This is a genomic window from Roseateles sp. (assembly GCF_047654785.1).
Taxonomy (GTDB): Bacteria; Pseudomonadota; Gammaproteobacteria; order Burkholderiales; family Burkholderiaceae_C; genus Pelomonas.
In genome coordinates this window covers 564,616-621,770 of record NZ_JASGKQ010000003.1, presented here as the reverse complement: position 1 = coordinate 621,770, position 57,155 = coordinate 564,616, and the positions used below count along the sequence as shown (strand labels likewise).

Genomic DNA, 57,155 nt, shown 5'->3' with positions numbered 1-57,155 from the left:
TTGTAGCCGGTGGCATGCTCGAACTTCACGTCCTTGTGCTCGGCCGCGACCTTGAGCATGGGTTCCATGTAGCCGAAGGTGGTGCCGAAGATCAGCTTGTTGCCCTGGCCGACGAGGTCGTTGAAGACGCGCTCGGCGTCGGCCGCCTCGGGCACCTTCTCGACGAAGGTGGTGGCGATCTTGTCGCCGAACTCCTGCTCCAGCGCCTTGCGGGCGTTGTCGTGGGCGAAGGTCCAGCCGCCGTCCCCCACCGGGCCGACGTAGGCGAAGGCGATCTTCAGCGGCTCGGGCTTCGCGGCGGCCTCGGGCGCGGCCGGCGCGGCGGCCGGGGCCTCCTCCTGCTTCGAGCAGGCGGCGAGCGCGGCGGCGGCGGCCAGCGCGGCGAGCGCGAAGGTCCGGCGGGTGGCGAGGGATGTCATGCGTTTCTCCTGGGAGGGTGGGCGGTGGGGGTGGGTTCAGTGGCCGGGCTTGAACGGCTTGCCGAGCGACGCGGGCATGTTGGCCTTGATCCACGCCGGGTTGCGCGAGATCAGCACCAGCACGGCGATGGTGGCGAGGTAGGGCAGCATGCTGAGCCACTGCGTCGGGATGTCGATGCCCTCGCTCTGCAGGTGGAACTGCAGCATCGTGACACCACCGAACAGGTAGGCGCCCAGCAGCACGCGGGCTGGCCGCCAGGTGGCGAAGGTGGTCAGCGCCAGTGCGATCCAGCCCTTGCCGGCCACCATGCCCTCCACCCACAGCGGCGTGTAGATGAGGGACAGGTAGGCACCCGCCAGCCCGCACAGCGCCCCGCCCGCGCAGACCGCGGCGAGCCGGATGCGGCGCACCGGATAGCCCAGCGCGTGGGCGGACTCCGGCGACTCGCCCACCGCGCGCAGCACCAGCCCGGCGCGGCTGCGGTACAGGAAGACATGCAGCGCCACGGCCAGCGCGATCGCCAGGTAGACGACCGGGTGCTGCGTGAACAGCGCCTTGCCGATGCCCGGCAGATCCGCCAGGCCCGGCACGGCCCACTGCGTGCGCTCCGGCAGGCGCTGCTGCGTGTAGCCGGTGCCGACGAAGGCCGAGAAGCCGGCACCGAACAGCGAGAGCGCCAGACCGGTGGCGTACTGGTTGGTGTTGAGCCAGATCACCAGCAGCCCGAAGAAGAGCGACAACAGCGCGCCCGCGGCCATGCCGGCGATGAAGCCCAGCACGTCGGAGCCGGTGTGCACGCCCGCCGCGAAGCCGGCGATGGCCGCCACCAGCATCAGCCCCTCGGCGCCGAGGTTGACGATGCCGGCACGCTCGTTGATCAGCAGACCCAGCCCGGCGATCGCCAGCACGGTGCCGGCGCTCAGCGTGGCCGCGAACAGCAGCGCGATCTCGGTCATGGCGGCCCCTTCCGACCTGCGGCCCAGCGCATGCGGTACTGCAGCCCGTGGTCGCAGGCCAGCAGCGTGAACAGCAGCAGGCCCTGGAACACGCTGGTCAGCGCCTTGGGCAGGCCCATGCGGCTCTGCGCCAGCTCGCCGCCGATGTAGAACATGCTCATCAGCACGGCCGAGAACACGATGCCCACCGGATGCAGCCGGCCGACGAAGGCCACGATGATGGCCGCGAAGCCGTAGCCCACCGGCACATAGGGCGTCAGCTGGCCCAGCGGCCCGGCCACCTCCAGCGCGCCAGCCAGCCCCGCCATGCCGCCGGACAGCAGCAGCGCCGTCCACAGCGCGCTGCGCGACGAGAACCCGGCGTAGCGCGCCGCCGCCGGCGCGATGCCGCCCACCGTCAGCGCATAGCCGCGGTAGGTGCGGAACTGGAACACCGCGAACGCCGCCACCGCCAGCAGCGCGATGACGACGCCGGCATTCATCCGCAGCCCGCCCACCAGCCGCGGCAGCCGCGTCGCCGCGGCGAACAGCACGGTCTGCGGGAAGTTGTAGCCGTCCGGGTCTTTCCACGGCCCGTAGACCAGGTAGTTCAGCAGCAGCCCGGCCACGTAGACCAGCATCAGGCTGACGAGGATCTCGTTGGTGTTGCAGCGGTCGCGCAGCAGCGCGACGAGGCCCGCCCACAGCATGCCGCCGACGATGCCGCCCAGCAGCACCGGCACGACGAACCAGGCCGAGCTGCCAGGCCCCGCCTGCATCGCCACCCAGCCAGCACCGAGCGCACCGAGCACGAACTGCCCCTCGGCGCCGATGTTCCAGATGTTGGCGCGAAAGCACACCGCCAGGCCCAGCGCGATCAGCGCCAGCGGCACGGCCTTGATGCTCAGCTCCGACAGCGCCCGGCCGTTCTTCAGCGGCTCGACGAAGAACAGCCGCAGCGCCTGCACCGGGTCCTTGCCGAGCGCGGTGAACAGCAGCATGCCGATCAGCACCGTGATGGCCAGCGCCAGCAGCGGCGCGGCGACGGCCAGCGCCAGCGAGGTCTGCGCGCGCGGCTCAAGCCTGAACATCGACGGCCTCCGTGCTCGCGGGCCAGAGCCCGGACATCCATTCGCCGATCTGCTCGCGCGTGGCCTCGGGCGTGGGCAGCGACGGCGACAGCCGGCCGTCGGCGATGACCAGCAGCCGGTCGCACAGCTCGAACAGCTCGTCCAGCTCCTCGCTGAACACCAGCAGCGCGCAGCCCTGGTTGCGCAGCCGCAGCAGCTCGCCGCGGATCTGCGCGGCGGCCCCCACGTCCACGCCCCAGGTCGGCTGCGCGACGATCAGCAGCCGGGGCCCGGCGTCGATCTCGCGGCCGACGATGAACTTCTGCAGATTGCCCCCCGACAGCGTGCGGGCCGGCGCGTCCGGCCCCGGCGCCTTGACGCGGAAGCGGTCGATCAGCGCGGCCGCCAGGCGGCGCGCCTCGCCGACGCGCAGCCAGCCGCCGGCGCCGACGGGCCCGGTGCGCGTCAGCAGCGTGTTCATCGCCAGCGACAGCGTCGGCACCGCGCCGCGGCCCAGCCGCTCCTCGGGCACGAAATGCAGGCCCGCCGCGCGGCGCCTGCCCGGCGACGCGCGGGCGATGTCCTCGCCGAACAGCCGGATGCTGCCGGCCGCCGCGCGCGGGTCCTCGCCCGACAGCGCCGCGAGCAGCTCCTGCTGGCCGTTGCCCGACACGCCGGCCACGCCGACGATCTCGCCGGCGCAGACGTCCAGCGCGACGCCCTTCAGCGCGACGCCGAACGGGTCCTGCTGCGCCAGGTCCAGCCCGGCGACGCGCAGCACCGGCCGCTGCCGGTCCACGGGCCGGCCCTCGCGCGCGGCCAGCACCGGCGCATCGGCGCCGATCATCAGCCGCGACAGGCTGGCGTTGGACGCCTGCTGCGGGTCCACCTCGCCGACGACGCGGCCGCCGCGCAGCACCGTGCAGTGGTGGCACAGCGAGCGGATCTCGTGCAGCTTGTGGCTGATGTAGAGGATCGCGCAGCCCTCGGCGCTGAGCTGGCGCAGCGTCACGAACAGGCTCTCGACGGCCTGCGGCGTCAGCACCGACGTGGGCTCGTCGAGGATCAGCAGCTGCGGCCGGGTCAGCAGCGCGCGGACGATCTCGACGCGCTGCCGCTCGCCGACGCTGAGCGTGTGCACCGGCCGCGCCGGGTCCACGTGCAGCCCGTAGGCGGCGGACACGGCGCGCGTCTGCGCGGCCACGTCGGCCAGCGACTGCGCCTTGTCCAGCCCCAGCCAGATGTTCTCGGCGGCGGTCAGCGTGTCGAACAGCGAGAAGTGCTGGTAGACCATGCTGATGCCGAGCGCCCGCGCCTGCGCCGGGCTGGCCACGTCGACCTCGCGGCCGTTCCACGCGATCTGCCCGGCGTCCGGCCGCACCGCGCCGTAGATGATCTTCATCAACGTCGACTTGCCGGCGCCGTTCTCGCCGAGGATGGCGTGGATCTGGCCCGGCGCCACCTTCAGGTGGATGCCGTCATTGGCCTTGACGCCGGGGTACTGCTTGCTGATGCCGATGAGCTCTAGACGGTGCATGCCGGGCGGGCGCGTTCAGAAGTGGTACTCGGCGCGGATCATCGGCGTCTTCGCGAACGCGCCGCGGCCGGCCGCGCCCCGGTAGGGGTTGCCGAACTTGTTGCGCCAGTACTGGTACTCGATGCCCACCTTGAACTTCCCCGGCGCGCCAGCGGCGGCGCCTGCGTCGTACATGACCTGCCCGTCGAAGTTGAATTCCGGCGCCGTCGCGCCGCCGAACTCGTCCGTGCCCTTGCTCGCAATGTAATTGGCGAAACCTTCGAAGGCCAAGGGCAGCTTGCCCAGCGGAATGCTCCAGGCCGCCGCCAGCATCGCGTGGGTCTTGTAGTCGTAGCGCGGCGTCGCGGTGCCGGTGAACTTGCTGTAGGGCGCGTTGCTCTCCTTCAGCAGCAGCAGGCTGATGTTGAGGAAGCCGGGCACGTCCAGCATCAGCGTCGGGCCCAGCACCAGCATGCGCTTGCGCGAGTTGTAGCCGGCATCGACCTTGACGTTGGCGTCGAAGCCGGCCGTCAGCCCCAGGCCGCGCACCGGGCCGAACTCGATCTTGCTGCCGCTGACCTTGCCGATGTCCAGCGTGTGGCGGTAGACGAGGTAGACCTCGCTCGCGCCGCTGTCCGCGCCGGGGCTGGACGGGTCGCGCCTGTCGGACAGCAGCACGTCGGCGTTGAAGAAGTTGCTGCCGTAGGCGTAGCCGCTGGCGTGGTTGAGGTTGACGATGCTCTTCTTGATGTCGTTCGCGCCGAAGGGCTCGGCGAACTTCGTGCCGTAGCGGTAGCCGATCGAGGTGTCGCTCCAGTCGGCGGCCTGGCCGGTGCTGGCGGCCAGCGTGGCCAGGGCGGTGCAAAGCAGGCGTGTGGTCGGGCTCAAGGCGGGCTCCTGGGTCGGATGGGGATGGGCGGGCACTAGCAATTCATGCGCCATGTGGCACCAGTGGGGCCGGGCGGCGCCGCATTCGGCCGCCCGGAGCTTAGCGGCATGCCCGGCCGCCGCGCCGGGACGCACCAGAGGCGGGCGGCCAGGCCGCGCGCAACACCCCATGGCGGTGCGCGCCGCCGCGTTCATCCCTCGCCGGGTGCGCCGAGCGCCTTCAGACGCCGGTAGAAGGTGCGCTCGCTCAGGCCCAGCCGCGCCGCCATCTCGCGGCGGCTGAGCCGGCCCTCGGCCAGCAGGCGGCGGATCTCGCCGTCGCCGGGCTCGCCGCGGCGGGCCGGCCCGGCCGGCAGCGGGCCGGCGGGCGCGGTCAGCCATTCGGGCAGGTGCTCGGGCCGGACGATGCCGTCGTCGGCGAACAGCCGGGCGCGCTCCAGCACATTGCGCAGCTCGCGGATGTTGCCGGGCCAGTCGTGGGCCTGCAGGCGCGCCATCGCGGCCGGCTGGATCACCAGGCGCGGCGCGGCCCGGGCGCCCTGCTGCAGGAAGGAGTCGGCCAGCAGCGGGATGTCGCCCGCCCGCTCCCGCAGCGGCGGCAGCAGGATCGGGAAGGCGGCGATCCGGTAGTAGAGGTCCTGGCGGAACAGGCCCTGCGCCACCATCTGCCGCAGCGGCTTGTGCGTCGCCGCGACGAGGCGGAAATCGGCCTGCAGCGTCTCGGTGGCGCCGACGCGGCGGAAGGTGCCGGACTCGATCAGCCGCAGCAGCTTGACCTGCATGCCCAGCGGCACGTCGCCGATCTCGTCGAGGAAGAGCGTGCCGCCGGCCGCCGTCTCCACCAGGCCGGGCTTGCGGTGCAGCGCGCCGGTGAAGGCGCCCTTCTCGTGGCCGAACAGCTCGCTCTCGAACAGGTTCTCGGGCAGGCCGGAGCAGTCGACGACGACGAAGGGCTGGCCATCGCGGTCGCTGGCCTCGTGGACGGCGCGGGCGAACAGCTCCTTGCCGGTGCCGGACTCGCCCAGCAGCAGCACCGGCAGCCGCGAGCGGGCGACGCGCTGCACGCTCTCCAGCGCCGTGTTGAAGGCCGGCGAGCGCCCGACCAGCCCGGCCTGGCGGGCCCGGGCCGAGGCGTGCTTCACCGTCGTCAGCCGCTCCACGTAGGCCACGACCTGGCGGCCCGCGTCGAGGATGGGGCGCAGCTCCACGTCCACGTGCTCCGGCCCGCGCGGCGTGTGGTGGATGTGCAGCACCCGGTCGGGGCCCCGGAGCTCGAACGCGCGCTTCATCGGGCAGTGCTCGCCGGCCTGGTCGCACGGCACGTCGTAGTGGTGCGACACGCGGTAGCACTTGTGGCCCAGGTAGGGCCGGTCCGCCGCGCCGAACTGGCGCTGGTAGGCGGTGTTGGCGGCCAGGATGTTGTAGTCCGGGTCCAGCACGATCATGGGCTGGGCCTCGTGCTCCAGGTAGGACACCAGCGCCTGGATCGGCGCGGCCTGCGGCTCGGGCGCGGCGTGAGGAAAGGTCGGGGGCATGGTGCGGCGGATTGTGCGCGATGGCTGCCATCGCGCCGCCATGGCGCTGCCAGATTCGCTGCCATTGGCAGCAGGAGCCGCGGCACCGCGGGCGCCCGGACACCGCTTCCGGCCTGGGAATTCTCGATATTCCCACGTCCATTCAACGACTTGCCACGCAAGCAAGCCGGGCGGGCGGCGCCTGGCACGGGTCTTGAATTATCGGGTTTGCAAGGCGCCCGGCGCTGCCACCGCAGCGGCGGGCAGGACGACACCCACGACGAGGAGACCCCCATGAAAGCGAACGAAGGAACCCTGGACCGCAGCCTGCGCGTGATCGCCGGCCTGGCGCTGATCGCCCTCGCGGCCACCAGCACCGTGGGCGCCTGGGGCTGGCTGGGCGTGGTGCCGCTGGCCACCGGCGCGGCGGGCTTCTGCCCGCTGTACACGCTGCTGGGCATCAACACCTGCCGGCGCTGAGCCGCCGCCACCGGGAGACCCCGCCATGGACCATCCATCCCGGATGCAGGTCGAAGGCTTCTTCGACGCGGCGACCTGGACCGTCAGCTACCTCGTGCTGGACCGCGCGACGATGCAGTGCGCGCTGGTGGACAGCGTGCTGGACTACGAACCCAAGTCCGGCCGCACCGCCACGGCCAGCGCCGACCGGCTCGTCGCCCGCGTGCGCGAGCTGGGCGCGCAGGTGCAGTGGATCCTGGAGACCCACGTCCACGCCGACCACCTGTCCGCCGCCCCCTACCTGCGCCGGACGCTGGGCGGCCGGCTGGGCATCGGCGGCCACATCACGGCGGTGCAGCAGGTGTTCGGCACGCTGTTCAACGCCGGCCCCGACTTCGCCCGCGACGGCCGCCAGTTCGACCACCTCTTCCAGGACGGCGAGGCCTTCGCCATCGGCGGCCTGCAGGCCCGCGCGCTGCACACGCCCGGCCACACGCCGGCCTGCATGACCTACGTGGTCACCGCCGGCGCCGGCGACGGCGGGCCGGCCGGCGAGATCGCCGCCTTCGTCGGCGACACCCTGTTCATGCCCGACTACGGCACTGCCCGCTGCGACTTCCCCGGCGGCGACGCCCGCACCCTGTACCGCTCGATCAACACCGTGCTGAGCCTGCCGCCGCAGACCCGCCTGTACATGTGCCACGACTACCAGCCCGGCGGGCGCGAACTGCAGTTCGTCAGCACCGTGGCCGAGGAGCGCGCGCACAACATCCACGTGCGCGACGGCATCAGCGAGGACGCCTTCGTGGCCATGCGCACCGCGCGCGACGCGACGCTGGGCATGCCGACGCTGATCCTGCCGTCCGTGCAGGTGAACATGCGCGCCGGCGAGCTGCCGCCCGCCGAGGACAACGGCGTGCGCTACCTGAAGATCCCGCTGAACGCGCTCTGAGCCCCGGCCCCGGAGACCCGCATGGAATTCAAGACCCTGACGCCGGAGCTGGCCGTCGCCGCCCAGCTCCACGCGGCCGACCTGCGGCAGATCGCGGACGCCGGCTTCCGCACCGTGATCTGCAACCGCCCCGACGGCGAAGGCAACGACCAGCCGGCCTTCGCCGAGCTGCAGGCCGCCGCGCACGGCCTGGGGCTGGCGATGCACCACCTGCCGGCCGAGCCGGGCAAGGTCAGCGACGAGCAGGGTCGCGAGTTCGCCGCGCTGATGGCGGCCAGCCCCAAGCCGGTGCTGGCCTTCTGCCGCACCGGCACCCGCTCGACGACGATGTGGGCGCTGTCGCAGTCCGGCCAGCGCCCGCTGCCCGAGATCATCGAGCGCGCCGCCCGCGCGGGCTACGACCTCCAGGGCCTGGTGCGCCGGCTCGCCAACGGCGGCAGGACGCCGGTGGAGCTGGCCGACGCGACCCACGAGGTGGTCATCGTCGGCGGCGGCGCGGCCGGCATCGCCGTCGCGTCCAGCCTGCTCGCGCGCCAGCCCGGGCTGGACATCGCCGTCATCGACCCCGCAGACATCCACTACTACCAGCCCGGCTGGACGCTGGTGGGCGGCGGCGTCTTCGACGCTGCGGCCACCGCCCGCACGCTGGCCTCCGTGCTGCCCCGCGGCGTCCACTGGCTGAAGGCCGCGGTGGCCGCATTCGAGCCGGCGCGGGACGCCGTCATCCTCGACGGCTGCCGCGTCGTCAAGTACCGCCAGCTCGTCGTCTGCCCCGGCCTGAAGCTGGACTGGCACGGCATCGAGGGCCTGGTGGACACGCTGGGCCGCCACGGCGTCACCTCCAACTACCGCTACGACCTGGCGCCCTACACCTGGCAGTTGGTGCAGGGCCTGCGCGGCGGCCGCGCGGTGTTCACGCAGCCGCCCATGCCGATCAAGTGCGCCGGGGCGCCGCAGAAGGCCATGTACCTCTCGGCCGACCACTGGCGCCGCAGCGGCGTGCTGCGCGACGTGGACATCCAGTTCTGCAGCGCCGGCGCCGTGCTCTTCGGCGTGCCGGACTACGTGCCCGCGCTGATGGACTTCGTGCAGGCCTACGGCATCCACCTGAACTTCGGCCAGACGCTGACCGCCATCGACGGGCCGGCCCGCAAGGCGCTGTTCACGCAGACCAACGCCGACGGCGGCAAGACGCAGCGGGTGCGCGAGTTCGACATGATCCACGTCGTGCCGCCGCAGGCCGCGCCGGACTTCGTCCGCGTCAGCCCACTGGCCGACGCCGCCGGCTGGGTGGACGTGGACCCCGCCACGCTGCGCCACAAGACCTGGGCCAATGTGTTCGCGCTCGGTGACGCGGCCAACACCCCGAACGCCAAGACGGCCGCCGCGGCGCGCAAGCAGGCGCCCGTCGTCGCGCACAACCTGCTCGCCGCGCGCGGCGCGGCCCGGGGCGAGGCGCGCTACGACGGCTACGGCTCCTGCCCGCTGACCGTGGCGCGCGGCCGCATCGTGCTGGCCGAGTTCGGCTACGGCGGCAAGCTCGCGCCCAGCTTCCCGCGCTGGCTGATCGACGGCACGCGGCCCTCGCGGCTGGCCTGGTACCTGAAGGAGCGCATCCTGCCGCCGCTGTACTGGGACGGCATGCTCAAGGGCCGCGAATGGCTGGCGGAACCCGAGATGCGGGGCTGACCCGGTGGCCTGGGACGCCGCCGGCCTGAGCCTGCTGCTGGGCGCCGCCGTCGGCCTCGTGCTGGCGCTGACCGGCGCGGGCGGCGGCATCCTCGCGGTGCCGCTGCTGGTCTTCGGCCTGCGCCTGCCGATGGCGCAGGCGGCGCCGATCGGCCTGCTCGCCGTCGGCGCGGCCGCCGCGCTCGGCGCGCTGCTGGGGCTGCGCGAGGGCATCGTGCGCTACCGCGCGGCGCTGGTGATCGGCCTGGCGGGCATGGCGGTCGCGCCGCTGGGCGTGCGGCTGTCGCGCCAGGTGGCCGACGGGCCGGTGATGGCGCTGTTCGCGGCGGTGCTGGGCTGGGTCGCCTGGCGCAGCCTGCGCCGGGCCGCGGCCCCCGCAGCCGCCGCCGCCGCGCCCGGCCGCCGGCCCGCCTGCGCGATCAACCCGGCCACGGGCCGGCTGGCGTGGCGGGCGCCGTGCACGGCCCTGCTCGCGCTGACCGGCGCGCTCTCCGGCCTGCTCAGCGGCCTGCTGGGCGTGGGCGGCGGCTTCGTCATCGTGCCGATGCTGTCGGAGATCAGCAACGTGCCGCCGCGCGGCGTGGTCGCCACGTCGATGGCCGTCATCGCGCTGGTGTCGGCCGGCGGCGTCATCGGCGCGGCCAGCCAGGGCACGATGGCCTGGCCGCTCGCCGCGCCGTTCGCGGCCGGCGCGGCGCTCGCGCTGCTGGCCGGCCGGCAGCTCGGCGCGCGCGTCGGCGGCGCCCGGCTGCAGCAGGCCTTCGGCCTGGTCGCGGGCGGCGTCGCCGTGCTGATGCTGGTGCGCGCGCTGGGCGGCTGAGCGCGGTTCAGTCGTTGCGGCCGTGTGGAAAGGGCGCCCACCAGGCCAGCAGCGCCGGCGGGATCGAGAACACCAGCACCCAGCCGAAGAAGCCCGCGTACTGCTGGTCCACGGCGCTCCACAGCAGGCCGCTGGCGCTGCCGGTGGCCCATTTGGTGAGCGCCATGACGCCGGTGGCCATCGCGTAGTGGGCCATCCGGAACGGGCCCGGCGCGACCTGCTGCATCATGTAGAGCATCTGCCCCACCGAGCCCATGCCGAAGCCGAACTTCTCGAGCGCGACGATGGCGGCGATGGCCAGCGGGTCGGCCGGCAGCGCATGGGCCAGGTAGAAATAGGTCAGGTGCGGCACGTTCAGCACCAGGGCCAGCAGGAAGAAGCTGCGCGGCAGCGTGTGGCGGGCGACGAGGAAGCCGCCCGCGAAGGCGCCGGCGATGAAGCTCAGCGTGCCCGCCGTGCCGTTGATGTGGCCCAGCGCCGCGTTTTCCAGCCCCAGGCCGCCGGCCGCGGCGCCGTCCAGCAGGAACAGCGGGCCGAACTTCTCGATGAAGCCCTCGCCGAAGCGGTAGAAGAAGACGACGGCCAGCATCATCCAGATCCGCGGCTTGCGGAAGAAGCTGGCCCAGGCCACGCGCATCGCGGCGACGCCGCCGCCCAGGCCCTGCCCTCGCGGCGCGGGCGGCGAGCCCGGCGGCAGCACGCGCGCATGCCACAGGCCGGACGCCGCCATCGCCCCGGCCGCGAGCAGCACGACGACCATCCAGCACTGCACCCAGCCCATCGCCAGGTGGCCGTGCAGCCAGCCGGTCAGCGACACCAGCAGGCCCGACGCGACGACGGCGCCCAGGTTCCAGCACATGCCCTGCAGGCCGGCGTAGCGGGCCTGGTCGGTCGGCGACACGGTGGTCATGAACACGCCGTCGGCGCAGGTGTCCTGCGTGGCGGACGCGAAGCCGACCAGCCAGAAGAACGCCAGCGACAGCCTGAAGAAGCCCTCCAGCGGCAGGCACAGCGCCACGAGCGCCAGCGCGGCGGCCATCGTGAACTCCATGCCGACGACCCAGAAGCGCTTGCTGCGCCCGGCCTCCAGCAGCGGCGCCCACAGCGGCTTGAGCACCCAGGGCAGGTAGAGCTGCGAGGTGTAGAGCGCGATGTCCTCGTTGGCCACGCCCAGGTTCTTGTAGAGGATGGCCGCGACCACCCCCACCATCACGTTGGGCAGGCCCATGGCCAGGTAGAGCGAGGGCACCCAGGTCAGCGGGTGGCGGGCGGCGGGAGCGGTCATCGCGGCCCCGGTCAGCGGCGTCCGGGCGCAGGCGCAGGGGTCAGCACCTGCAGCGCGGCGGACACGTAGACCAGCGGCGCGTTCCAGTTGATCGCCACCTCGTTGCTGGCATAGCTGCAGAAGTGGTCGATGTAGGCCAGCGCCGGCAGCGCCGAGGCGTAGGCCGGGCAGTGCTGCTGGTCCTGCCGGCCCGGGTTGGGGCCGCCGGCGAGGAAGCCGGGCACCGGCGCCTCGACGCCGTCGGCCTCGGACGGCCGGTGGTGCGGGTGCAGCGGCGGCCGCTCGCCAAAGCCGGTCACCAGCGAGCGGCCCAGCGGGTTGCGGCCCAGCACATGGTCGAACAGCGCTTGCGCGGCGGCCAGCGTGCCGGCGTCGGGCTTCAGGCGATGGCCCTGGACCAGCATCAGCGCGCGGTTCAGCACGGACGAACTGCTGCCCCAGTCGTAGTCGGCCGCGCCCATGCCGACGCGGTAGGCCGAGGCCCGCCACGCGGCGCTCAGCCCGGCCGACAGCGACAGCACCCGCGCGCTGGCGAGCGCGGCGTCGGCCGGCGGCAGCCGGTCGCGGTGCTGCGCCAGCGTGATCCAGGCCAGGCCCTTCACGTCGCCCCAGAACGGCACGCCGATGGCGAGCCGCGCCAGGTCGGGCCGGTAGCGCGCGTCACCGGTGCTGACCCACAGCTCGGCGCCGGCCCAGGCGAACTCGTCGTCGAGGCGTTCGTCGCCGTAGTCGCCGGTGTGGACGTCCGGCGGCTGGCGGTAGATGGCCTGGGGGTGGGCCTGCGCCCAGGCCCAGGCGCGCTCGGCGGCCGCGCGCATGCGGGCCGGCAGCCCCGGGCGCTGCGCCTCGAACGCGGCGAACACGCGGCTGGCCTGCGCCATCACGGCGGCGAAGTCCAGCGCGGCGGCCGTGCTCTTCTGCACCACGTAGCGCTCGCCGGTCGCGTCGGCCGGCATGACGGCGCCGTCGAAGCCCTTGTTGGTGAGCTTGTGGTAGACGCCGCCGTCCGCCGGGTCCTGCATGGCCAGCATCCACTCCAGGTTCCACAGCACCTCGTCGAGCAGGTCGGGCAGCGCGTTGCCGCTCTCGGGGATGTCGAGGTGCTGCGCCTGGAAGAAGGCCGGGAAGTGCTCGTAGGCGGCCAGCAGCGTGTAGACGGTGATGCCGGAGTTGACGATGTATTTGTTGTAGTCGCCCGCGTCGTACCAGCCCTTGGGCGCGGCGATGACGCTGCCCTCCGGGCGACCCGGGCCGGCGGCGGAGGCATGCACGAGGACGCGCTCGTCCGCGTGCCCCGCCGCCCGCGCCCAGCGGCCGGCGTGCTCGGGCGGCAGCGCCGTGCTGGCGCGGTTGAAGTAGTAGGCCTTGAGCGCCGCGGCGTTGACGGCGGCGTAGGCGTCGGCGGCGACGTCGAAGGCCGGCGAATCGGCCACGCCCGCGACGCGCAGCCGGTAGCGGCCGGGCGCCCGCAGCGCGGAGAAGTCGGCCAGGCGCACGTCCTGGCCGGCCGGCGCCCAGCGCGCGGCGGCGCCCAGGCGGCCGCGCAGCACCGTGCGGCCGCTGCCGGCCTCGACGACGCTGAAGGCCTGCGCCGCGCCCGCCGGCACGGCCGCGACCTTGGCCGCGCCGGGCAGGTAGCCGACCTGGTTGACGGCGATGCCCGGCTCGGCGGCGGCACCCGCCGCGGCCAGCGCCAGGCCCAGGCCCAGGCTCAGCAGCACGCGGCGCCTCATGCCGGCCTCCAGCACAGCGTGGCGCCGCCGGCCTGCACCGGGCTGCGCCGGCCGTCGACCTCCAGGCACCAGTCGCGCAGCGCGCCCTCGGCCAGCTCGGCCGTGTAGCCCGGGCCCTGGCGGCTGACGCTGCCGCGCGCGGCGATCCGGCCGTCCGCGCCGATGACCGCGAAGGCCGCGCTCGCGCCGTCGGCCAGCTCGAACACGCGCAGCACGGTGCCGCGGGCGTGGTCGTAGTCGGGCCGCGCGTCCTCGGCGCCCCAGGCGATGACGCTGCCCGGCGCCGCGTACAGCGGCAGCGACAGGAAGCCGTGCGTCTCGCGGTGCCAGCGGCCGCCGGCCTTCTTCTCGCCGGTGAGCAGGTGGGTCCAGGTCCCGTCGGGCAGGTAGAAGTCCACCTCGCCGCCGTCGGTGAAGACGGGCGCGACCAGCAGCGCCTCGCCGAGCTGGTACTGCCGGTCCAGCGTCGCGCAGGCGGGGTCGTGCGGATGCTCCATCAGCATCGCGCGCATCAGCGGTACGCCCGTCTGCGTCGCCTCCCAGGCCTTGGCGTAGAGATAGGGCATGAGCCGGTGCTTGAGCCGCGTGAAGGCGCGCAGCACGTCGCAGCTCTCCTCGTCGACCAGCCATGGCACCCGGTACGAGCTGCTGCCGTGCAGCCGGCTGTGCGAGGACAGCAGGCCGAACTGGATCCAGCGCTTGTAGACGGCCGGCGGCGGGCTGCCCTCGAAGCCGCCGATGTCGTGGCTCCAGAACGCGAAGCCGCAGCTCGTCAGCGACAGGCCGCCGCGCAGGCTCTCGGCCATGGACTCGAAAGTGCTCCAGCAGTCGCCGCCCCAGTGCACCGGGAAGCGCTGGCCCGAGGCGTAGGTGGCGCGCGCGAAGACGACCGCGTCCCGGCCCCGCGCCTCCTGCAGCAGCTCGAACACGGCCTGGTTGTAGTGCAGCGCGTAGAGGTTGTGCATCTCCACGGGGTCGGAGCCGTCGTGGTAGGCGACGCCCTCGCTCGGGATGCGCTCGCCGAAGTCGGTCTTGAAGCAGTCCGCGCCGCCGGCCAGCAGGCGGCGCAAATGGCCCTGGTACCAGGCCTTGGCGGCCGGGTTCGTGAAGTCCACGATGGCCATGCCGGGCTGCCACTGGTCGGTCTGGAAGGTCAGCCCGTCCAGCGGCCCGCCCTTGCGCTTGATGAAGTAGCCGTTCTCCACGCCCTCGGCGAACAGCGGCGACTTCTGCGCCACGTAGGGGTTGATCCAGAGGCTGATCCGCAGCCCCTTGGCGTGCAGGCGTTCGAGCATCGCCTCGGGCTCGGGGAAGCCGCGGCGGTCCCAGGCGAAGTCGCACCACTGGAACTCGCGCATCCAGAAGCAGTCGAAGTGGAAGACCGACAGCGGCAGCTCGCGCCGCGCCATCTCGTCGATGAAGTGCGTGGCGGTCGCTTCGTCGTAGGGCGTCGTGAACGAGGTGGTCATCCACAGGCCGAAGCTCCAGGCCGGCGGCAGCGGCGCGCGGCCGGTCAGCGCCGTCAGCCGGCCGACGACGGCCTTGGGCGTGGGGCCGGCGATCACGCAGTAGTCCAGGCTCTCGCCCTCGCGGCTGAACTGCACGCGCGCGACCTTCTCCGAGCCGACCTCGAAGGACACCGGGCCGGCCTCATCGACCAGCACGCCGTAGCCGCGGCTGCTCAGGTAGAAGGGCACGCTCTTGTAGGCCTGCTCGCAGGCGGTGCCGCCGTCCTTGTTGGCGTTCTCGACGACCTGGCCGTTCTTGACCCAGGGCGTGAAGCGCTCGCCCAGGCCGTAGACGTTCTCGCCGACGGCCAGCGCCAGCTGCTCATGCACGTGGTTGCCCCGCTCGCCCCACTGGATGTAGCCCAGGCTGCGCCAGTCGCTGCGGGTCAGCACGCGGTCGCCCTCGCGGAAGGTGAGCGACCAGCCCTCGCCCTTCTTGACCTCCACCGACAGCGCGCCGGAACTCAGCGTGGCGTGCGTGCCGGTCTCGGTGATCCGCACCGCCGGCCGGCCCGCGCCCGGCATGGGCACGCGCAGCCGCGGCGGGCTGGAGGCGGCGTAGTGCGCGACGCTGACACGGATGACGCCCTCGAGCGGCGAGCTCAGCGTCACGGTCAGCACCGGGCCCTGCAGCGTGTCGCCGCGGTGCTTGATGGGGCGGGTCGTGGCGAGCACGACGAGGCGGTCCTCGTGGGCCTCGACCGCATAGGCCTCGGCCGCGTAGTGCGCGGCGACGCCCGGCTGCAGCAGCCACTGTCCGTCGGTGAACTTCATCGGGTTTCCTGGTTGTCTCGGAAGCGCCGGCGCCGGGCCGGTCTCGTCGGTCTCGTGGCGGCGGCCGAGGCACGGCCCCGCTCACGGCGCCATCTTCGACGCCCCGGCGCGCGCGCCGCCAGGGGTTTTCACCCAATTTACTTCGTTCGATGGCCGAACTAAATTGCCGCCCATCACCTGGACACCCTTCCCGAGGAGACCCCACTTGCAGGCCGAAACCACCGCCGGCAGCCAGCAGCTGCTGAAGGTCAACAACCGCATGGCCCTGGTCAGGCACCTCTGTGCCAACCCGGGGCTGTCGCGCGCCGATCTGGCGCTCGCCGTCGGCCTGACCAAATCCACCGTCAGCCTGCTCGTGCGCGAGCTGGTCAGCGAAGGCTGGCTGGCCGAGCGCGAGGTCGTCGCCACCGGCGACCTCGGCCGCCGCCCGACGCCGCTGTTCATCGACCCCGACCGCCTGCTGCTGCTGGGCGCGGAGGTGGGCATCGAGTCCGTGCGCGTCGTGGCCACGTCGTTGACGGGCGAGATCCAGGCCTGCAACACCGCCGGCTACGGCGCCAGCCGCACGGCCAGGGCCTGCATCGCCAGCCTGGCGACGGCGCTGCTCAAGGTGCGCCGGCAGCTCGACGCCAGCCAGCAGGTGCTGGGCATCGGCGTGGGCCTGCCGGGCGGCGTCAACGAGGCGCGCGGCGTGCTGCACTTCGCCCCCAACCTGGGCTGGCGCGACATCCCCGTCGGCGCGCTGCTCGGCGAGAAGCTGCTGGACACGCCGCTGGACGGCGTGCCGCTGTTCATCCAGAACGAGGCCGACGTGGCGGCGCTGGGCGAGCTGGAGTTCAACCCCACGCCCGCGTCCGACCCGCTGCTCTACGTCTCGATCAACCAGGGCCTGGGCGCGGGCGTCATCGTCGGCGACCGGCTGCTGACCGGCAGCCGCGGCTTCGCCGGCGAGGTGGGCCACATGGTGCTGCAGCTGGGCGGCCCGCGCTGCTCCTGCGGCCGGCGCGGCTGCGCCGAGGCGCTGATCGCCACCCGCGCGATGCTGGGCCCCGGCGACGACCCGGCCGCGCTGCGCTCGCTGGCCGAGGTGCGCGCCCACCTGGTGGACCAGGACCCCGAGACGCTGAAGGCCGTCCACTCCGCCGGCCGCAACCTGGGCGTGCTGCTGCAGAACCTGGCCACCGCCTACGACCCCGGCTGCATCGTGCTGGGCGGCAGCGTCGTCGAGCTGGGCCTGCCCTTCCTGCAGCCGGCGCTGGCCACGCTGAACGACTACGCCGCCGCGGCCGGCCTGCCGCCGCCCACGGTGCGCACCTCGCGCTTCGGCGCCAACGCCGTCGCCGTGGGCGCCGCCGCGCTGGCGCGCTACCGGCTCACCCGCCCCGCGCTGCCGCTGGCGGACACGGGCGCGGCCGTCGCGGAGGAACCCGCCTGATGTACCTCGGCATCGACCTCGGCACCTCGGAAGTCAAGCTGCTGCTGCTGGACGGCGCGGGCCGCGTCGCCGGCACCGCCGGCAGCCCGCTGGCGCTGGCCACGCCCGAGCCGCTGTGGGCCGAGCAGCAGCCGGCCGACTGGTGGGCCGCCGTCGAGGCCGCCGTCGCCCGGCTGCGCGCCGCCCACCCGGCGGCGTTCGCGGCGGTGCGCGGCATCGGCCTGTCGGGCCAGATGCACGGCGCCGTGCTGCTGGACGGCGGCGACGCCGTGCTGCGCCCCGCGATCCTGTGGAACGACGGCCGCAGCCACGCCGAATGCGCCGAGCTGGAGGCCGCCGCGCCGCGCCTGCACGCCATCGCCGGCAACCTGGCGATGCCCGGCTTCACGGCGCCCAAGCTGCTGTGGCTGCGCAAGCACGAGCCCGGCGTGTTCGCCCGCGTGCGCACCGTGCTGCTGCCCAAGGACTGGCTGCGCCTGCGGCTGACCGGCGAGAAGCTGTCCGACCCGTCCGACGCGGCCGGCACGCTGTGGCTGGACGTGGCGCGCCGCGACTGGTCCGACGAGCTGCTGGCCGCCACCGGCCTGACGCGCGCGCACATGCCGCGCCTGGCCGAATCCGGCGCGCCCGGCGGCCGGCTGCGTCCCGAGCTGGCCGCCGCCTGGGGCCTGGGCGCCGACGTCGTCGTCGCCGGCGGCGCGGGCGACAACGCGGCCAGCGCCCTCGGCATCGGCGCCACCGAGCCGGGCGACGGCTTCATCTCACTCGGCACCTCGGGCGTGCTGTTCGTCGTCACCGACCGCTTCGCGCCCAACCCGGCCTCGGCCGTCCACGCCTTCTGCCATGCGCTGCCGGCGCGCTGGCACCAGATGAGCGTGATGCTGTCGGCCGCCTCCTGCCTGCGCTGGTTCAGCCGGCTGGTGGGCGCCGACGAGGGCGCGCTGCTGGCCGAACTGGCGCGCGGCGATCACGCCGCCGACGCGCGCGCGCCGCTCTTCCTGCCCTACCTGGCCGGCGAGCGCACGCCGCACAACGACCCCTTCGCGCCCGGCGTGTTCCACGGCCTGCAGGCCCACACCACGCGCGCCGACTGCTGCTACGCGGTGCTCGAGGGCGTGGCCTTCGGCCTGGCCGACGGCCTGGCCGCGCTGCGCGCCGCCGGCACCGGGGTGGCGCGGCTGTCGCTCGTCGGCGGCGGCGCGCGCAGCCCGTACTGGGCGCAGCTGATCGCCGACGCGCTGGACGTGGAGATCCTGCTGCACGGCGGCGGCGAGGCCGGCGGCGCGCTGGGCGCCGCGCGCCTGGGCTGGCTGGCCTGCGGCGCCAGCGTCGCGCAGGCCTGCCCCCGGCCCGACATCGCCGCGCGCTTCGCGCCCGACCCCGAACGCCACGCCCGCCTGGCCCCGCGCCTGGCGCGCTTCCGCGACCTCTACCGCCGCCTGCGCGGCGCCTGAGCCCCCTTCCCCGCTGCCACCCGACCATGAGCTACTTCCGACACATCGCGCCCATCCGCTTCGAAGGCGCCGACAGCGCCAACGAACTGGCCTTCAAGCACTACGACCGGGACCGCCTCGTCCTGGGCCGGCGCATGGAAGACCACCTGCGCTTCGCCGCCTGCTACTGGCACAACTTCGTCTGGACCGGGCTGGACCCGTTCGGCGCCGCCACCTTCGAGCGGCCGTGGTTCCAGGGCGGCACGCCGATGGAGCTGGCGCGCGCCAAGGCCGACGCCGCCTTCGAGTTCTTCCACAAGCTCGGCGTGCCCTTCTACTGCTTCCACGACCGCGACGTCGCCCCGGAAGGCGCCACGCCGCGCGAGAGCCACGACAACCTGCTGCGCATGGTGGACGTGCTGGCCGAGAAGCAGCAGGCCACCGGCCTGCGGCTGCTGTGGGGCACGGCCAACCTGTTCAGCCACCGCCGCTTCATGGCCGGCGCGGCCAGCAACCCCGACCCGGAGATCTTCAAGCTCGCCGCGCTGCAGGTGCGCGACGCGCTGGACGCCACGCTGGCGCTCGGCGGCGAGAACTACGTGCTGTGGGGCGGCCGCGAGGGCTACGAGACGCTGCTGAACACGCGCGTCGGCCAGGAGCTGGACCAGCTCGGCCGCTTCCTGACGATGGTGGTCGAGCACAAGCACCGGATCGGCTTCCGGGGCGCCATCCTGATCGAGCCCAAGCCGCGCGAGCCGTCCAAGCACCAGTACGACTTCGACACCGCCACCGTCTACGGCTTCCTGGTGCGCTACGGGCTGGAGAAGGAGGTCAAGGTCAACATCGAGGCCAACCACGCGACGCTGTCCGGCCACAGCTTCGAGCACGAGATCGCCACCGCCGCCGCCTTGGGCATCCTCGGCAGCCTGGACATGAACCGCGGCGACCCGCAGCTCGGCTGGGACACCGACCAGTTCCCCAACAACGTGCCCGAGACCGCGCTGGCGCTGTACCACGTGCTGCTGGCCGGCGGCCTGGGCTCGGGCGGGCTGAACTTCGACGCCAAGGTGCGTCGCCAGTCCATCGACGCCGAGGACCTCTTCCTCGGCCACATCGGCGGCATGGACGTCTGCGCGCAGGCGCTGCTGGCCGCCGAAAAGATGATCGACGACGGCCGCCTGAAGGCCGCCGTCGATGCCCGCTACGCCGGCTGGGACGGCCCGGCCGGCCAGGACATCCTGCAGGGCCGCCGCACGCTGGCCGAGCTGGCCGACGACGTGCTGGCCCGGAACGCCGACGCCGCGCCGGTGTCGGGCCGCCAGGAGGCGCTGGAGAACCTCGTCAACCGCTTCACCGGCTGAAGCCGCCCCCGTTCCACACCATCCCCGCCCACCGAGGCCACGAGAGGAGACAAACATGAACAAGCACCGCAAGACCGCCCTGTCCCTGGCCGCCGCGCAGGCCGCGCTGCTCGGCAGCGGCCTGGCCATCGCCCAGGCCACGCCGGCCCCGGCCGCCGTCCCCGCCCAGCCGCCCCAGCAGCTCGAGACCATCGTCGTCAGCGGCCGCCGCGCGGCGCTGGAGTCGGCGCAGAAGATCAAGCAGAACTCGGATGAGATCGTCGACTCCATCGTCGCCGACGACATCGGCAAACTGCCGGACCAGTCCGTCACCGAGGTGCTGCAGCGCGTCGTCGGCGTCACCATCGACCGCACCATGGCCAAGAACGACCCCGAGCACTACTCGGTGGAAGGCTCCAGCGTCAATATCCGCGGCCTGTCCTATGTGCGCTCCGAGGTGAACGGCCGCGACACCTTCTCCGCCAACGGCGGCCGCGCGCTGAACTTCGAGGACGTGCCGCCGGAGCTGCTGGCCGCCGTGGATGTCTACAAGAACCCGTCGGCGTCGCAGATCGAGGGCTCCATCGGCGGCCTGGTGAACCTGCGCACGGCCATGCCCTTCGACCACCCCGGCTTCAAAGGCCACATCACGGTCGCCGGCAAGTACAACGAATTGCAGGGCAAGTTCAGCCCCTCGGCCTCCGGCCTGCTGTCCAACAGCTGGAACACCGACATCGGCAAGGTGGGCGCTCTACTGAGCCTGGCGCAAAGCAAGAGCACCACCCGCACCGATCTCTGGCAGGTCGAGCCCTACTACAAGATCGACAACACGCATTGGGCACCCAAGGGCGCGCAGTGGCGCGACTCCAACTTCGAACGCAATCGCAATGGCCTCTACGGCGCACTGCAGTGGAAGAAGGACGACCTCAGCAGCTCGCTGACCTACTTCCAGTCCAAATACAAGATGCAGTGGGATGAGAACGCGCTGTTCGCGCAGACCAACCCCTGGAACCTGGTCCTCGGCAGCGACACCAAGTACGACGACAACAAGGTCTTCGTCGGCGGCACGCTGACCTCGCCGGCCGACGGCGGCGTCAACTTCGGTGCCGACACGCGCTACATGACCCGCAACTCCAGGACCCAGGACCTGGGCTGGAACCTGGCCTGGAAGGCCAGCGACCGCTGGTCCTTCAGCACCGACCTGCAGTGGGTCAAGTCCAACACCCGCGCCTTCGACTCCACCGTCGCCACCGGCCTGCTGATGCCCAAGGAGACGCTGGACCTGACGGGCTCGACGCCGCGCCTCGTCTTCGACGCCAGCGACCTGGCCGCCCTGCATGACAAGGCCAACTACTACTGGGCGTTCACGATGGAACACCTGGACCGCAGCAAGGCCGAGCAGAAGGCCTGGCGCGCGGATGCCAAGTTCAACTTCGACCACGCCGTGCTGCAGGACCTGTCCTTCGGCATCCGCCTGACCGATCGCAAGGCCACCACCACCGCGACGGTTCCCGGCTACTTCTGGTCCCCCATCACGCAGAGCTGGGCGAGCTGGCTCTACGGCGGCAACCTGGCCCGGCTGAACGACCCGCGTTTCGACGCGCCCGTCGTGCTGCATGAGTTCAAGAACTTCTTCGGCGGCCAATCCGTCCCGAGCATCTACGTACCCCACGTGTCGCTGGCCCAGGACTACCCCGCCAGCTACCGGACGCTGCACGGCTATCCGGAAACCCTGTGTGCCGCCGCCAATGGAGCGGGCGCCTGGCAATGCTCGCAATCCTGGGCAGGCATGGCCTGGAATCCGGCCAGCTTCGGCACCGACCCGGCGGGCACCAACGAGCAGCACGAGAAGTCCCAGGCCGCCTATGCACAGCTGCGCTTCGACTTCACCGACTCCGGCGCGCCGGTGGATGGCAACCTGGGCGTGCGCGCCGTGCGCACCGACATGAAGGCCAACGGCTATGTCGTGTTCAACAACCGGGCGGTGCAGCTGAACCCCGACGAGACGCTGAGCGGCGTGGCGGTGCCGAACATTGCGAACTTCAGCGCCCCGATCAGTGCCGGGCAAACCTACACCGACGTGCTGCCCAGCTTGAACTTGCGCTACAAGGCCAGCGACACGCTGCAGTTCCGCGCCGCCGCCGGCATGGGCGTCTCCCGCCCCGATTTCTCGGACATGCAGGCCTACACGTCGATGGAGCTGACGACGACGCAACACACCGTCGGCAAGCAAGTCGTCATCGACGCCGTCAACCTGAGCGGCACGGCCAACGGCAACCCCCTGCTCAAGCCCATCAAGTCCACCCAGGTGGACCTGACGGCCGAGTGGTACTTCGCCAAGAACGGCTCGCTGACCTTCGCGCTGTTCAACAAGCAGCTGAAGGACATCATCGTCAGGCAGTCGGCCTCGGTGGTGCTGCGCGATGCCGACAACCAGCCGGTGAACTTCACCGTGACCTCGCCGGTCAACGGTGCCAAGGGCCATGCACGCGGCTTCGAAATCGCCTTCCAGCGCTACTTCGACATGCTGCCGGGCTGGATGTCCGGTCTTGGCATGCAGGCCAACTACACCTACGTGGACAGCAAGACCAAACCTTACGACCCCGTCACGACGCCATTCTGTGCCGGCACCAGCACGGGCCCGGAGAACCTGAACCTGAACATCAACGGCTGCGACACCGACGGTCGCACCTTCGGCAACCTGCCGCTGACCAACCTGTCCAAGAACGCCTACAACCTGGCGCTGCTGTACGACTGGGGTCCGTTCTCGGCGCGCGTGGCCTACAGCTGGCGTTCCAAGTACCTGCAGGGCGTCAACGTCAACGGCACCCGCAACGGCGACGGCCGTCTGGCCGACGGCACCGGCGTCGCCTACGCGCTGCCGACCTGGAGCGACAGCTACGGCCAGGTCGATACCGGCGTCAGCTATCGCTTCAGCGACAGGTTCAGCCTCAGCGTGGAAGCGCAGAACCTGAACAACGCGCTGGCCCGCCAGCTGATGCAACAGAACATCGGCCTGATGACCCGCGCCGTCAACTACACCGGCCGCCGCTACTCGGTGCAGGCCAGCTACTCCTTCTGATCTCCGGCAACTCCGGCGGTTGCCCTGTGGCGACCGCCGGCCTTTGCCGCAACCCCGAATTCCCGATGAAGAAGCTTCTTCTCGCGGCGTCCCTGGCCTGCCTGTTCGCCGCCGCCACTGCTGCGGAACTGCCCCGCCTGGCCACCCAGGACGGCCGCCATGCGCTGCTGGTCGACGGCCGGCCGTTCCTGATCCTCGGCGCCCAGGCGCACAACTCCAGCAACTACCCGGCCGCGCTGGGCGCCGTCTGGGCCGCCGCCAACGACCTGCAGGCCAACACGGTGCTGATGCCCGTGGCCTGGGAGCAGGTCGAGCCGCAGGAGGGCCGGTTCGACTTCAGCTTCGTCGACACGCTGGTCGGGCAGGCGCGCCAGCGGAACAAGCGCCTGGTGCTGCTGTGGTTCGCCACCTGGAAGAACACCAGCGCGCAGTACGCCCCCGAGTGGGTCAAGCTCGACACCCGGCGCTTCCCGGCCATGCTGGATGCCGACGGCAAGCCCAGCTACTGCCTCACGCCCTTCGGCGAGCAGACGCTGCAGGCCGACAAGCGCGCCTTCGTCGCGCTGATGGGCCACCTGAAGAAGATCGACGCCGGCGAGCGCACCGTGCTGATGGTGCAGGTGGAGAACGAGGTCGGCACCTACGGCCTGGCGCGCGACCACGGGCCCGCCGCGCAGGCCGCGTTCGAGCAGCCCGTGCCCGCCGCCGTGCTGGCGCGCCAGCCGCCCAAGGCCGCCGCGTCCGGCCCCTGGCGCGCGGTCTACGGCGACTACGCCGACCAGTACTTCCACGCCTGGGCCATCGCCCGCTACATCGGCGAGATCGCCGCCGCCGGCCGCGCGGTGTACGACCTGCCGATGTTCGTCAACAACGCGCTGCGCAACCCGCTGGAGCAGCCGCCCGGGCCCTGGAAGCAGGACTTCGCCAGCGGCGGCCCCACGCACGACGTCATCGGCATCTACAAGGCCGCCGCACCGGCGATCGACATCGTCGGGCCGGACCTCTACAACGCGGAGTCGGCCCAGGTCGAGGCCAACCTCGGGCTGTTCCAGCGCGCCGACAACGCGCTGTGGGTGCCCGAGATCGGCAGCAAGCCGGCCTACGCCCGCCACCTGTACGCGATGCTGGGCCGGGGCGCCATCGGCGTGTCGCCGTTCGGCATGGACTACTTCGACTACAGCAACCACCCGCTCGGCGCCGCGGCCACGGACAAGACCATCGTCCAGCCCTTCGAGCGCATCTACCGCATGTTCGCGCCGATCCAGCGGCTGTGGGCGCAATGGGCCTTCGAGGGCCGCACCCGTGGCGCCGCGGAGGGCGACGACCGCCAGCCGCAGCAGCTCGCCTTTCCCGGCTGGACGGCCAGGCTGGCCTACCGCCTGGGCCGCTTCGGCGAACCCGGCTGGGGCGGCGAGTTCGCCAAGCCCGCGCCCGGCACCGAGGAGCCCGGCGGCGGCGCGGCGATGGCGCAGATCGGCCCCGACGAGTTCCTCCTCATCGGCCACCGCGTGCGCGTGCGCATGGCGCCGGCCGAGGGCACGCAAGGCATGATGCTGCGCGCCGAGGAGGGCCGCTTCGACGCCCAGGGCCGCTGGGTCATGGCGCGCGTCTGGAACGGCGACCAGGTGGACTGGGGCCTGAACCTGCCGGCCGAGCCGGTCATGCTCAAGATCCGGATGGGCCGCCCCCGATGAGCCGGCCCCGCCGCCTGCTGCAAGGGCTGCCGGCGCTGTGCCTGGCCCTCGCGCTGCCGGTGCAGGCGCGCGAGCTGGTGCTGCGCTACGACCGGCCCGCGCCCGACAGCCCCCAGGGCTGGGAGCAACTGGCCCTGCCGGTCGGCAACGGCCGGCTGGGGGCGATGCTGTTCGGCCAGGTCGCGCGCGACCGGCTGCAGTTCAACGACATCACGCTGTGGACCGGCGACGGCCAGGCCATGGGCGCCTACCAGCCCTTCGGCGACCTGCTGCTGACGCTGGACGGCGCCGACGCGCCGGTGTCGGCCTACCGCCGCGAGCTGGACATCGGCCTCGCCCGCCACCTGCTGCGCTACCGCCAGCGCGGCGTGCGCTTCGAGCGCGAGACCTTCGCCAGCCACCCGGCCCAGGTCATCGCCTGGCGGCTGACGGCCGACCGGCCCGGCCGCTACAGCGGCCGCATCGCGCTGGCCGACCGCCACGGCGCGGCGCTGGCCGCGGCCGGCGCGACGCTGACCGCCAGCGGCGCGCTGCCCAACGGCCTGGCCTACGCCAGCCGGCTGCACGCGCGCTGCGAGGGCGGCCGCATCGCCGCCGATGCCGGCGCGCTGGTCTTCCGGGGCTGCGACGCGCTGACGCTGATCCTCGGCGCCGGCACCAGCTTCGCCGACGGACTCCCGCCGCTGCCGCGCGTGCAGGCCCAGGTGGCCGCCGCCGCCGCCACGCCCTGGCCGCGGCTGCGCGCCGCGCACGAGCGCGACGTGGGCGCGCTGCTCGGCCGCGTCGGCCTGGACCTCGGCGCCAGCCCGCCCGCGCGCCGCGCGCTGCCGACCGACGCGCGGCTGGCCGCGTTCGCGCGCGACGGCGGCGACCCCGAGCTGGAGGCGCTGTACTTCCAGTTCGGCCGCTACCTGCTCGCCAGCAGCTCGCGCCAGAGTTCACAACCCGGGCTGCCCGCCAACCTGCAGGGCCTGTGGAACGACAGCCTCACGCCGCCGTGGAACAGCGACTACCACTCCAACATCAACCTGCAGATGAACTACTGGCCGGCCGAGCCGGCCAACCTGGCCGAAACGGCGCGGCCCTTCCACCGCTTCGTGCAGCGCCTGCTGCCCGCCTGGCGCCAGGCCGTGGCCGGCCGCGCCGCGCTGGCGCTGCGCGACCCGGCGGCGCTGCCGCCCGAGACCCCGCCCTGGGACGGCTCGGTGCAGCCGCCGCGGGAGACCTTCCTCACCGCGGACGGCCGCCCCGTGCGCGGCTGGGCGCTGCGCACCGAGACCAACCCCTTCGGCGCGATGGCCTACCTGTGGAACCTGACGGGCAACGCCTGGTACGCCCGCCACTTCTGGGAGCACTACGCCTTCACGCAGGACCGGGCCTTCCTGCGCGAGCAGGCCTGGCCGGTGCTGAAGGAGGTGGGCGAGTTCTGGGAGGACCGGCTCCGACCCCTGCCCGACGGCCGCCTGGTCGCGCCTGGCGGCTGGTCGCCCGAGCACGGCCCGATCCAGGACGGCGTGGCCTACGACCAGCAGATTCTGTGGGACCTGTTCGACAACATCGCCCAGGCGGCGGCGGTGCTGGGCGAGCGCGACGCGGGCGAACGCGCCGCCGCGCTGCGCGACCGCCTCGCCGGCCCGCGCGTCGGCCGCTGGGGCCAGCTGCTCGAATGGCAGGACGAGCTGCAGGACCCGGTGCTGGACACGCCGTGCGACACGCACCGCCACGTGTCCCACCTGTTCGCGCTCTACCCCGGCCGCCAGATCTCGCCGGCCCGCACACCCGGGCTCGCCGCCGCCGCGCGCACGACGCTGGACGCGCGCGGCGACGTCAGCACCGGCTGGTCCATGGCCTGGAAGATGGCCTGGTGGGCGCGGCTGCGCGACGGCGAGCGGGCCCACCGCCTGCTGCGCAGCCTGCTGGCCCCGCCCGGCACGCGCGCCGCCGCGCCGGGCAGCGAGGTCCACCAGGGCGGCACCCACCCCAACCTGCTGGACACGCACCCGCCCTTCCAGATCGACGGCAACCTCGGCGCCACGGCCGCCATCGCCGAGATGCTGCTGCAGTCGCAGGACGGCGTCCTCGACCTGCTGCCCGCGCTGCCCGCCGCCTGGCCCGAGGGCTCGGTGCGGGGCCTGCGCGCGCGCGGCGGCTTCGAGGTGGACATGGCCTGGTCGCGCGGCCGCCTCACCCACGCCACCGTGCGCGCGGTGGCCGGCGCGGGCGGCGGACGCGCCAGCCTCGGCGGGCGCGTCGTCGCGCTGCAGCTCCAGCCCGGCGGATCGCGCCGGCTGACTCCGGAGGACTTCTCCCGATGATGACGACGCTTTCTTGCTGCTGCGTGGAGCGGGTTGGCGCCGGGACGCGGGGGCGGGCAATTGCTCCGTGTCCCCCGGGCCGGCAAGCCGGCCCTCCTCCTTTACCTGCGCAATTGCCCGCCCCCGCATCCCGGCGCTTCCACCGCTGGTTTTGCGCGGCGACCACCGAGCGCAACGCTGAGCAGGAGGGCGGGGAGCCCTGATGCGCAGGTAAAGGAGGAGGGCCGCGCAGCGGCCCGGGGGACACGGAGCATCAGGGCTCCCCGCCCTCCTGCGCCCCGCCCAACGTCACGAGCGAACGAACGAACCATGATGAAACGCCTATTCCCCCTGCTGCTCGCGCTGCCGCTGGCGGCGCAGTCGCTGGACCTGGACCGGGGCTGGCGCATCGCCGTCACCGACTTCGAGGGCGAGGCCCTGCTGGCCGGCGAGCGCGTCACCGTGCCCAAGCCGGCCGCCCCGCGCGTGCCGAACAGCCGCGTCGCCGCCCGCCGCGGTGACGACGGCGCGCTGACGCTGCAGTTCAGCAATTCCTGGATCGCGCAACTGCGCTGGCAGGACGGCAAGCCGCTGGACCTGACGAGCCACCTGCCCGAAGGCACCGTCGAATTCGACCTCGACGTCATCGACCTCGCCCACGGCGGCCTCAAGTTCAAGCTCGGCTGCGGCCCCGACTGCGAGCGCAAGATCCCCTTCCTGTTCGCCGGCCGTGCGCTGGCCGGCAAGGGCCCGCAGCCGCTGTCCTTCGCGCTGAAATGCTTCTGGCGCGAGGGCGACGACTTCTCCGCCGTGCCGCGCCCCTTCACGCTCGAGGGCACCGGCAGCGGCGAGGTGCGCATCCGCCGATTGCGCTTCAACCCGCGGGGCCAGCCCACCACCGCCTGCCCCGACTACCGCACCCAGTCCGTCACGCCCGAGCCGCTGCAGGAATCCTGGGCGGTGGACTGGTGGCTGCCGCGCCACGCGGCCAAGCTCGCCGAGATCCGCGCCCACCGCGACGCCGGCCGGCGCGTCGACCTCGTCTTCCTCGGCGACTCCATCACGCAGGGCTGGGAGAACGAAGGCCGGGCCGCCTGGGCGGAACACTTCGCCCGGCACCATGCCGTCGCGCTGGGCTTCGGCGGCGACCGCACCGAGAACCTGCTCTGGCGGCTGCAGCACGGCGAGCTGGACGGCATGGCGCCGAAGGCCATCGTGCTGCTGATCGGCACCAACAACACCGGCGACCGCCTCGAAGACCCGGCGCTGACCGTCGCCGGCATCCGCCGCAACCTCGACGAAATCCGGCAGCGCCAGCCGCAGGCCCGGGTGCTGCTGCTCGCGCTGCTGCCGCGCGGCGAGCGGCCCGACGACCTGCTGCGCCGCCACAACGCCCGCATCAACGCGCTGCTGCCGGCGCTGGCCGACGGCCGGCAGGTCGTCTTCCTCGACATCGGCCCGCAACTGATGAACCCGGACGGCACGCTGCCCCAGGCCCTCCTGCCCGACTTCCTGCACCTCAGCCCGCAGGGCTACGACATCTGGGCCCGCAGCCTGGACGCCACCTTGACCTCCCTGATGGCGCCCTGACGGCGCCAGCTCCCCGACCCATGACCGCAACGACCTACGCCAGCCCCTTCCCCGACGCCTTCGTCTTCGGCGTCGCCGCCGCCGCCCCGCAGATCGAGGGCGCCGCCTGCGCCGACGGCAAGGGCGAGTCCATCTGGGATCGCTTCGCCCGCCAGCCCGGCAAGGTCCACGACGGCGACACGCCGGACGTGGCCTGCGACCACTACCACCGCTTCGACGAGGACTTCGCGCTGATGGCCTCGCTGGGGCTGCGGCACTACCGCCTGTCCATCGCCTGGCCGCGCATCTACCCGCAGGGCGACGGCGAGCCCAACCCGGCCGGCCTCGCCTTCTACCGCCGCCTGTTCGCCAGCATGAAGCGTCACGGCATCACGCCCTGGGTCACGCTGTTCCACTGGGACCTGCCGCAGGCGCTGGAGGACCGCGGCGGCTGGACCTCGCGCGCCACGGTGGACGCCTTCGCCCGCTATGCCGACACCGTCGTCCAGGCCTTCGCCGGCGACGTGAAGCACTGGATCACGATGAACGAGATCCGCTGCTTCACCTGGCTGGGCTACGGCACCGGCACCAAGGCGCCCGGCCGCCGGGAGCCCGCGGCCGTCGTGAACCAGACCTTCCACCACGCGCTGCTGGCCCACGGCCACGGCGTGCGCGCGGTGCGCGAGTTCGGCGGCGCGGGCGCCGTCGTGGGCCTGACGGACAACTGCGACGTCTGCATCCCGGTCACCGAGACGCCGGCCGACATCGCCGCCGCCAAGGCCTGGTTCCTGGAGAAAAACGCCCACGTGCTGGGCGCCATCCACGCCGGCCGCTATCCCGAAGACCACCTGGCCCGCGCGGGCGCCGACGCGCCGCAGGTGCAGCCCGGCGACTTCGACCTCATCAGCCTGCCCACCGACCACCTGGGCCTGAACGTCTACACCGGCACCTATGTGCGCGCCGGCCGGCACGGCGCGGCCTGGGAGGCCGTGCCGCTGCCCGCCGCCTATCCGCGCGCCGACAGCCCCTGGCTGCACATCGCGCCGCAGTCCGTCTACTGGGCCACGCGCTTCTGCCACGAGCTCTACGGCCACCGCTCGCTCTACATCACCGAGAACGGCTGCGGCTACGACGACGAGCCGGTCGTGGCCGGCGAGGTGCCGGACCTGCACCGCCGCGACTTCCTGCGCAGCCACTTGCGCGAGGCCCACCGAGCGATCGCCGACGGCGTGCCGCTGCACGGCTACTTCCTGTGGAGCTTCATCGACAACTACGAGTGGGAGGACGGCTACCAGCGCCGCTTCGGCATCGTCCACTGCGACTACGTCACCCAGGTCCGCACGCCCAAGCTCTCGGCCCGCTACTACACCGACGTGATCCGCGAAAGACGCATCCTGTGACCGCCACCCCCCTGCCCCCCGACCGCGCCGCGCCGCCCGCGGCCGACCGCCTGCCGCTGCGGCAGAAGATCGGCTTCGGCCTGGGCGCCCTGCCCGACATGTGGGGCCACTGGCTCTACCCGTCGCTGGCCTTCCACGTCTTCAACATCTTCCTCGGCGTCGCGCCGGGCCTGATCTCGACGGTGCAGATGGTCAAGATCTTCATCGACGCGGCCAGCGACGCGATCTTCGGCTGGCTCTCGGACAACACGCGCACGCGCTACGGGCGCCGCCGCCCGTTCATCCTGGTCGGCGGTGTGCTGGCCGGCATCGGCCTGCCGCTGATGTTCGCGGTCGGCCGGGGCTGGAGCGACATGCAGTACTTCGCCTTCATGCTAGTCAGCATGCTGATCTACGTGCCGGTGATGAGCTGCTTCAACATGCCCTGGAGCAGCCTGGGCGCCGAGATGACGCCGGACTACCACGAGCGCACCTCGGTGATGGCCATCCGCAACGCCATCCAGAAGCTGCCCGAGCTGGCGATGTTCTTCGCCGCGCAGTTCACGACGCTGGCCCTCTTCAACGACCCGGCCACCGGCAAGCCCGACATCCTGCGCGGCGCGCAGGCCTACAGCGCCATCCTGGGCGCCATCATGGTGGCCGTCTCCATCGCCATCTTCCTGCTGGTGCGCGAGCGCTACTACGAGAAGCTGGTGTCGCGCACGCAGAGCCACATCCCGTTCGCCGACACGCTGTGGCGCACGCTGCGCTGCCGGCCCTTCCGCCAGCTGCTCGGCATGGCGCTGGCCTACGGCATCGGCACGGCGATGGTGGGCGCGCTGGGCTACTACGCGACCGTCTACTACGTCTGCCACGGCGACGTGGTGCTGGGCGCGAAATGGAACACCGCGATGGGCCTGGCCGGCATGGCCTTCGGCCTGGCGGGCATCCCGTTCTTCTCGTGGATCGCCCGCCGCCGCGGCAAGCCCGCCGGCCTGGCCGCGGTGCTGGTGCTGGCGATCTGCGCCTTCATCGGCGACTGGTGGCTGTACGACCCGGCGCGGCCCTGGCTGCAGCTGCTCGCCTGCGGCTTCGTCGCCTTCACCGGCGCGGGCTTCTGGACGCTGTACGGCGCCACCATCGGCGACGTGGTGGATCACGACGAGCTGCAGACCGGCCAGCGCCGCGAGGGCTCGTTCTCGGCCTGCCAGTCGTGGATCACCAAGGTCGGCATCGCGCTCGGCGTGGGCGCGTCGGGCTGGATCCTGCAGTTCACCGGCTTCGACGCCAGGCAGGCGGTCCAGACGCCGGAGGCCCTGTTCTGGATCCGCATCCTGCTGTCGGGCATCCCGGTCGTCGGCCTGCTGCTGGCGCTGGCCGCCATCCTGCGCTTCCCGCTGACCGAGGCGCGCATGCTGGAGATCCGCCGGCAGCTCGAAGCGAAGCGGGGCACGGTATGACGCCGTCGCGCCGCCCGCGCCCGCGGGCCCTGCGGCCCCTGCCTTGCCTTTGCCCACCCCACGACAGCCCATGAGACCCGCAGCCTTCATCGCCCTCGCGGCCGCCCTGGCCCTACCCTTCGCGGCCACCGCCGCCGACGCGGCCGGCACCGCCACCGCGCAGGCATCCGTCGCCAACGTCAGCGTCACGCTGGTGGCCCTGGACGCCGAGCCCTGGATCACCGGCGCCTGGCCCTGGCTGGCGCAGAACACCGGCCCGGGCTGGCCGGCCACGGCCGAGTCCACCGGCGTCTCGGCCGAGCTGCTGGATGCCGGCGCGCGCGACGCCAGCCTCGGCTGGATCGGCACGGACCGCAGCGCCGCGGTCGCGTCCGGCAACGCATCGGCGAGCGCCCGCGTCGGCTTCTCCGGCGGCGACCTGTTCAGCCCCGGCGCCGCCCTGTCCTTCGCCAGCGCCAGCGGCGGCGAGGTCGCCACGGCCACGGCGCGGCTGTGGGACGCCGCCTTCATGGTGGGCGGGCGCACGCGCGTGGTCGTCACGATGACGCTGGACGGCCTGGCCGCGCAAGGCCACGGCGGCACCGCCATGGCGCTCGCCACGCTGGGCCTGTGGCACGACGGCAGCGGCGCGGGCTTCGCCAACGCCGAGGCCCAGGCCATCGACTCGCCCGGCTTTTCGGTCCGCTACGACGGCCCCGCCACGCTGTCGGTGAGCTGGGACAACCCCTCCGACGACGTCGCCGTGGCCCGCATCGCGCTGCTGACCTCGGCGCAGGTGCTGTCCGCCGCAGCGCCCGTCCCCGAGCCGGCGCCCGCGCTGCTGCTCGGCGTCGGCCTGGCCGCGCTGGCGCTGCGCCGCCGCTGACACGCCCACCGCCATCGAGGTGCTGCCGCCGGCAGCGCCCGAGCCGCCGGCGCAGGTGCCCGACACGAGGCGCCACGCCACCCTTCCCACCCCATGGAGACAAGCCATGACCTCGACACTCCGCACCGCCACGTCCCTGCTGGCCCTCGCGCTGGCCGCCGCGCCAGCCACCGCGCAGACCTGCACGGCCACCACCGTCAAGCCTTACATCAAGGTCGGCGGCAGCTGGACGAACACCGCCACGGCCACCGTCGCCGCCGGCAGCGCCTTCACCTTCGGCCCGCAACCCACCTCGGGCGGCAGCTGGAGTTGGAGCGGCTGCGGCAGCAGCGGCAGCGCGCGCGAGCAGCAGCTCACCGCCCAGGCCAGCTGCACGGCCACCGTCACCTACACCAACGGCTGCGGCGCCAAGACCCCCCAGGCCTTCACGATCACCGTGCCCGGCATGCGGGACCTGACCAGCCTGCAGCTGTCCAAACTGATGGGCGCGGGCTGGAACCTCGGCAACTCGCTGGAAGCCATCGGCGGCGAAACCGCCTGGGGCAACCCGCCGGCCACGCAGGCGCTGTTCAACGCCGTCAGGGCCGCCGGCTTCAAGACCGTGCGCATCCCGGTGTCGTGGAAGCAGTACGCCGACGCCAACGACAACATCAGCGCGAGCTGGATGGCCCGCGTCACGCAGGTCGTCAACTACGCGAAGAACGCCGGCCTCTACACCATCATCAACGTCCACTGGGACGGCGGCTGGATGCAGCCCACCTACGCCAACCAGGCGCTGGCCAATGCCCGCATCACCAAGTTCTGGACCCAGATCGCCAACAACTTCAAGGGCTACGACGACACGCTGCTGTTCGCCGGCACCAATGAGGTCATGAAGGACGGCGACTACGGCGTGCCCACCGTCGAGTACCACACGGTGCAGAACGGCTTCAACCAGCAGTTCGTCAACGCGGTGCGCGCCACCGGCGGCGGCAACCTGGCCCGCCACCTGGTCGTGCAGGGCTTCAACACCAACATCGACCACACGGTGGACTTCGCCACCCTCCCCGCCGACCCGGCCTCCCGGCGGCTGATGATGGAGGTCCACTTCTACGACCCCTACAACTTCACGCTCAACGAAAGCAGCACGATCTGGCAATGGGGTGCCGCGGCGAGCAGCGCCGCGAACACCGAGACCTGGGCCAACGAGGCCTTCGTGGACGCGCAGTTCCAGAAGATGAAGGCCCGCTTCGTCGATGCCGGCGTCCCGGTCATCCTCGGCGAGTTCGGCGTCATCCGCCGCACCGAGTACCCGGGCTCGGACACCTACCGCACGAACTGGACGACCTACGTCGCCCGCGCCGCCTGGACCCGTGGCGCCGTGCCCATCTGGTGGGACGCCGGCTCGCCCGCCGCCAACCACAGCATGGGCCTGTTCGACCGCAGCAGCGGCGCGCAGGTGTACCCCGGCCTCATCAGCGCGATCGTCAACGCGGCCCAGTAGGCGCGGTCAGTCCGGCTCCGCCGCCAGCGGCGCCAGCAGCAGCCGCAGCTCGGCGTCGCCGAACTTGCACAGCGCGCCGCCGTCGTCGTGCCCGAGCAGGCCGTCCGCGAGCGCCTGCTTGCGCGCCTGCAGCTCCAAAATGCGCTCCTCGATGCTGCCCTGCGCGACCAGCCGGTAGACGAACACCGGCTGGCGCTGGCCGATGCGGTGCGCCCGCGCGCTGGCCTGGGCCTGCACGGCGGGGTTCCACCAGGGGTCGACGTGGATGACGGTGTCGGCCGCCGTCAGGTTCAGGCCCACGCCGCCGGCCTTCAGGCTGGCCAGCAGCAGCGGCACCTCGCCGGCCTGGAAACGGCGCACGACGTCGCCGCGCTGCGCGGCCGGCGTCGCGCCGCTCAGGCGCAGGTGCGGCAGGCCGAGCGCGCCGAGTTCGTCGGCGATCAGGTCCAGCATCCCGGTGAACTGCGAGAACACCAGCAGCCGCCGGCCCTGCGCCACCAGCGCGGGCAGCTGCTCGCGCAGCCATTCGAGCTTGGCGCGCTCGGTGTGCGGCGCCACGGCCACGCCCTTCAGCAGCCGCGGGTCGCAGCAGACCTGGCGCAGCTTGAGCATCGCGTCCAGCACGCTGATCAGGCTGGTCGGGCTGAAGCCGTCGCGCTGCAGGATGCGCCGCACCAGGTGGTCGGCCGCGACGCGCACGCTCTCGTAGAGCTGCTTCTGCTGGCCGACCAGCGTGACGCGGGTGACCAGCTCGGTCAGCGGCGGCAGTTCGGCGGCCACTTCGGCCTTCAAGCGGCGCAGCACGAAGGGCCGCACGCGCGCCGCCAGCAGCCGCGCGCGCGGGCCGTCGCGGTTGACCTCGATGGGCTTGCGCCAGTGCTTGGCGAAGCTGCGCGCGTCGCCGAGGAAGCCCGGCATCAGCAGGTCGAACAGCGACCACAGCTCGCCCAGGTGGTTCTCCAGCGGCGTGCCGGTCAGCGCCAGCAGGTGGCGCGCGTCCAGCCGGCGCAGCGCGCGGGCGGCGCGGGCGCGGGCGTTCTTGACCGACTGCGCTTCGTCCAGGATCAGCAGGTGCCAGGGCCGGGCCGACAGCGCGCGCAGGTCGCGCCAGACGAGGTTGTAGGTGCTCAGCACGAGGTCGGCATCGGCGAGCTGCGCCGCGCTGCGCTCGGCGCCATGCCAGGTGCGCACGCGCAGCCCCGGCGCGATGCGCGCGGCCTCCTGCTGCCAGTTGAACAGCAACGAGGTCGGCACGATGACCAGCGCCGGGCGGTCCAGCCGGCCGGCCGCCTTCTCGGCCTCGATGTGGGCCAGCGCCTGCGCCGTCTTGCCCAGGCCCATGTCGTCGGCCAGGATGCCGGCCAGGCCCTGCTCGCGCAGGTATTGCAGCCAGGCCAGGCCGTGCAGCTGGTAGGGCCGCAGCGCGAGGCCCAGGCCGGGCGGCTGCGCCACCGGCCGCGGCGCGCCGGCCGCCAGCAAACGCCGGCCCAGCGCGCGCAGCCCGGCGTCGCCGTGGATCCGCCAGCGGCCGCGCGATTCGTCCTCGATGACGCGCAGCCGGTCGGCGTCCCAGGCGTGCAGCCGCAGCGGCTCGCCCTTTTCCAGCGGCGCGGGCTTCAGCAGGTCCAGCAGCGCCAGGAAGATGGCCTTCAGCGGCGCCGCCTGCGCGTGGTAGCGCCGGCCGCCGGGCGCGCGCAGGGAGACGATGGCGTCGTCCTCGATGGCGGCGATGGCCGCCGCGTCCAGCCAGCGCTTGTCGCGGCGCAGCAGGTTGGCGAGCAGCGGCGCGAGGTCGAGCTGCCGGCCGTCCACCTCCATGCCCAGGCTGACCAGCCAGGCGCCCGTGCGGCGCTCCAGCCCCAGGCCGGACACGCGGCGGCCAGGCCCGGGCGCGGCGTCGGCGGCGTCAGCGGCGTCTTCCGCGAGGCCCAGTTGCCAGCCGCTGACGGCCTGGCTGTGGTGGGCAAACCCCGGCTCGGTCGTGACCCGCCAGCCCAGGGCCTGCAGCGCCGGCACCTGCTCGGCGTGGAAGTCGCCGAAGAAGTCCTCCTGGAGCAGCGTCCACAGCGATTCGCCCCCGAGCGCCAGCGGCGCACCGCGCCACTGCAGCAGCGCGGGGTCGAGGGCCACGAGGCCCAGCTTGAGCAGCGCCTGCTCGGCATCGGCATCCCGCCGCGCCAGCGTCGCCACGGTCACCTGCTCGCCGCGTGGGCCGAGCGCACCACGCGGCCGCAGGCCCAGCAGGCCGTCGCCGCGCGTCAGCGTGCGCAGCCTGAGGTGGGGGGAGTCGGTGGCGGACATCGCGGCAGTCTCGCAGCCCGCGAGGCTGCCGCGCGCCGTCTCAGGCCAGCACGGCCTTGATGTGGGCGGCGATCGCGTCGTCCTGGCAGTTCGTGAAGAACAGCTCCTGGAACTTCTCGCCCGACACGGCGGCCTTCAGCAGGTCGGGGTCGACGGTCTTCAGCACGGTCAGCATGTCCTTGCAGGAGGCTGCCTTCAGGTCCTTCAGGATGCCGCGGTTCTTGGCCATGATGGCGGCGCGCTCCTTGGGGTAGCCGGCGCCGCGCTCCTGCTCGAAGAGCTTGCGGTAGCAGTCCTGCAGGTTCAGCTCGGCGGCCCAGCCGAAGCCCTTGGCGTAGGGCATGGACAGGCAGTTGCCGTCGTTGATCTGGCCGAACAGGAAGGCGTCGGTGGGGTCGATGACGAGGCCGCAGAACACACCGGGCATGCTGTTGCAGGCCAGCATGGAGCCCATGCCGGTGCCGCAGCCGGTGACGACGAAGTCCGCGGCGCGGGAGTTCAGCAGGATGCCGGCGAGCAGGCCGTTCATGACGTAGGTCAGCGAGGCCTTGTCCTCGGGCGTGTACATGCCGTAGTGGTGGACGCTGTGGCCCAGCGGCTCGGCGACGGTCTTGAGCGCGTTGTGGACGATCTCGGACTTGGCGGCCTGGCTGTTCTCGATGATGAGGGCGATCTTCATGGCGGGTGGCTTTCGGGGCGGGTCTGGACGGAGGTGAGGGGCCTGTGCCGCCGGGCCAGAGGGGCCACGGCCGCGAGCCGTCACGCCAGGCGTCATCCCGAACGAGGGCGAACCACAGGGTCCGTGCCGGCCTGGCCAACCGCGCGCCCCGAGGTGGCCGGGGCACGGCGCTGGCACCATTGTGCCTTTGATTCGGAACGTCGTTTCAAAACCCCGGCCACAGCCGGGCGAAATCGAAGGACAGCTGGCGGTGGTGGCGGATGGACAGCAGGTCGACGGTGGGCTCGGCCGGCGCGGACGCGTCGAGCACCGTGTAGAGCATCAGGTAGTCGCCGTGGAGGTATTCGCGCAGCGCGTCCGGCGCGCCGGGCGGCAGCGCGGCCAGCTGCGCCAGCGCCTCGGCGGACTGGGGTGGCCGGGCCAGGTAGCGCCGGCCGATGCGCGGAAAGCGCCGCAGATTGGGGATGACGACGGCGCGCAGTTCGGCCAGCAGGTCGTCGAAGGCGGAACCGGCATCGGCGGCCAGCAGGAAGGCCTCGATGGCGTCGAGGCGCTCCAGGAAACTCGCCGTCAGCTCGACCCGGTAGCGCGGCGGCTCAGCCACGGGCCGCGCGGCGCTGCTGGCGCTGCCGCAGGGCCTCGTCGGCCTCGACGCTGCGGCCGGCCGCGATGTCGGCCAGGCCGCGCGCGGCGTCGTCGATCAGCAGCAGATGGATGCGCTCGCGCTCCAGCCGGTGGTAGTAGTCCAGCCGGTCGGCGTCGATCAGCGCGACATAGCTTTCGCCGTTCTTCGTGATGATCTTCTCGGCGCCGGCCTTGGCCTGGTCGGCCAGTTCGGAGAGGTTGGCGCGGGCCTGGGTGAAGGGCACCACGTCGGCGACTGAAATTCCCATGGCGGCCTCGGCTGCGGAGTGGACAGGATTCTGTGCAGTCTAATTCAATCGCCCTCGCCGCCCAGCGGCTTCAGCGCCCGGCCAGCCGGCAGCGCGCGCAGGTATTTGAAGGTGCCGGTGGCGTGGGCGCAGAGCTTGTCGTCGGCGCCGAACACCGAGCCCTCGCAGAAGGCCAGCGTCGTCGAGCGGTGCAGCAGCCGGCCCACGGCGCGCAGTTCGCCCTCGCCGGGGCGCATGAAGCTGGTCTTCATCTCGACGGTGACGACGCCCGGCCCGAGGTCCGGCAGGTGGCGGTTCACGCTGCGCGCGGCATGGGCCATGGCCACGTCCAGCAGCGTCATCACGACGCCGCCATGCGCGACGCGCCAGGAGTTCAGGTGCGGCTCGGCGACGGTCAGCCGCAGCTCGGCCTCGCCGTCGCCCACCGCATGCAGCGTGAGGCCGAGTTGCTCGACGAAGGGGATGTGGACGGGAAAGGGGATCAAGGCCGTGGCTCCGGTCGCAGCGGCGCGCGGGGGTCAATGGACGGCGCTGACGCCGCCGTCCACCGCCAGGATCTGCCCGGTGATGTGCTTGCCGGCGCGGGACGCGAACAGCAGCGCGGCGCCCTTCAGGTCCTCGTCGTCGCCGAGGCGGTTCAGCGGCGCGTGGGCGGCCATCTTGTCCTCGCCCAGCGTGGCCAGCAGGCCCTTGGTCATCTTGCTCGGGAAGAAGCCCGGCGCCAGCGCGTTGACGGTGATGCCGTAGGCGCCCCACTCGCCGGCCAGCGCGCGCGTGAAGTTCACGGCGGCGCCCTTGCTGGTGTTGTAGGCGATGGTCTTCATCGCGCCCGAGTTGCCCGACAGGCCGGCGATGGAGGCGACGTTGATGATGCGGCCCGACTTGCGCGGGATCATGCTGGCCTGGGCCACCGCCTGCGCGAACACGAACAGGCTGCGGATGTTCAAGTCCATGACCTTGTCCCAGGCGTCGAGGGGATGCGCCTCGGCGGGTGCGCCCCAGGTGGCGCCGGCGTTGTTGACGAGGATGTCGATCTGGCCCAGGCGCTCCATCGTCTCGGCGACGACGCGCTGCGCCTCCGCCTCCCGGGACGCATCGGCCGCGATCCAGCGCGCGTCGATGCCGCGCGCCTGCAGGTGGGCCGCGGCCTCCTCCAGGTCGGCGGCCTTGCGCGAGGTCAGCATGATCTTGGCGCCGGCCTCGCCGAGCGCCTCGGCGATCTGCAGGCCCAGGCCGCGCGAGCCGCCGGTGACGAGGGCGACCTGGCCGGTCAGGTCGAAGAGGTCTTGGACTTTGGTGCTCATCACGGTCTCCTTAGAAATATTCGGCCTTGAGGTCGCGGCACAGCGGTTCGCGGCGGGCCACGACGTCCAGCCAGGCGCCGACCTTGGGCAGCTCGTAGGCGAAGAAATAGCGGGCCGCGGCGCGCTTGCCCTGGGCGAAATCGCCGTCGCCGGCCGCCGCCATCGCCACGTCCAGCCACAGCCAGGCCAGCACGGTGTGGCCGAAGGCCTGCAGGTAGGGCGTGGCGTTGGCCAGCGCGTCCTCGGGCTGGCCGGTGCTCCAGGCCTGCTTCGTCGCGCCGCCGACCTGCGCGAGCGCGGCGGCCAGCCGGTTGGCTTCGGGGGCCCAGTCGGTCTGCATTGCGCGCTCCAGGGTGGCCTGCACGCGCGCCGCCAGCGCGGCCAGCGAGGCGCCGCCGCGCTGCACCACCTTGCGGCCCAGCAGGTCCAGCGCCTGGATGCCGTGCGTGCCCTCGTGGATCATGTTCAGGCGGTTGTCGCGCCAGTACTGCTCGACCGGGAAGTCGCGCGTGTAGCCGTAGCCGCCCAGCACCTGGATGGCCAGCGAGTTGGCCTCCAGGCACCACTCGCTGGGCCAGCTCTTGGCGATCGGGATGAGCACGTCCAGCACGGCCTGCGCCTCGGCGGCGGCGGCGTCAGGGCCGGTGTGCAGCTCGTCGACCAGCCGGGCGCAGTACAGCGCCAGCGCCAGGCCGCCTTCGACGTAGCTCTTCTGCGCCAGCAGCATGCGGCGCACGTCGGCGTGCTCGATGATGGGCCGCTGCGGGCTGGCCGCGTCCTTGCCGGCGCGGGTCATCGGCCGGCCCTGCGGCCGCTGCTTCGCGTAGTCCAGCGACGCCTCGTAGCCGGCATAGCCCAGCATCACCGCGCCCAGGCCGACGCCGATGCGCGCCTCGTTCATCATGTGGAACATGCAGCGCAGGCCGTCGCCGGGCCGGCCGACGAGGTAGCCGATGGCACCGGCGCGGCCTCCCGGCGTGAAGCGGCCCTCGCCGAAGTTCAGCAGGCAGTTGGTGGTGCCGCGGTAGCCCAGCTTGTGGTTCAGGCCGGCCAGCGACACGTCGTTGCGCTCGCCGGTCAGCGCGGCCTGTTCGTCCACCAGCCACTTGGGGACGATGAACAGCGAGATGCCCTTGGTACCGGGGATGGGCTTGCCGTCCGGCCCCGGCACCTTGGCCAGCACCAGGTGGACGATGTTCTCGGTGATCTCGTGCTCGCCGGCGGAGATCCACATCTTGTGGCCCGTCAGCCGGTAGCGCGGGCCGAGCGGATCGGCCTCGTCCTCCAGCTCCGCGCGGGTGGCCACGTCGGACAGCGACGAGCCCGCCTGCGGCTCGCTCAGGCACATGGTGCCGAACCAGCGGCCCGCGAACTCGTTGCGGGCGAACACCTCGCGCTGCAGCGGCGTGCCGTGGGCCATCAGCAGGCTGGCGTTGCCGGAGGTCAGCATCGCGTAGCCGCCCATGGCCACGCTGGCCTTGCTGAAGAAGGCGTTGCCGGCCATCTCGATGACGCAGGGCAGTTGCATGCCGCCGACCTCGTAGTCCTGCGCGGCAGCCAGCATGCCGGACTCGGCATAGGCCCGGGTCGCGTCGTGCGTGGCCTGCGGCAGATGGACGCGCTCGCCGTCGAAATGCGGCTCCTGCGTGTCGGCCAGGCGGTTGAACGGCGCGAACTTGTCGCGGGCGATGCGCTCGCAGGTGTCGAGCACCGCGGCGAAGGTTTCGGCCGAGTGCTCGGCGAAGCGCTCGCGCGCGGTCAGCTCGCCGGCCTTCAGCCAGTCGAACAGCAGGAAATCCAGGGTCTCGCGCATGCGCCCTCCTCTTCACAGAGGCAGGGCCACGCCCTGCCGATACCTCCAGCGGAGCCCGCAGCACCGGCGTTGCCGGGCTGCGCGGCTCCGGCCCCTCTCGAGGGGCCCGGCGAAGCCGGTAGGGGTGGGCTAGATGACTTCGAAGATGCCGGCCGCGCCCATGCCGCCGCCGATGCACATCGTCACGCAGACGCGCTTGGCGCCGCGGCGCTTGCCCTCGATCAGCGCGTGGCCGGTCAGCCGCTGGCCCGACACGCCGTAGGGGTGGCCCACGGCGATCGCGCCGCCGTTGACGTTCAGGCGGTCCATCGGGATGCCCAGCGTGTCGGCGCAGTACAGCACCTGCACGGCGAAGGCCTCGTTGAGCTCCCACAGGTCGATGTCGGCCACCGTCAGGCCCAGCTTCTTCAGCACCTTGGGCACCGCGAACACCGGGCCGATGCCCATCTCGTCGGGCTCGCAGCCCGCCACCGCGAAGCCGAGGAAGCGGCCGATCGGCTTGAGGTTGTGCGTGCTCGCGTACTGCTCGCTGACCAGCGCGCAGGCGCCGGCGCCGTCGCTGAACTGGCTGGCATTGCCGGCGCTGACGACGCCGCCGGGCAGCGCGGTGCGCAGGTCCTTGATGCCTTCGAAGGTCGTGCCCTCGCGCAGGCCCTCGTCGGCGCTGACGGTCACTTCCTTGGTCATCAGGCCCATGACCTTGTCGGCCACGCCCATGGTGGTGGTGACGGAGACCATCTCGTCGGCGAACTTGCCGGCCGCCTGCGCGGCGCAGGCCTTCTGCTGGCTGGCGGCGCCGTACTGGTCCATGCGCTCGCGCGAGATGTTGTAGCGCTTGGCCACGTTCTCGGCGGTCTGCAGCATGCTCCAGTAGATCTCGGGCTTGAGCTTGAGCAGCGAGGGGTCGGCCAGCATGTGCTTGTTCATCTCCTGCTGCACGCAGGAGATGCTCTCGACGCCGCCGGCCACGAACACGTCACCCTCACCCGCGATGATGCGCTGCGCGGCCATCGCGATGGTCTGCAGGCCGCTGGAGCAGAAGCGGTTGATGGTGACGCCGCTCACCGTGACCGGCAGGCCGGCCTTGAGCGCGACCTGGCGGGCGATGTTGCTGCCGGTCGCGCCCTCGGGGAAGGCGCAGCCCATCAGCACGTCCTCGATGGCGCCGGCGTCGATGCCGGCGCGCTCGACGGCGGCCTTGACGGCATGGCCGCCCAGCGTCGCGCCGTGGGTCATGTTGAACGCGCCCTTCCAGCTCTTGGTCAGCGGGGTGCGGGCGGTGGAGACGATCAGTGCGTTGCTCATTTCAGTCCTAATCAGTTGGTGCCAGAGCTGCTCGCTTCGCTCGATCGGTCTGGCACGCAAAGTTTTGAGATTCGATCAGGTGAAGGACTTGCCTTCGGCGACCAGGCGGGCCAGCAGCGGCGCCGGCGTCCAGAACGCCGCGTCGTCCATCGGGTTCTTGGCAAAGCGCTTCATCGCCTGCACGACGTTGAAGAGGCCCACGGTGTCGGCGTAGCACATCGGGCCGCCGCGGAAGACGGGGAAGCCGTAGCCGGTCAGGTAGACCATGTCCACGTCGGACGCGCGCTGGGCGATGCCCTCCTCCAGCAGGTGCGCGGCCTCGTTGACGAGCGCGAACACCAGGCGGTGGACGATCTCCTCGTCGCTGATCTCGCGCGTCTTCGCGCCGATGGCCTCGCGGTGCTTCTTCAGCAGCTCGTCGACGACCGGCGACGGGATCGCGTCGCGCTTGCCGGGCTGGTAGTCGTACCAGCCGGCGCCGGTCTTCTGGCCAAAGCGGCCCAGCTCGCACAGGCGGTCGGCGCTGGCCGAGTACTTCATGCTGGCGCGCTCGACGGCGCGGCGCTTGCGGATGGCCCAGCCGATGTCGTTGCCGGCCAGGTCGCCCATGCGGAACGGGCCCATCGCGAAGCCGAACTTCTCGACCGCCCTGTCCACCTGCTGCGGCGAGCAGCCCTCGTCGAGCAGGAAGCCGGCCTGGCGGCTGTACTGCTCGATCATGCGGTTGCCGATGAAGCCGTCGCAGACGCCGGACACCACCGCCGTCTTCTTGATCTTCTTGGCCAGCGCCATCACGGTGGCCAGCACGTCCTTCGCGGTGGCCTTGCCGCGCACCACTTCCAGCAGCTTCATCACGTTGGCCGGGCTGAAGAAGTGCATGCCCACCACGTCCTGCGGGCGCTTCGTGAACGAGGCGATCTTGTCCACGTCCAGCGTCGAGGTGTTGGAGGCCAGGATGGCGCCGGGCTTGGCGACGGCGTCCAGCTGCTTGAACACCGATTCCTTGACGCCGATTTCCTCGAACACCGCCTCGATGATGAGGTCGCAGTCCTTCAGCTCGTCATAGCTCAGCGTGGTGCCCAGCAGCGCCATGCGCTGGGCGTACTTGTCTTCCTTGAGCTTTCCCTTCTTGACCTGAGCCTCGTAGTTCTTCCTGATCGTCGCGACGCCGCGGTCCAGCGCTTCCTGCTTGGTCTCCAGGATGGTGACCGGGATGCCCGCGTTCAGGAAGTTCATCGAGATGCCGCCGCCCATCGTGCCGGCGCCGATGACGCCCACCTTCTTGATGTCGCGCAGCGGCGTGCCTTCGGGCACGTCGGCGATCTTGCTGGCCACGCGCTCGGCGAAGAACAGGTGGCGCAGCGCCTTGGATTCCGGCGTCTGCATCAGCGCGGCGAAGCCCTCGCGCTCGGCGCGCATGCCGTCGTCGAACTTCAGGTTCACCGCGCCGGCCACGGCCTCCAGGCAGCGCAGCGGCGCCGGGTAGTTCTTGCTCATGCCGCCCACCATGTTGCGGGCGAACTGGAAGTAAGCCTCGGCGTTCGGGTGGCGGGCCTTCAGGTCGCGCACCTTCGGCAGCGGGCGCTTCTCGGAAATCTCTTCAGCGAACTTGACCGCCGCGTCCAGCACGTCGGCATCGACGACCTTGTCGAACAGCTTCTGGCCCGGGACCAGGGCCAGCATCTGCGCCTCCACCGGCTCGCCACTGACGATCATGTTCAGCGCGGGCTCCACGCCCAGCGCGCGCGGCAGGCGCTGCGTGCCGCCGGCGCCGGGCAGCAGGCCCAGCTTCACCTCGGGCAGCGCGACCTTGGTGCCGCTCTGCGCGACGCGGTAGTGGCAGCCCAGCGCCAGCTCCAGGCCGCCGCCCATGCAGACGCTGTGGATCGCCGCGACGACGGGCTTGCTGCTGTTCTCGACGACGCCGATCAGGCTCAGCAGGTTGGGCTCGGCCAGCGCCTTCGGGCTGCCGAATTCCTTGATGTCCGCACCGCCGGAAAACGCCTTGCCGGCGCCGGTGATGACGATGGCCGCGATGGCCGGATCGGCTTCGGCGCGCTCCACGCCCGCGGCGCAGGCGGTGCGGGTGGCGAGACCCAGCCCGTTGACGGGCGGGTTGTCGAGCGTGATCACGGCAACGGGGCCGCGAACTTCGTAATGGGCTGTCATGGGCACGACCTCGGTTGATGGGCCTGCCGCGTCTCCAGCGGGACGGCCCAGAATAGAACGACCGTTCGATTCTAGGCAGCGCCCCGCGCGCGGCTTTGTCCCGACCGTGACAAGGCGGGCCACAATGCCGCCCGCCATGCCACCCGCCCTGCTGAACCTGCTCACCGCCCCCAGGCACCGCCCGCTGTGGCGAGCGCTGCTCGCCGCGCTCGTCATCGCCATCACCTGGCTGGCCCTGTCGCCCGCGCCGCCCAAAACCCTCGACACCGGCTGGGACAAGGCCAACCACACGCTGGCCTTCGCGGCGCTGGCCTTCACCGCCGCCCGGGCGCTGTGGCCGCGGCCGCGGCAGTGGGGCTGGCTGGTGCTGGCGCTGCTGGCCTATGGCGCCGGCATCGAGGTCGCGCAGGGCTTCCTGCCGCCGCGCGAGGCCAGCATGCTGGACCTGCTGGCCGACGCCTCCGGCATCGCCGCCGGCCTGCTGCCCGCCTGGGTCGTCGCCGCGCTCGCGGCGCGCGGGCGCTGACGCGCTGACGGCCCGCCGCCGCGGCGGCGGCACCGTCCTACAGCGGCCGCACCCCCGCTGACATACCGTTGGCACCCGACCGAGACACGGTGCCGCCATGCCGACCGACCTGCTCCGCGCCACCCGCGCCCACACGCTGGCCCTGGCGGCGCCCTTGTCGGCCGAGGACGCCCAGCTGCAGTCCATGCCCGACGCCAGCCCCGCGAAATGGCATCTGGCGCACACCACCTGGTTCTTCGAGACGCTGGTGCTGCGGCCGCATCTGCGCGGCTACCGCGTGTTCGACGGGCGCTGGCCGCGGCTCTTCAACTCCTACTACGAAAGCCTGGGCCCGCGCCACGCGCGCCCGCAGCGCGGCCTGCTGAGCCGGCCGTCGCTGGACGAGGTCAAGGCCTACCGCGCGCATGTCGACGCCGCGCTGGCCGGCCTGCCGCCGCACGCGCCGGCCGAGGCGCTGGCCCTCGTCGAGCTGGGCTGCCACCACGAGCAGCAGCACCAGGAGCTGCTGCTCACCGACATCCTGCACGCCTTCTCGTGCAACCCGCTGCTGCCGGCCTACGACAGCGCGGCGCCCGCCCCGGCCGAAGCCTCCGAACCCGCCTGGCTGAAGCACCCGGGCGGCATCGTCGACATCGGCCACGGCGGCGATGGCTTCGCGTTCGACAACGAGGGCCCGCGCCACCCGGTGCTGCTGGCGCCGTTCGAGATCGGCAACCGCCTCGTCACCTGCGGCGACTACGCCGACTTCATCGCCGCCGGCGGCTACCGCGAGCCGCTGCTGTGGCTGTCCGACGGCTGGGCCGCCGTGCAGGCGCAGGGCTGGCAGCGGCCGGCCTACTGGCTGGAGGACGGCCGCGTGTTCGGCCTGCACGGCGCGCAGCCGCCGGACCCCGGCGCGCCCGTCATGCAGCTCAGCTTCTACGAGGCCTGCGCCTTCGCCGAATGGGCCGGCGCGCGGCTGCCCACCGAGTTCGAGTGGGAGGCCGCCAGCGCGCTGCCCGGCTTCGCGCAGGCCACCGGCCAGGCCTGGCAGTGGACGCGCTCCAGCCACGCGCCCTACCCCGGCTTCCGGCCTGCGGCGGGGGCGGTCGGCGAATACAACGGCAAGTTCATGGTCGGCCAGCAGGTGCTGCGCGGCGGCAGCCTCGCCACGCCGCCCGGCCATGCGCGGCCGACCTACCGCAATTTCTTCCCGCCGTCCGCGCGCTGGCAGTTCAGCGGCCTGAGGCTCGCGCGATGAACATCGACACCGGCGCCGGCCCGGGCCCGTTCGCGGCCGACCTGCATGCGGCGCTCGGCCGCTCGCCCAAGGCCATCTCGCCCAAGTACTTCTACGACGAGGCCGGGTCGCGGCTGTTCGAGCGCATCTGCGAGCTGCCCGAGTACTACCCCACGCGCACCGAGCTGGCGCTGCTGCGGGCCCACGCGGCCGGCATGGCGGCCCGGTTCGGCGGCCGCGTGCAGCTGGTGGAGTACGGTGCCGGCGCGCTGCGCAAGGTGCGCCTGCTGCTGGACGCGCTGCCATGCGACGGCGTGCAGTTCGTGCCGGTGGACATCTCCGGCCCGCACCTGCTGGCCGCCTGCGACGCGCTGGCCGGCGACTACCCGGACCTGGCCCTGCAGCCGCTGGTGGCCGACTTCACGCGGCCACACACGCTGCCGCCCTGCGCGCCGGGCGCGCGCCGCGTCGGCTTCTTCCCCGGCTCCAGCATCGGCAACTTCACGCCCGCCGAGGCCGACGCCTTCCTGCGCCTGGCGGCCGGCGAACTGCGCGGCGGCGGCCTGCTGATCGGCATCGACCTCGTGAAGGACCCCGGCCTGCTGCACGCCGCCTACAACGACGCGGCCGGCGTGACGGCGGCCTTCAACCTGAACCTGCTGGAGCGGGCGCGCAGGGAGCTGGGCGCCGAGTTCCCGGCCGGCGGCTTCGCGCACCTGGCCTTCTACAACCCGGCCTACCGCCGCATCGAGATGCACCTGCGCGCGACCCGGCCGCTGGAGCTGCGGCTGGGCGGCGAGGTCTACCCGTTCCACGAGGGCGAGACGCTGCACACGGAGCACTCGCACAAGTACACGGTGGCAGGCTTCCAGGCGCTGGCCGCGCGGGCGGGGTTCAAGCCCGGCCAGGTCTGGACGGACCCGAACCGGTGGTTTGCGGTGCTGTGGCTGGAGGCGCCAGGCGGGTGACGGCTGATGGCGGGAACGGCCTCCGCCGTCGGATCACGCAGCCTTGGGTGTCCGTGTGAGTGGCCCATCACGCAACAGCCATGCCTGGGCAGCAAGGAGCACCCTGAGGCCCAACGACAAAGCTCAGCGGGCGCTACAACACGAACCGGTTCTCGGTGTCCATTGCGCTGTGTATGACGCGGACAAGATCAATACCGTCTTGCAGCGGCGTATAGAAAACAACGTACCTGCCGAAAGCGAAGCTGTGGATACCGGGCCAAAGCTCCTTGCGATCTTTGCCCATCAGGGGCTGTGTGGCCCACAGCGCCAACTTTTCATCCAGTCGATCCACCCAACGATCAGCTTCTGCAACGCTGTCTTCAGCGATGAAGGCCCAAATCTCCAGGACATCGGCTTCTGCCTGCGGACGTCGTGTGACGCGGGCCATCTACGCGGCGGCCTTGGCGCGGGCCTTCTTCTTTATCGCCGCCACATCCCAGGGCTCACTGGGCCCGCTCTCGAGTCCCCTCTTGACCTCCCGCCTGAGTTCTTCGACCTTGGCCTCTTTGAGGCGGTCCTGCTCTCCCATGAGGCGAAGTGCCTCCCGGACGACTTCGCTGGCAGAGGTGTACATGCCCGAGGTGACCTTGGCGCGGACCATCTCTTCAAGCTGCGGCGTGAGGTTCACGTTCATTCCCATAGCCAGACTCCAGGAAGTTCAAGCTGGAAAGCATATCAAATAATGTCAAAGATTGACATGATTAGTCATCTCCTCAGGTGGATCGCCTGACGAGCCAACTGGGCCGCAGCCTTGGCGCCATCCACTGTGGGGGCCGAGGCCATGGCCTTCAACACGATCCAGTTTCAGCACGGCATGTCGGTGCCGGAGTTCATCGAGCGCTTCGGCACGGAAGAGCAGTGCGCCGAGGCCGTCAAGGCCATGGCATTACACACAACTCGTAGCGAGGCGGTTGTGGCGCACGAGGCGCATGCCTGAGGCGAAGTCCATGACGCGCTGCAGGCCGATCCACAAGGTTTTGACGCCCGGCTCGCCATCACCTTTACGCGCGAGGAAGCCACCCAGCATGGCCACGCGGCGCACCACCTCGTTGAGGCTGGGTGGCTTGTCCGGCAATGGCTTGTTGGTCAGCACGTAGGCCGCATGGATCTCGTCGGCGTCGAACACCAGCGTGGCCGGCAGGTCCGGGCAGGTGCGCCCCAGCCGCATCAACCGCCCGATGCGCCAGGACACCACCATGAACAGCGCCAGTGCGCGTTCGATCTTGTCCATGCTGGCCAACTGCAGCGCCTCGACCCGGCAGCCGTTCTTCAAGACGTGGAAAAACGTCTCGATCTCCCAGCGCGCTCGATACCAGTCGATCAGCTCGATCACCTGGGCCGGGGTGCTGGCCTGGCGGTTGGTCAGCAGCCGCCAGCACACCGGCTTGACGCCCGCAGGCGCGTCGATTTCGCTGGCGATGAGGCAGCTCATCTCGATGGCGCCATCCACGCCGTCGCCTGGATCGAGCCGCAGCCGCTTGGCCCGCAGTTCCTGGCGCACCACGCGCGGCCGGCGGCCGTCGCGTGCGCCCAGCGTGAATTCGATCTCGCCCAGCAGCGCCTCGGCCTGGACCTCGTCCCACAGCCGCTTGCCCTCGCCCAGCACCCGGTTGTGCTGCGAGCGCACCAGCACATCGACCGGCCAGCCCAGGGCCTGCCCGCGCTGCATCAGCGCCAGGATGTCGCTCTCGCGGTCTCCCACCTGCACCAGCCGCGTGTCGGGCAACTGCGCTGCACGTTCGGCCAGGCGCTGGTAGCTTTCGATCCAGCGCAGGCTTTGGCATGGCAATCCCGCAGGCGTTGCCATGTATCGGGGAGAACCACTAGCGAAAACAGCGACGAAATCGGACTCGCGCAGCGGAGGCATCAATGTCAAACGACAACGCCATCGACCCCTCATCGCCATTGGCGGGAAGGTGCTGACCATGCCGCGCATTCCCCATGAGGAATCAGCGCAGGAGAAATCGGAGGCCAGGTCACGCAAGGGACGAACGTGCTGTTCGGTCAGATCGCCGTGATATTCGGCATCGTGATCGCCGGAGTGTGGGGTGCCACGCAATGGACAGCCGCCGCCCTTGGCTAGCTAGCGACGGCATCGAGCGCCGCCACAAGCTGCTGCTAATGCTCGATGAGTTCCCGGCCCTGGGCCGGCTCGACTGCTTCGAGACGGCCTTGGCCTTCATGGCGGGCTATGGCAGGGTACTCCTTGGACGAGGGGCTTCAATAGTGCACCGAGCGCCGGTGGGAACCCGGCGCCGGCAGCCCGCCTTCCCGCGCCGCGGCGGCCAGCCCGCCGAGGATGCCGCAGCGGTCGGCGCTCTGCGCCTCGGCGCAGCGGCGGCGCAGTTGCACGAGCTGCTTCTCCAGCGCGCGCAGCTCGCGGATGCGCCGCGACACATGGCCGATGTGCGCGTCCAGCAGCGCGTTCACGTCGCCGCAGTCGCCGCCCGGCGCGTCCTTCACGCGCAGCAGCACGCGCACCTCGTCCAGCGACATGTCCAGGCCCCGGCAGTGGCGGATGAACTGCAGCCGCTCCAGGTGCGCCGGCTGGTAGACGCGGAACCCGCCCTGCGTGCGCCCCGGCGCCGGCAGCAGGCCCTCGCGCTCGTAGTAGCGGATGGTGTCCACGGCGGTGGCCGAGGCGGCGGCGAGGTCTCCGATTTTCATGGCGGGCGGCAGGGAATCTGCCCGGCAGTGTAGGCACTTGACTCTGGAGCGGCTCCAGGGATTCCAATCACGCCATGAGCCCTCACGACCCCGCCCACGACGCTTCCCACGGCCATGCCCATGGCCATGCGCACGGCCCCGCCCACGCCCACGCGCCCGCGTGCTGCCACGGCGGCCCCGGCGCCCCCGCCGCCGCGGCGCCGGCCCCGGCCGGCGGCCTGCTGCTGCGCATCCCGGCGATGGACTGCCCGGTCGAGGAAGGCCAGATCCGCCGCGCGCTGGAAGGCTTCGCCGGCCTGCGCCGCCTGCACTTCGACCTGCCCGCCCGCCTGCTGGCGGTGGACGCGCCGCCCGCCTCGTGGGACGCGGTGACGGCCGCCATCCGGCAGCTCGGCTTCCAGACCGAGACGCTGTCCGCGCCGCCCGCCGCCGCGGACACGGCGCGGGCCCGGCGCGCCGAGCTCGCCCGGCTGGTGGCCGCGCTGGCGGTGGCCGCCGGCGCCGAGCTGCTGCACTTCTTCGCGCCCGACGGCGGGGCCTGGCAGCTCGCCGGCATGGCGCTCGCCGCCGCCGCGATCGCGCTGTCGGGCCTGGCGGTGTTCCGCAAGGGGCTGTCGTCGCTGGCGCGCGGGCAGCTCAACATCAATGCGCTGATGTCGGTCGCCGTCACCGGCGCCTTCGCCATCGGCCAGTGGCCCGAGGCGGCGATGGTGATGGCGCTGTACTCGCTGGCCGAGCTGATCGAGGCCCGCGCCGTGGAGCGCGCGCGCCACGCCATCGCCGGGCTGCTGGCGCTGTCGCCCGAGCAGGCGGAGGTGCGCCAGCCGGACGGCGGCTGGGCGCGCATGGCCGCCAAGGCCGTCGCCGTGGGCGCCACCGTGCGCGTGAAGCCGGGCGAACGGTTCGCGCTGGACGGCAGCGTCACCGCCGGCCGGGGCGCGGTGGACCAGTCCCCCGTCACCGGCGAGAGCATGCCGGTGGACAAGGCGCCGGGCGACCCGGTGTTTGCCGGCACCATCAACCAGGGCGGCGCGCTGGAGTTCGAGGTCACCCGGCCGGCGGGCGACACGGTGCTGGCCGGCATCATCCACGCCGTCGAGGCCGCGCAGGGCCAGCGCGCGCCCACGCAGCGCTTCGTGGACCGGTTCGCGGCCGTCTACACGCCCGCCGTCTTCGTGCTGGCGCTGGCCGTCGCCGTCGGCATGCCGCTGCTGCTGGGCTGGCCGTGGCTCACCGGCCTGTACAAGGCGCTGGTGCTGCTGGTCATCGCCTGCCCCTGCGCGCTGGTGATCTCCACGCCGGTCACCGTCGTCAGCGGCCTGGCCGCGGCCGCGCGGCGCGGCATCCTCATCAAGGGCGGCACGCACCTGGAGAACGCACGCCGGCTGCGGGTGCTGGCGCTGGACAAGACCGGCACGCTGACGGAAGGCCGGCCCCGGCTCGTGGCGCGGCAGGTGCTGGCCGGCGATGAAGCAGGCGTCCTGCGCATCGCGCGCAGCCTGGCGGCGCGCTCCGACCACCCGGTCTCGCAGGCCGTCGCCGCCGGGCTGGACGGCGAGCCGCCGCTGCCGGTGGACGACTTCGGCGCCGAAGCGGGCCGCGGCGTGTACGGCCGCGTCGACGGGCGGGACGCGGTGCTGGGCAACCACCGCTGGATCCATGAGCGCGGCCAGTGCTCGCCCGAGCTGGAGGCGCTGATGCAGCAGCACGAGGCGCAGGGCCGCACCGTGTCGCTGCTGGCCGACGGCAGCCGGGTGCTGGCGCTGTTCGCCGTGGCCGACACCACCAAGGCCACCAGCCGTGAGGCGGTGGCCGCGCTGAAGGCGATGGGCGTGAGGCCCGTGATGCTGACCGGCGACAACCCGTCCACCGCGCGGGCCATCGGCGACCAGGTGGGCATCGCCGACGTGCAGGCCAACCTGCTGCCGCAGGACAAGCAGCGGGCCATCGCGGCGCTGGCCGCCCACGGCGCCGTCGGCATGGTGGGCGACGGCGTGAACGACTCGCCCGGCCTCGCCGCCGCCGCCGTGGGCTTCTCGATGGGCGCCGCCGGTACCGACACCGCCAAGGAGACGGCGGACGTGCTCATCATGGACGACGACCTGCGCAAGGTGCCGGAGACGATCCGGCTGTCGCAGCGCACCCATGCCGTGCTGTGGCAGAACATCGTGCTGGCGCTGAGCATCAAGGCCGTGTTCTTCGCGCTGGCGGTGTTCGGCAGCGCGACGATGTGGATGGCCGTGTTCGCCGACATGGGCGCCAGCCTGCTGGTGGTGGCCAACGGGCTGCGGCTGCTGCGCGGCGCGCGCGCATGAGCTGATGGATGGCGGCCCGGACGGACCGGGCCTCAGCTCACAGCGCGAGCCGCGCGCGCGCCGCGGCGTACTCGCGCTTCAGGCGCGCCACCAGCTCGGCCGCCGGCACCACGGCCTTGACCGCGCCGATGCCCTGGCCGCTGCCCCAGATGTCCTTCCAGGCCTTGGCCGCGCCGCCGCCGAAGTTCATCGCGCTCGGGTCGCTCTCGGGCAGCGCGTCCGGGTCCAGGCCGGCGGCGACGATGGAGCCGCGCAGGTAGTTGCCATGCACGCCGGTGAAGAGGTTGCTGTAGACGATGTCGTCGCTGCTGCTGGCGACGATCATCTGCTTGTAGGCGTCGCTGGCGCGCGCCTCTTCCGTGGCGATGAAGGCCGAGCCGATGTAGGCCAGGTCGGCGCCGCAGGCCTGCGCGGCCAGGATGGCGTCGCCCGTGGCCATGGCGCCGGACAGCGCCAGCGGGCCGTCGAACCACTCGCGGATTTCCTGCACCAGCGCGAACGGGCTCTTCACGCCCGCATGGCCGCCGGCGCCGGCCGCGACGGCGATCAGGCCGTCGGCGCCCTTCTCGATGGCCTTCCGGGCGAACTTGTTGTTGATGATGTCGTGCAGCACGATGCCGCCCCAGCCGTGCACGGCCTGGTTCACGTCCTCGCGCGCGCCCAGCGAGGTGATGACGATGGGCACCTTGTACTTGGCGCACACCTGCATGTCGTGCTCCAGGCGCTCGTTGCTCTTGTGCACGATCTGGTTGATGGCGAACGGCGCGGCCGGCTGGTCCGGGTGGGCGCGGTCATGGGCGGCCAGCGTCTCGGTGATCTCGGCCAGCCACTCGTCGAGCTGCTCGGCGGGCCGCGCGTTGAGCGCCGGCATGGCGCCGACGATGCCGGCCTTGCACTGCGCGATGACGAGCTTGGGGTTGCTGATGATGAACAGCGGCGAGCCGATGACGGGCAGCGGCAGGTTTTTCAACACGGGAGGCAGGGACATGTCGATCTCCTCAGAAGGCGTCGAGCGGCAGCGCCGTCACGCTGTCGGCGCCGTCGACGATGGCGGCGCGCAGCGCGCCGGTGCGGGGCAGGATGTGTTCGGCGTAGAAACGCGCGGTGGTGATCTTGGCGGCCATGAAGGCGGTGTCAGTCGCCAAGGCGTCTTCCGCGGCCATCAGCGCGCGGGCCAGTTGCCAGCCGGCCATCAGGTTGCCCGCCAGCATCAGGTAGGGCACCGAGCCGGCATAGGCCGCGTTCGGGTTGGCCTTGCCCTGGGCGGCGATGAAGTCCACCGCGGCCAGGAAGTCCTCGCGCGCCGCGCGCAGCGCCTGCCGCATGGCCCGGGCGGCGGCGCCGTCGCGCTGCGCCAGCTCGGCCTCGGTGGCCTCGACCTGGCCGGCGACGCCGCGCGCCAGCTGGCCGCCGTCGCGCGCGGTCTTGCGGCCCACGAGGTCGTTGGCCTGGATGGCGGTCGTGCCCTCGTAGATGGTCAGGATCTTCGCGTCGCGGTAGTACTGCGCCGCGCCGGTCTCCTCGATGAAGCCCATGCCGCCATGCACCTGCACGCCCAGGCTGGTGACCTCCAGGCTCATCTCGGTGCTGTAGCCCTTCACCAGCGGCACCATGAAGTCGTAGAAGGCCTGGTTCTGCCTGCGCGCGTCGGCGTCGGGGTGGTGGTGGGCGGCGTCGAACGCCGCCGCCGCGGTGCTCGCCATCGCGCGGCAGCCCTCGGTCAGCGCGCGCATCGTCATCAGCATGCGGCGCACGTCGGGGTGGTGGATGATGGCCGCGGGGCCGGCCACCGAGCCATCCACCGGGCGGGACTGCACGCGGTCCTTCGCGTAGGCGGCGGCCTTCTGGTAGGCGCGGTCGGCGATGGCGACGCCCTGCAGGCCGACGCCGTAGCGGGCCGCGTTCATCATGATGAACATGTATTCGAGGCCGCGGTTCTCCTCGCCGATCAGCGTGCCGATGGCGCCGCCGTGGTCGCCGAACTGCAGCACCGCCGTCGGGCTGGCCTTGATGCCCATCTTGTGCTCGATGGACACGCAGTGCGCGTCGTTGCGGGCGCCCAGGCTGCCGTCTGCGTTGACCAGGAACTTGGGCACCAGGAACAGGCTGATGCCCTTCACGCCCTCCGGCGCACCGGCCACGCGGGCCAGCACCAGGTGGACGATGTTCTCCGCCATGTCGTGCTCGCCGTAGGTGATGAAGATCTTGGTGCCAAAGATCTTGTAGGTACCGTCGCCCTGCGGCTCGGCGCGGGTGCGCACCAGCGCGAGGTCGGAGCCGGCCTGGGGCTCGGTGAGGTTCATCGTGCCGGTCCAGGAGCCGTCCAGCAGTTTCGGGATGAAGGCGGCCTTCTGCGCGTCGCTGCCGGCCGTCAGCAGCGCCTCGACGGCGCCGTCGGTCAGCAGCGGGCACAGCGCGAAGCTCATGTTGGCCGCCTGCAGCATCTCGTTGCACGCCGCGGCGATCGCCTTGGGCGCGCCTTGGCCGCCGAACTCGACCGGGTGGACGAGGCCCTGCCAGCCGCCCTCGGCATAGGCGCGGAAGGCCTGCTTGAAGCCGGGCGTCGTCGTGACGACGCCGTCGCGCCACGAGGACGGGTTCTTGTCGCCCTCGAAGTTCAGCGGCGCGATGACGTCCCCGGCCAGCTTGGCGCACTCCTCCAGCACGGCGGCGGCGGTGTCCAGGCCGAAGTCCTCGAAGGCGGGGATCTGCTGGACGAGCGTGTCCAGCCCGGCCAGGTGCTGGAGGTTGAACAGCATGTCCTTGACGGGGGCGCGGTAAGTCATGGCGAGTCTCCTGGGCAAAAAAAGGGCGCCGCGACGATGCCGGTCGGGCGCCCGATGCGGGGGTCAGTGCGGGGTCAGAGCGCGTTCACCAGTTCCGGCACGGCCGTGAACAGGTCTGCTTCCAGGCCGTAGTCGGCCACCGAGAAGATCGGCGCCTCCGGGTCCTTGTTGATCGCGACGATGACCTTGGAGTCCTTCATGCCGGCCAGGTGCTGGATGGCGCCCGAGATGCCGGCCGCGATGTAGAGCTGCGGCGCGACGATCTTGCCGGTCTGGCCGACCTGCCAGTCGTTGGGCGCGTAGCCCGCGTCCACGGCGGCGCGCGAGGCGCCCAGCGCGGCGCCCAGCTTGTCGGCCAGCGGCGTCAGCACTTCCATGAACTTCTCGTTCGAGCCCAGCGCGCGGCCGCCCGAGACGATGATCTTGGCGGCGGTCAGCTCGGGGCGGTCGCTCTTGGTCACCTCGCGGCCGACGAAGCTGCTCCTGCCGCTGTCGGTGGCAGCGGCCACGGTCTCCACGGCGGCTGAGCCGCCCGTCGCGGCGGCCGGGTCGAAGCCGGTCGTGCGCACGGTGATGACCTTGGTGGCGTCGCCGCTCTGCACGGTGGCGATCGCGTTGCCGGCGTAGATCGGGCGCTCGAAGGTGTCGGCGCCGACGACCTTGGTGATGTCGCTGATCTGGGCCACGTCCAGCAGCGCGGCGACGCGCGGCGCGACGTTCTTGCCGGCGGCGGTGGCGGGGAACAGGATGTGGCTGTAGCCCGGCGCCAGCGCGAGCACCTGCGCGGCGACGTTCTCGGCCAGGCCGTCGGCCAGCGCGGCCGCGTCGGCGTGCAGCACCTTGGCGACGCCGGCGACCTGCGCGGCGGCGGCGGCGGCGGCCGCGGCGTTGTGGCCGGCCACCAGCACGTGCACGTCGCCGCCCAGCGCGGCGGCGGCGGTGACGGTGTTCAGGGTCGCGCCCTTGAGGGCGGCGTTGTCGTGTTCGGCAATGACGAGTGCGGTCATCTCAATATCTCCGGCAAAACGATCAGATGACCTTGGCTTCGGTCTTGAGCTTGGCGACGAGGGTGGCCACGTCGGGCACCTTCACGCCCGCGCCGCGCTTGGGCGGCTCGCTGACCTTCAGCGTCTTGATGCGCGGCGCCACGTCCACGCCCAGGTCGGCCGGCTTGACCGTGTCCAGCGGCTTCTTCTTGGCCTTCATGATGTTGGGCAGCGTCACGTAGCGCGGCTCGTTCAGGCGCAGGTCGGTCGTCACGACGGCCGGCAGGCTCAGCGCCACGGTCTCCAGGCCGCCGTCCACTTCGCGGGTGACGTTGACCTTGTCGCCCGCCACTTCCACCTTGGAGGCGAAAGTGCCCTGCGGCAGGCCGGCCAGCGCGGCCAGCATCTGGCCGGTCTGGTTGCAATCGTCGTCGATGGCCTGCTTGCCCAGGATGACCAGCTGCGGCGCCTCCTTCTCGACCAGCGCCTTCAGCAGCTTGGCGACGGCCAGCGGCTGCAGCTCGGCGTCCGTCTCGACCAGGATGGCGCGGTCGGCGCCGATGGCCATGGCCGTGCGCAGCGTCTCCTGGCATTGCGCGGGGCCGCAGGACACCGCGATCACCTCGGTGACGGCGCCCTTCTCCTTCAGCCGCACCGCCTCCTCGACGGCGATCTCGTCGAAGGGGTTCATCGACATCTTCACGTTGGCGATGTCGACGCCCGTGCCGTCGCTCTTGACGCGCACCTTCACGTTGTAGTCGACGACGCGTTTGACAGGGACCAAGACCTTCATCGAAAGCTCCAGTTCGAATTGACGTAAACGTTAATTGGGATTCTAAGGGTGCCCCTGCGAGGCCGGGCTCAAAAAAGCACGATCGTTCGATTCTAGCCAGACGCCGGATCGCGTCCAGCGGCCGCGCGCCGGGGAGGCCTCTCGAATCACGAAGCTAGACTGCCCGCGGCCATGCAGACAGCCCCCTTCCCGCGCCGAGAGATCGGCGTCTTCGACTCCGGCGTCGGCGGCCTGACGGTGCTGCGCGAACTGCGCGCGCTGCTGCCCGGCGCACGGCTGCGCTACCTCGCCGACACGGCCTACGCACCCTACGGCGGGCGCAGCGCCGACGAGATCCGCGCCCGCTGCTTCGCCATCACCGAGCACCTGGTGGCCAGCGGCGCGGCGCTGGTCGTCGTCGCCTGCAACACGGCCACGGCGCACGCCATCGAGGCGCTGCGCGCGCGCTGGCCGGCCCTGCCCTTCGTCGGCACCGAACCCGGCATCAAGCCGGCGGTCGCCGCGACGCGCAACGGCCGCATCGGCCTGCTGGCCACGCGCGCGACGGCGGCCAGCGAGCGACTGCGCGCGCTGATCGCGCGCCATGCGGACGGCCGCGAGGTGCTGGTGCAGGCCTGCCCCGGCGTCGTCAACCACATCGAGGCCGGCGACCTGGACAGCGCCGCGCTGCGCGCCCTGGTCGAACGGCACTGCGAGCCGCTGCGCGCCGCCGGCGTGGACACGGCGCTGCTGGGCTGCACGCACTACCCGCTGATCGCGCCGCTGTGGCAGGCCGCGCTGGGCGACGGCGTGCGG

At 72.1% G+C, this 57,155-nt stretch carries 46 protein-coding genes and 3 pseudogenes (2 of these 49 only partly in view); 22 read left to right on the top strand and 27 right to left on the bottom strand.

Features of this window, described 5'->3' with window-relative positions; all coding sequences use genetic code 11:
* From QM788_RS11955 to QM788_RS11925, 7 genes and pseudogenes are all read right to left on the bottom strand, one after another.
* Positions 1–419 carry the 5' end (the start) of a BMP family ABC transporter substrate-binding protein gene (locus QM788_RS11955; protein ID WP_415661700.1) on the bottom strand. Its footprint begins 721 nt before the window's first position, so the window shows 419 of its 1,140 coding nt (coding positions 1–419); its start codon is at positions 417–419; its stop codon lies off the left edge, out of view.
* A 36-nt stretch (positions 420–455) separates the two neighbouring features.
* Positions 456–1,376: an ABC transporter permease gene (locus tag QM788_RS11950; RefSeq protein WP_415661699.1), complete on the bottom strand. Its 921-nt coding sequence runs from the start codon at positions 1,374–1,376 to the stop codon at positions 456–458.
* Positions 1,373–2,446 (bottom strand): ABC transporter permease, encoded by a 1,074-nt coding sequence (locus tag QM788_RS11945; RefSeq protein ID WP_415661698.1) that lies wholly within the window; start codon positions 2,444–2,446, stop codon positions 1,373–1,375. The genes QM788_RS11950 and QM788_RS11945 overlap by 4 nt, the downstream gene beginning before the upstream one ends.
* Complete coding sequence (locus QM788_RS11940) at positions 2,433–3,962, bottom strand: ABC transporter ATP-binding protein (protein WP_415661697.1); 1,530 nt, start codon at positions 3,960–3,962, stop codon at positions 2,433–2,435. Before QM788_RS11940 ends, QM788_RS11945 begins: the two co-directional genes overlap by 14 nt.
* A gap of 15 nt (positions 3,963–3,977) precedes the next feature.
* Entirely contained in the window at positions 3,978–4,829 is an 852-nt protein-coding gene (locus QM788_RS11935; protein WP_415661696.1) for an outer envelope protein, read from the bottom strand.
* 191 nt (positions 4,830–5,020) lie between these two features.
* Positions 5,021–5,128 carry a winged helix-turn-helix transcriptional regulator gene (locus QM788_RS11930; RefSeq protein ID WP_415662982.1) on the bottom strand — a complete coding sequence of 36 codons (108 nt, stop codon included), beginning with the start codon at positions 5,126–5,128 and terminating at the stop codon, positions 5,021–5,023.
* A gap of 98 nt (positions 5,129–5,226) precedes the next feature.
* A pseudogene (locus tag QM788_RS11925) lies at positions 5,227–6,364 on the bottom strand (sigma-54 interaction domain-containing protein); the annotation flags it as partial.
* A gap of 273 nt (positions 6,365–6,637) precedes the next feature.
* Here QM788_RS11925 and QM788_RS11920 point away from each other — a divergent pair.
* Genes QM788_RS11920 through QM788_RS11905 form a run of 4 tightly spaced genes read left to right on the top strand, consistent with a single transcriptional unit; the run spans position 6,638 to position 10,263 of the window.
* Positions 6,638–6,823: a DUF2892 domain-containing protein gene (locus tag QM788_RS11920; protein WP_415661695.1), complete on the top strand. Its 186-nt coding sequence runs from the start codon at positions 6,638–6,640 to the stop codon at positions 6,821–6,823.
* A 25-nt stretch (positions 6,824–6,848) separates the two neighbouring features.
* Positions 6,849–7,754 carry an MBL fold metallo-hydrolase gene (locus tag QM788_RS11915; protein WP_415661694.1) on the top strand — a complete coding sequence of 302 codons (906 nt, stop codon included), beginning with the start codon at positions 6,849–6,851 and terminating at the stop codon, positions 7,752–7,754.
* A gap of 21 nt (positions 7,755–7,775) precedes the next feature.
* On the top strand, positions 7,776–9,443 hold the full coding sequence (locus tag QM788_RS11910; RefSeq protein WP_415661693.1) for a TIGR01244 family sulfur transferase: 1,668 nt from the start codon (positions 7,776–7,778) through the stop codon (positions 9,441–9,443).
* 4 nt (positions 9,444–9,447) lie between these two features.
* Positions 9,448–10,263: a sulfite exporter TauE/SafE family protein gene (locus tag QM788_RS11905; protein ID WP_415661692.1), complete on the top strand. Its 816-nt coding sequence runs from the start codon at positions 9,448–9,450 to the stop codon at positions 10,261–10,263.
* Between the two features lie 7 nt (positions 10,264–10,270).
* On the opposite strand, the gene QM788_RS11900 is transcribed toward QM788_RS11905, so the two are convergent.
* Genes QM788_RS11900 through yicI form a run of 3 tightly spaced genes read right to left on the bottom strand, consistent with a single transcriptional unit; the run spans position 10,271 to position 15,563 of the window.
* Positions 10,271–11,548, bottom strand: coding sequence for an MFS transporter (locus tag QM788_RS11900; RefSeq protein ID WP_415661691.1), 1,278 nt, complete (start codon positions 11,546–11,548; stop codon positions 10,271–10,273).
* 11 nt (positions 11,549–11,559) lie between these two features.
* Entirely contained in the window at positions 11,560–13,281 is a 1,722-nt protein-coding gene (locus QM788_RS11895; RefSeq protein ID WP_415661690.1) for a glycoside hydrolase family 9 protein, read from the bottom strand.
* Positions 13,278–15,563, bottom strand: a complete 2,286-nt coding sequence (gene yicI / locus QM788_RS11890) for an alpha-xylosidase (protein ID WP_415661689.1) — start codon at positions 15,561–15,563, stop codon at positions 13,278–13,280. The genes QM788_RS11895 and yicI overlap by 4 nt, the downstream gene beginning before the upstream one ends.
* 205 nt (positions 15,564–15,768) lie before the next feature.
* Between yicI and QM788_RS11885 the strand changes: the two genes are divergently transcribed.
* From QM788_RS11885 to QM788_RS11835, 11 genes are all read left to right on the top strand, one after another.
* Positions 15,769–16,998 (top strand): ROK family transcriptional regulator, encoded by a 1,230-nt coding sequence (locus QM788_RS11885; RefSeq protein ID WP_415661688.1) that lies wholly within the window; start codon positions 15,769–15,771, stop codon positions 16,996–16,998.
* Complete coding sequence (gene xylB, locus QM788_RS11880) at positions 16,998–18,452, top strand: xylulokinase (protein ID WP_415661687.1); 1,455 nt, start codon at positions 16,998–17,000, stop codon at positions 18,450–18,452. The genes QM788_RS11885 and xylB overlap by 1 nt, the downstream gene beginning before the upstream one ends.
* A 26-nt stretch (positions 18,453–18,478) precedes the next feature.
* Positions 18,479–19,792 carry a xylose isomerase gene (xylA, locus tag QM788_RS11875; protein ID WP_415661686.1) on the top strand — a complete coding sequence of 438 codons (1,314 nt, stop codon included), beginning with the start codon at positions 18,479–18,481 and terminating at the stop codon, positions 19,790–19,792.
* A gap of 55 nt (positions 19,793–19,847) precedes the next feature.
* Positions 19,848–22,853 carry a TonB-dependent receptor gene (locus QM788_RS11870; protein WP_415661685.1) on the top strand — a complete coding sequence of 1,002 codons (3,006 nt, stop codon included), beginning with the start codon at positions 19,848–19,850 and terminating at the stop codon, positions 22,851–22,853.
* A gap of 65 nt (positions 22,854–22,918) precedes the next feature.
* On the top strand, positions 22,919–24,547 hold the full coding sequence (locus QM788_RS11865) for a DUF5597 domain-containing protein (protein WP_415661684.1): 1,629 nt from the start codon (positions 22,919–22,921) through the stop codon (positions 24,545–24,547).
* Positions 24,544–26,862, top strand: a complete 2,319-nt coding sequence (locus tag QM788_RS11860; protein ID WP_415661683.1) for a glycosyl hydrolase family 95 catalytic domain-containing protein — start codon at positions 24,544–24,546, stop codon at positions 26,860–26,862. The genes QM788_RS11865 and QM788_RS11860 overlap by 4 nt, the downstream gene beginning before the upstream one ends.
* A 309-nt stretch (positions 26,863–27,171) precedes the next feature.
* A complete protein-coding gene (locus tag QM788_RS11855) occupies positions 27,172–28,431 on the top strand; it encodes a GDSL-type esterase/lipase family protein (protein ID WP_415661682.1) in 1,260 nt (419 codons plus the stop codon).
* Positions 28,432–28,451: 20 nt separating this feature from the next.
* Positions 28,452–29,810, top strand: coding sequence for a GH1 family beta-glucosidase (locus QM788_RS11850; protein ID WP_415661681.1), 1,359 nt, complete (start codon positions 28,452–28,454; stop codon positions 29,808–29,810).
* Positions 29,807–31,249, top strand: a complete 1,443-nt coding sequence (locus QM788_RS11845) for an MFS transporter (protein ID WP_415661680.1) — start codon at positions 29,807–29,809, stop codon at positions 31,247–31,249. Before QM788_RS11850 ends, QM788_RS11845 begins: the two co-directional genes overlap by 4 nt.
* Before the next feature lie 70 nt (positions 31,250–31,319).
* A complete protein-coding gene (locus tag QM788_RS11840) occupies positions 31,320–32,114 on the top strand; it encodes a PEP-CTERM sorting domain-containing protein (protein WP_415661679.1) in 795 nt (264 codons plus the stop codon).
* A gap of 106 nt (positions 32,115–32,220) precedes the next feature.
* Positions 32,221–33,597, top strand: a complete 1,377-nt coding sequence (locus tag QM788_RS11835) for a glycoside hydrolase family 5 protein (RefSeq protein ID WP_415661678.1) — start codon at positions 32,221–32,223, stop codon at positions 33,595–33,597.
* A gap of 6 nt (positions 33,598–33,603) precedes the next feature.
* On the opposite strand, the gene QM788_RS11830 is transcribed toward QM788_RS11835, so the two are convergent.
* The 9 genes from QM788_RS11830 to QM788_RS11790 form a co-directional block, all read right to left on the bottom strand.
* Positions 33,604–35,898 (bottom strand): DEAD/DEAH box helicase, encoded by a 2,295-nt coding sequence (locus QM788_RS11830; RefSeq protein WP_415661677.1) that lies wholly within the window; start codon positions 35,896–35,898, stop codon positions 33,604–33,606.
* A 40-nt stretch (positions 35,899–35,938) separates the two neighbouring features.
* Positions 35,939–36,577, bottom strand: coding sequence for an RpiB/LacA/LacB family sugar-phosphate isomerase (locus tag QM788_RS11825; RefSeq protein WP_415661676.1), 639 nt, complete (start codon positions 36,575–36,577; stop codon positions 35,939–35,941).
* A gap of 205 nt (positions 36,578–36,782) precedes the next feature.
* Positions 36,783–37,181, bottom strand: a complete 399-nt coding sequence (locus QM788_RS11820; protein WP_415661675.1) for a type II toxin-antitoxin system RelE/ParE family toxin — start codon at positions 37,179–37,181, stop codon at positions 36,783–36,785.
* Positions 37,174–37,470, bottom strand: coding sequence for a type II toxin-antitoxin system Phd/YefM family antitoxin (locus QM788_RS11815; protein ID WP_415661674.1), 297 nt, complete (start codon positions 37,468–37,470; stop codon positions 37,174–37,176). The genes QM788_RS11820 and QM788_RS11815 overlap by 8 nt, the downstream gene beginning before the upstream one ends.
* A 44-nt stretch (positions 37,471–37,514) precedes the next feature.
* Entirely contained in the window at positions 37,515–37,952 is a 438-nt protein-coding gene (locus QM788_RS11810) for a PaaI family thioesterase (RefSeq protein ID WP_415662981.1), read from the bottom strand.
* A gap of 36 nt (positions 37,953–37,988) precedes the next feature.
* Positions 37,989–38,774: an SDR family oxidoreductase gene (locus QM788_RS11805; protein WP_415661673.1), complete on the bottom strand. Its 786-nt coding sequence runs from the start codon at positions 38,772–38,774 to the stop codon at positions 37,989–37,991.
* A 10-nt stretch (positions 38,775–38,784) separates the two neighbouring features.
* The gene (locus QM788_RS11800) at positions 38,785–40,587 is read right to left on the bottom strand and encodes an acyl-CoA dehydrogenase (RefSeq protein ID WP_415661672.1); all 1,803 of its coding nucleotides are present in this window, start codon (positions 40,585–40,587) and stop codon (positions 38,785–38,787) included.
* 129 nt (positions 40,588–40,716) lie between these two features.
* Complete coding sequence (locus QM788_RS11795; RefSeq protein WP_415661671.1) at positions 40,717–41,892, bottom strand: acetyl-CoA C-acyltransferase; 1,176 nt, start codon at positions 41,890–41,892, stop codon at positions 40,717–40,719.
* 75 nt (positions 41,893–41,967) lie between these two features.
* Positions 41,968–44,061 (bottom strand): 3-hydroxyacyl-CoA dehydrogenase NAD-binding domain-containing protein, encoded by a 2,094-nt coding sequence (locus QM788_RS11790; protein WP_415661670.1) that lies wholly within the window; start codon positions 44,059–44,061, stop codon positions 41,968–41,970.
* 136 nt (positions 44,062–44,197) lie between these two features.
* Between QM788_RS11790 and QM788_RS11785 the strand changes: the two genes are divergently transcribed.
* The 3 genes from QM788_RS11785 (at position 44,198) to egtD (ending at position 46,774) form a co-directional block, all read left to right on the top strand.
* Entirely contained in the window at positions 44,198–44,587 is a 390-nt protein-coding gene (locus tag QM788_RS11785) for a VanZ family protein (protein ID WP_415661669.1), read from the top strand.
* A gap of 97 nt (positions 44,588–44,684) precedes the next feature.
* Positions 44,685–45,827 (top strand): ergothioneine biosynthesis protein EgtB, encoded by a 1,143-nt coding sequence (egtB, locus tag QM788_RS11780; protein WP_415661668.1) that lies wholly within the window; start codon positions 44,685–44,687, stop codon positions 45,825–45,827.
* Complete coding sequence (gene egtD, locus QM788_RS11775) at positions 45,824–46,774, top strand: L-histidine N(alpha)-methyltransferase (protein WP_415661667.1); 951 nt, start codon at positions 45,824–45,826, stop codon at positions 46,772–46,774. Before egtB ends, egtD begins: the two co-directional genes overlap by 4 nt.
* A 133-nt stretch (positions 46,775–46,907) precedes the next feature.
* On the opposite strand, the gene QM788_RS11770 is transcribed toward egtD, so the two are convergent.
* Both QM788_RS11770 and QM788_RS11765 read right to left on the bottom strand, forming a co-directional pair.
* The gene (locus QM788_RS11770) at positions 46,908–47,201 is read right to left on the bottom strand and encodes a type II toxin-antitoxin system RelE/ParE family toxin (RefSeq protein WP_415661666.1); all 294 of its coding nucleotides are present in this window, start codon (positions 47,199–47,201) and stop codon (positions 46,908–46,910) included.
* Positions 47,202–47,447 (bottom strand): type II toxin-antitoxin system ParD family antitoxin, encoded by a 246-nt coding sequence (locus QM788_RS11765; RefSeq protein ID WP_415661665.1) that lies wholly within the window; start codon positions 47,445–47,447, stop codon positions 47,202–47,204.
* Positions 47,448–47,594: 147 nt separating this feature from the next.
* On the opposite strand from QM788_RS11765, the gene QM788_RS11760 reads away from it, so the two are divergent.
* Positions 47,595–47,750: a hypothetical protein gene (locus QM788_RS11760; RefSeq protein ID WP_415661664.1), complete on the top strand. Its 156-nt coding sequence runs from the start codon at positions 47,595–47,597 to the stop codon at positions 47,748–47,750.
* Here QM788_RS11760 and QM788_RS11755 read toward each other — a convergent pair.
* A pseudogene (locus QM788_RS11755) lies at positions 47,700–48,593 on the bottom strand (IS4 family transposase); the annotation flags it as partial. The gene QM788_RS11760 and the pseudogene QM788_RS11755 sit on opposite strands and share 51 nt — an antisense overlap.
* A gap of 305 nt (positions 48,594–48,898) precedes the next feature.
* On the opposite strand from QM788_RS11755, the pseudogene QM788_RS11750 reads away from it, so the two are divergent.
* Positions 48,899–49,009: pseudogene (locus QM788_RS11750) on the top strand (type IV secretory system conjugative DNA transfer family protein); the annotation flags it as partial.
* A 24-nt stretch (positions 49,010–49,033) separates the two neighbouring features.
* On the opposite strand, the gene cadR reads toward QM788_RS11750, so the two are convergent.
* Entirely contained in the window at positions 49,034–49,480 is a 447-nt protein-coding gene (gene cadR / locus QM788_RS11745) for a Cd(II)/Pb(II)-responsive transcriptional regulator (protein ID WP_415661663.1), read from the bottom strand.
* A 74-nt stretch (positions 49,481–49,554) separates the two neighbouring features.
* Here cadR and QM788_RS11740 point away from each other — a divergent pair, with 74 nt between their 5' ends.
* On the top strand, positions 49,555–51,795 hold the full coding sequence (locus tag QM788_RS11740; RefSeq protein ID WP_415661662.1) for a heavy metal translocating P-type ATPase: 2,241 nt from the start codon (positions 49,555–49,557) through the stop codon (positions 51,793–51,795).
* 37 nt (positions 51,796–51,832) lie between these two features.
* Here QM788_RS11740 and QM788_RS11735 read toward each other — a convergent pair whose 3' ends face one another.
* The 4 genes from QM788_RS11735 to QM788_RS11720 all read right to left on the bottom strand — a co-directional run bounded on the left by QM788_RS11735 (position 51,833) and on the right by QM788_RS11720 (position 56,360).
* A complete protein-coding gene (locus QM788_RS11735) occupies positions 51,833–52,783 on the bottom strand; it encodes an NAD(P)H-dependent flavin oxidoreductase (protein WP_415661661.1) in 951 nt (316 codons plus the stop codon).
* A gap of 10 nt (positions 52,784–52,793) precedes the next feature.
* Positions 52,794–54,581, bottom strand: a complete 1,788-nt coding sequence (locus QM788_RS11730; RefSeq protein WP_415661660.1) for an acyl-CoA dehydrogenase — start codon at positions 54,579–54,581, stop codon at positions 52,794–52,796.
* A 74-nt stretch (positions 54,582–54,655) separates the two neighbouring features.
* Entirely contained in the window at positions 54,656–55,588 is a 933-nt protein-coding gene (locus QM788_RS11725) for an electron transfer flavoprotein subunit alpha/FixB family protein (protein ID WP_415661659.1), read from the bottom strand.
* Between the two features lie 22 nt (positions 55,589–55,610).
* The gene (locus QM788_RS11720; RefSeq protein WP_415661658.1) at positions 55,611–56,360 is read right to left on the bottom strand and encodes an electron transfer flavoprotein subunit beta/FixA family protein; all 750 of its coding nucleotides are present in this window, start codon (positions 56,358–56,360) and stop codon (positions 55,611–55,613) included.
* Between the two features lie 171 nt (positions 56,361–56,531).
* Here QM788_RS11720 and murI point away from each other — a divergent pair, with 171 nt between their 5' ends.
* Positions 56,532–57,155, top strand: the 5' portion of a protein-coding gene (murI, locus tag QM788_RS11715) for a glutamate racemase (protein ID WP_415661657.1). It continues 174 nt past the right edge of the window; 624 of the gene's 798 nt are visible here — the first part of the coding sequence; the start codon lies at positions 56,532–56,534; the stop codon falls past the right edge of the window.

Coding starts and splice junctions, on each gene's coding strand:
- QM788_RS11895 (WP_415661690.1), bottom strand. CDS start 13,281: ATGAGGCGCCGCGTGCTGCTGAGCCTGGGCCTGGGCCTGGCGCTGGCC.
- QM788_RS11835 (WP_415661678.1), top strand. CDS start 32,221: ATGACCTCGACACTCCGCACCGCCACGTCCCTGCTGGCCCTCGCGCTG.
- QM788_RS11855 (WP_415661682.1), top strand. CDS start 27,172: ATGATGAAACGCCTATTCCCCCTGCTGCTCGCGCTGCCGCTGGCGGCG.
- xylA (WP_415661686.1), top strand. CDS start 18,479: ATGAGCTACTTCCGACACATCGCGCCCATCCGCTTCGAAGGCGCCGAC.
- QM788_RS11740 (WP_415661662.1), top strand. CDS start 49,555: ATGAGCCCTCACGACCCCGCCCACGACGCTTCCCACGGCCATGCCCAT.
- QM788_RS11915 (WP_415661694.1), top strand. CDS start 6,849: ATGGACCATCCATCCCGGATGCAGGTCGAAGGCTTCTTCGACGCGGCG.
- QM788_RS11870 (WP_415661685.1), top strand. CDS start 19,848: ATGAACAAGCACCGCAAGACCGCCCTGTCCCTGGCCGCCGCGCAGGCC.
- QM788_RS11900 (WP_415661691.1), bottom strand. CDS start 11,548: ATGACCGCTCCCGCCGCCCGCCACCCGCTGACCTGGGTGCCCTCGCTC.
- QM788_RS11910 (WP_415661693.1), top strand. CDS start 7,776: ATGGAATTCAAGACCCTGACGCCGGAGCTGGCCGTCGCCGCCCAGCTC.
- QM788_RS11725 (WP_415661659.1), bottom strand. CDS start 55,588: ATGACCGCACTCGTCATTGCCGAACACGACAACGCCGCCCTCAAGGGC.
- QM788_RS11830 (WP_415661677.1), bottom strand. CDS start 35,898: ATGTCCGCCACCGACTCCCCCCACCTCAGGCTGCGCACGCTGACGCGC.
- QM788_RS11850 (WP_415661681.1), top strand. CDS start 28,452: ATGACCGCAACGACCTACGCCAGCCCCTTCCCCGACGCCTTCGTCTTC.
- cadR (WP_415661663.1), bottom strand. CDS start 49,480: ATGAAAATCGGAGACCTCGCCGCCGCCTCGGCCACCGCCGTGGACACC.
- QM788_RS11795 (WP_415661671.1), bottom strand. CDS start 41,892: ATGAGCAACGCACTGATCGTCTCCACCGCCCGCACCCCGCTGACCAAG.
- QM788_RS11790 (WP_415661670.1), bottom strand. CDS start 44,061: ATGACAGCCCATTACGAAGTTCGCGGCCCCGTTGCCGTGATCACGCTC.
- QM788_RS11815 (WP_415661674.1), bottom strand. CDS start 37,470: ATGGGAATTTCAGTCGCCGACGTGGTGCCCTTCACCCAGGCCCGCGCC.
- QM788_RS11945 (WP_415661698.1), bottom strand. CDS start 2,446: ATGTTCAGGCTTGAGCCGCGCGCGCAGACCTCGCTGGCGCTGGCCGTC.
- xylB (WP_415661687.1), top strand. CDS start 16,998: ATGTACCTCGGCATCGACCTCGGCACCTCGGAAGTCAAGCTGCTGCTG.
- QM788_RS11950 (WP_415661699.1), bottom strand. CDS start 1,376: ATGACCGAGATCGCGCTGCTGTTCGCGGCCACGCTGAGCGCCGGCACC.
- egtD (WP_415661667.1), top strand. CDS start 45,824: ATGAACATCGACACCGGCGCCGGCCCGGGCCCGTTCGCGGCCGACCTG.
- QM788_RS11920 (WP_415661695.1), top strand. CDS start 6,638: ATGAAAGCGAACGAAGGAACCCTGGACCGCAGCCTGCGCGTGATCGCC.
- QM788_RS11825 (WP_415661676.1), bottom strand. CDS start 36,577: ATGAAGATCGCCCTCATCATCGAGAACAGCCAGGCCGCCAAGTCCGAG.
- QM788_RS11785 (WP_415661669.1), top strand. CDS start 44,198: ATGCCACCCGCCCTGCTGAACCTGCTCACCGCCCCCAGGCACCGCCCG.
- QM788_RS11865 (WP_415661684.1), top strand. CDS start 22,919: ATGAAGAAGCTTCTTCTCGCGGCGTCCCTGGCCTGCCTGTTCGCCGCC.
- QM788_RS11940 (WP_415661697.1), bottom strand. CDS start 3,962: ATGCACCGTCTAGAGCTCATCGGCATCAGCAAGCAGTACCCCGGCGTC.
- QM788_RS11805 (WP_415661673.1), bottom strand. CDS start 38,774: ATGAGCACCAAAGTCCAAGACCTCTTCGACCTGACCGGCCAGGTCGCC.
- QM788_RS11770 (WP_415661666.1), bottom strand. CDS start 47,201: ATGGCCCGCGTCACACGACGTCCGCAGGCAGAAGCCGATGTCCTGGAG.
- QM788_RS11800 (WP_415661672.1), bottom strand. CDS start 40,587: ATGCGCGAGACCCTGGATTTCCTGCTGTTCGACTGGCTGAAGGCCGGC.
- QM788_RS11720 (WP_415661658.1), bottom strand. CDS start 56,360: ATGAAGGTCTTGGTCCCTGTCAAACGCGTCGTCGACTACAACGTGAAG.
- QM788_RS11760 (WP_415661664.1), top strand. CDS start 47,595: ATGGCCTTCAACACGATCCAGTTTCAGCACGGCATGTCGGTGCCGGAG.
- QM788_RS11840 (WP_415661679.1), top strand. CDS start 31,320: ATGAGACCCGCAGCCTTCATCGCCCTCGCGGCCGCCCTGGCCCTACCC.
- egtB (WP_415661668.1), top strand. CDS start 44,685: ATGCCGACCGACCTGCTCCGCGCCACCCGCGCCCACACGCTGGCCCTG.
- yicI (WP_415661689.1), bottom strand. CDS start 15,563: ATGAAGTTCACCGACGGACAGTGGCTGCTGCAGCCGGGCGTCGCCGCG.
- QM788_RS11860 (WP_415661683.1), top strand. CDS start 24,544: ATGAGCCGGCCCCGCCGCCTGCTGCAAGGGCTGCCGGCGCTGTGCCTG.
- QM788_RS11765 (WP_415661665.1), bottom strand. CDS start 47,447: ATGAACGTGAACCTCACGCCGCAGCTTGAAGAGATGGTCCGCGCCAAG.
- QM788_RS11730 (WP_415661660.1), bottom strand. CDS start 54,581: ATGACTTACCGCGCCCCCGTCAAGGACATGCTGTTCAACCTCCAGCAC.
- QM788_RS11735 (WP_415661661.1), bottom strand. CDS start 52,783: ATGTCCCTGCCTCCCGTGTTGAAAAACCTGCCGCTGCCCGTCATCGGC.